This window comes from Laceyella sacchari (assembly GCF_004343255.1).
Lineage (GTDB): Bacteria > Bacillota > Bacilli > Thermoactinomycetales > Thermoactinomycetaceae > Laceyella > Laceyella sacchari.
Genome location: NZ_SMDD01000005.1, coordinates 1 through 57,671, shown reverse-complemented (window position 1 = coordinate 57,671; position 57,671 = coordinate 1). Strand labels below are relative to the sequence as shown.

The 57,671-nt window shown below is 49.5% G+C and carries 52 protein-coding genes, 1 rRNA gene and 1 pseudogene (1 of these 54 running past the window's edge); 10 read left to right on the top strand and 44 right to left on the bottom strand.

Annotated elements, in window-relative coordinates:
- The 4 genes from EDC32_RS14765 to EDC32_RS14750 all read right to left on the bottom strand — a co-directional run.
- Positions 1-377 carry the start of an ABC transporter ATP-binding protein gene (locus EDC32_RS14765; RefSeq protein ID WP_132223403.1) on the bottom strand. It extends 631 nt beyond the left edge of the window, so only the first 377 of its 1,008 coding nucleotides appear in the window; its start codon is at positions 375-377; the stop codon falls past the left edge of the window.
- 298 nt (positions 378-675) lie between these two features.
- The gene (locus EDC32_RS14760) at positions 676-1,434 is read right to left on the bottom strand and encodes a sporulation protein (RefSeq protein WP_132223400.1); all 759 of its coding nucleotides are present in this window, start codon (positions 1,432-1,434) and stop codon (positions 676-678) included.
- A 56-nt stretch (positions 1,435-1,490) separates the two neighbouring features.
- Positions 1,491-2,249, bottom strand: a complete 759-nt coding sequence (locus tag EDC32_RS14755) for a sporulation protein (RefSeq protein ID WP_132223397.1) — start codon at positions 2,247-2,249, stop codon at positions 1,491-1,493.
- A gap of 48 nt (positions 2,250-2,297) precedes the next feature.
- A complete protein-coding gene (locus tag EDC32_RS14750) occupies positions 2,298-4,160 on the bottom strand; it encodes a coiled-coil domain-containing protein (protein WP_132223394.1) in 1,863 nt (620 codons plus the stop codon).
- Between the two features lie 193 nt (positions 4,161-4,353).
- Between EDC32_RS14750 and EDC32_RS14745 the strand changes: the two genes are divergently transcribed.
- From EDC32_RS14745 to EDC32_RS14730, 4 genes are all read left to right on the top strand, one after another.
- On the top strand, positions 4,354-5,658 hold the full coding sequence (locus EDC32_RS14745; protein ID WP_211341941.1) for a glutamate-1-semialdehyde 2,1-aminomutase: 1,305 nt from the start codon (positions 4,354-4,356) through the stop codon (positions 5,656-5,658).
- 86 nt (positions 5,659-5,744) lie between these two features.
- Positions 5,745-6,131: a globin domain-containing protein gene (locus tag EDC32_RS14740; RefSeq protein WP_029071690.1), complete on the top strand. Its 387-nt coding sequence runs from the start codon at positions 5,745-5,747 to the stop codon at positions 6,129-6,131.
- A 245-nt stretch (positions 6,132-6,376) separates the two neighbouring features.
- Positions 6,377-7,426 carry an alpha/beta fold hydrolase gene (locus EDC32_RS14735; protein WP_054095618.1) on the top strand — a complete coding sequence of 350 codons (1,050 nt, stop codon included), beginning with the start codon at positions 6,377-6,379 and terminating at the stop codon, positions 7,424-7,426.
- A 479-nt stretch (positions 7,427-7,905) separates the two neighbouring features.
- Entirely contained in the window at positions 7,906-8,133 is a 228-nt protein-coding gene (locus EDC32_RS14730) for a hypothetical protein (protein ID WP_132223388.1), read from the top strand.
- A 50-nt stretch (positions 8,134-8,183) separates the two neighbouring features.
- Here the strand turns inward: EDC32_RS14730 and EDC32_RS14725 are convergent, their stop codons facing one another.
- From EDC32_RS14725 to pabB, 16 genes are all read right to left on the bottom strand, one after another.
- Positions 8,184-8,897: a hypothetical protein gene (locus EDC32_RS14725; RefSeq protein WP_132223385.1), complete on the bottom strand. Its 714-nt coding sequence runs from the start codon at positions 8,895-8,897 to the stop codon at positions 8,184-8,186.
- 348 nt (positions 8,898-9,245) lie between these two features.
- Positions 9,246-9,551, bottom strand: a complete 306-nt coding sequence (locus EDC32_RS14720; RefSeq protein WP_022735668.1) for a cytochrome C oxidase subunit IV family protein — start codon at positions 9,549-9,551, stop codon at positions 9,246-9,248.
- A gap of 3 nt (positions 9,552-9,554) precedes the next feature.
- Positions 9,555-10,178: a cytochrome (ubi)quinol oxidase subunit III gene (locus EDC32_RS14715; protein ID WP_132223382.1), complete on the bottom strand. Its 624-nt coding sequence runs from the start codon at positions 10,176-10,178 to the stop codon at positions 9,555-9,557.
- Entirely contained in the window at positions 10,178-12,097 is a 1,920-nt protein-coding gene (ctaD, locus tag EDC32_RS14710; protein ID WP_132223379.1) for a cytochrome c oxidase subunit I, read from the bottom strand. The genes EDC32_RS14715 and ctaD overlap by 1 nt, the downstream gene beginning before the upstream one ends.
- A 69-nt stretch (positions 12,098-12,166) precedes the next feature.
- Positions 12,167-13,168: a cytochrome c oxidase subunit II gene (gene coxB, locus EDC32_RS14705; protein WP_246026965.1), complete on the bottom strand. Its 1,002-nt coding sequence runs from the start codon at positions 13,166-13,168 to the stop codon at positions 12,167-12,169.
- Positions 13,169-13,278: 110 nt separating this feature from the next.
- Positions 13,279-14,238 carry a heme o synthase gene (gene cyoE, locus EDC32_RS14700; RefSeq protein ID WP_132223376.1) on the bottom strand — a complete coding sequence of 320 codons (960 nt, stop codon included), beginning with the start codon at positions 14,236-14,238 and terminating at the stop codon, positions 13,279-13,281.
- Between the two features lie 544 nt (positions 14,239-14,782).
- Positions 14,783-15,184: an ATP-binding protein gene (locus EDC32_RS14695; RefSeq protein ID WP_022735663.1), complete on the bottom strand. Its 402-nt coding sequence runs from the start codon at positions 15,182-15,184 to the stop codon at positions 14,783-14,785.
- Positions 15,177-16,985 carry an ABC transporter ATP-binding protein gene (locus EDC32_RS14690; protein WP_132223373.1) on the bottom strand — a complete coding sequence of 603 codons (1,809 nt, stop codon included), beginning with the start codon at positions 16,983-16,985 and terminating at the stop codon, positions 15,177-15,179. The genes EDC32_RS14695 and EDC32_RS14690 overlap by 8 nt, the downstream gene beginning before the upstream one ends.
- 521 nt (positions 16,986-17,506) lie before the next feature.
- Positions 17,507-18,286 carry a GTP-sensing pleiotropic transcriptional regulator CodY gene (gene codY, locus EDC32_RS14685; protein ID WP_022735660.1) on the bottom strand — a complete coding sequence of 260 codons (780 nt, stop codon included), beginning with the start codon at positions 18,284-18,286 and terminating at the stop codon, positions 17,507-17,509.
- A gap of 219 nt (positions 18,287-18,505) precedes the next feature.
- Positions 18,506-19,030, bottom strand: a complete 525-nt coding sequence (gene lepB, locus EDC32_RS14680; RefSeq protein WP_158283402.1) for a signal peptidase I — start codon at positions 19,028-19,030, stop codon at positions 18,506-18,508.
- A 64-nt stretch (positions 19,031-19,094) separates the two neighbouring features.
- Positions 19,095-19,370 carry a hypothetical protein gene (locus EDC32_RS14675; RefSeq protein ID WP_132223367.1) on the bottom strand — a complete coding sequence of 92 codons (276 nt, stop codon included), beginning with the start codon at positions 19,368-19,370 and terminating at the stop codon, positions 19,095-19,097.
- A gap of 407 nt (positions 19,371-19,777) precedes the next feature.
- Positions 19,778-20,605, bottom strand: coding sequence for a pyrroline-5-carboxylate reductase (proC, locus tag EDC32_RS14670; protein ID WP_132223364.1), 828 nt, complete (start codon positions 20,603-20,605; stop codon positions 19,778-19,780).
- 723 nt (positions 20,606-21,328) lie between these two features.
- A complete protein-coding gene (locus EDC32_RS14665) occupies positions 21,329-21,775 on the bottom strand; it encodes a GNAT family N-acetyltransferase (protein WP_132223361.1) in 447 nt (148 codons plus the stop codon).
- Between the two features lie 96 nt (positions 21,776-21,871).
- Positions 21,872-22,588, bottom strand: coding sequence for a hypothetical protein (locus EDC32_RS14660; protein WP_132223358.1), 717 nt, complete (start codon positions 22,586-22,588; stop codon positions 21,872-21,874).
- A gap of 99 nt (positions 22,589-22,687) precedes the next feature.
- Entirely contained in the window at positions 22,688-23,647 is a 960-nt protein-coding gene (gene uvsE, locus EDC32_RS14655; protein ID WP_132223355.1) for a UV DNA damage repair endonuclease UvsE, read from the bottom strand.
- 66 nt (positions 23,648-23,713) lie between these two features.
- On the bottom strand, positions 23,714-25,156 hold the full coding sequence (pabB, locus tag EDC32_RS14650) for an aminodeoxychorismate synthase component I (RefSeq protein WP_132223352.1): 1,443 nt from the start codon (positions 25,154-25,156) through the stop codon (positions 23,714-23,716).
- An 81-nt stretch (positions 25,157-25,237) separates the two neighbouring features.
- On the opposite strand from pabB, the gene EDC32_RS14645 reads away from it, so the two are divergent.
- Positions 25,238-25,444, top strand: a complete 207-nt coding sequence (locus EDC32_RS14645; protein ID WP_022735652.1) for a hypothetical protein — start codon at positions 25,238-25,240, stop codon at positions 25,442-25,444.
- A gap of 62 nt (positions 25,445-25,506) precedes the next feature.
- On the opposite strand, the gene EDC32_RS14640 is transcribed toward EDC32_RS14645, so the two are convergent.
- The 3 genes from EDC32_RS14640 to EDC32_RS14630 all read right to left on the bottom strand — a co-directional run bounded on the left by EDC32_RS14640 (position 25,507) and on the right by EDC32_RS14630 (position 29,012).
- Positions 25,507-27,219, bottom strand: coding sequence for a VanW family protein (locus tag EDC32_RS14640; protein WP_158283401.1), 1,713 nt, complete (start codon positions 27,217-27,219; stop codon positions 25,507-25,509).
- Positions 27,220-27,303: 84 nt separating this feature from the next.
- Positions 27,304-28,386, bottom strand: a complete 1,083-nt coding sequence (gene mutY / locus EDC32_RS14635; protein ID WP_132223346.1) for an A/G-specific adenine glycosylase — start codon at positions 28,384-28,386, stop codon at positions 27,304-27,306.
- Positions 28,387-28,670: 284 nt separating this feature from the next.
- Positions 28,671-29,012: a hypothetical protein gene (locus EDC32_RS14630; protein WP_211341940.1), complete on the bottom strand. Its 342-nt coding sequence runs from the start codon at positions 29,010-29,012 to the stop codon at positions 28,671-28,673.
- A gap of 359 nt (positions 29,013-29,371) precedes the next feature.
- On the opposite strand from EDC32_RS14630, the gene EDC32_RS14625 reads away from it, so the two are divergent.
- Entirely contained in the window at positions 29,372-30,355 is a 984-nt protein-coding gene (locus tag EDC32_RS14625; RefSeq protein WP_132223340.1) for a metal-dependent hydrolase, read from the top strand.
- A gap of 104 nt (positions 30,356-30,459) precedes the next feature.
- Positions 30,460-31,401, top strand: a complete 942-nt coding sequence (locus tag EDC32_RS14620) for a mechanosensitive ion channel family protein (RefSeq protein WP_132223337.1) — start codon at positions 30,460-30,462, stop codon at positions 31,399-31,401.
- An 87-nt stretch (positions 31,402-31,488) separates the two neighbouring features.
- On the opposite strand, the gene EDC32_RS16450 is transcribed toward EDC32_RS14620, so the two are convergent.
- The 4 genes from EDC32_RS16450 to EDC32_RS14605 all read right to left on the bottom strand — a co-directional run bounded on the left by EDC32_RS16450 (position 31,489) and on the right by EDC32_RS14605 (position 35,085).
- The gene (locus EDC32_RS16450; protein WP_022735646.1) at positions 31,489-31,638 is read right to left on the bottom strand and encodes a hypothetical protein; all 150 of its coding nucleotides are present in this window, start codon (positions 31,636-31,638) and stop codon (positions 31,489-31,491) included.
- Positions 31,639-31,700: 62 nt separating this feature from the next.
- Complete coding sequence (locus EDC32_RS14615; protein WP_158283400.1) at positions 31,701-32,591, bottom strand: DNA-3-methyladenine glycosylase family protein; 891 nt, start codon at positions 32,589-32,591, stop codon at positions 31,701-31,703.
- A gap of 434 nt (positions 32,592-33,025) precedes the next feature.
- Positions 33,026-33,655 (bottom strand): 3D domain-containing protein, encoded by a 630-nt coding sequence (locus EDC32_RS14610; RefSeq protein WP_132223330.1) that lies wholly within the window; start codon positions 33,653-33,655, stop codon positions 33,026-33,028.
- Between the two features lie 92 nt (positions 33,656-33,747).
- A complete protein-coding gene (locus EDC32_RS14605; protein WP_246026968.1) occupies positions 33,748-35,085 on the bottom strand; it encodes an O-antigen ligase family protein in 1,338 nt (445 codons plus the stop codon).
- A gap of 393 nt (positions 35,086-35,478) precedes the next feature.
- Here EDC32_RS14605 and EDC32_RS14600 point away from each other — a divergent pair, with 393 nt between their 5' ends.
- Positions 35,479-36,318: an ABC transporter ATP-binding protein gene (locus tag EDC32_RS14600; RefSeq protein ID WP_029071684.1), complete on the top strand. Its 840-nt coding sequence runs from the start codon at positions 35,479-35,481 to the stop codon at positions 36,316-36,318.
- A gap of 77 nt (positions 36,319-36,395) precedes the next feature.
- Here the strand turns inward: EDC32_RS14600 and EDC32_RS14595 are convergent.
- A pseudogene (locus EDC32_RS14595) lies at positions 36,396-36,536 on the bottom strand (peptidase E); the annotation flags it as partial.
- The gene (locus EDC32_RS14590) at positions 36,537-38,300 is read right to left on the bottom strand and encodes an adenine deaminase C-terminal domain-containing protein (protein ID WP_132223327.1); all 1,764 of its coding nucleotides are present in this window, start codon (positions 38,298-38,300) and stop codon (positions 36,537-36,539) included.
- 134 nt (positions 38,301-38,434) lie between these two features.
- Here EDC32_RS14590 and EDC32_RS14585 point away from each other — a divergent pair, with 134 nt between their 5' ends.
- Both EDC32_RS14585 and EDC32_RS14580 read left to right on the top strand, forming a co-directional pair.
- Complete coding sequence (locus EDC32_RS14585; RefSeq protein WP_022735639.1) at positions 38,435-38,626, top strand: YgaP family membrane protein; 192 nt, start codon at positions 38,435-38,437, stop codon at positions 38,624-38,626.
- 1,021 nt (positions 38,627-39,647) lie between these two features.
- Complete coding sequence (locus tag EDC32_RS14580) at positions 39,648-39,860, top strand: hypothetical protein (protein ID WP_132223324.1); 213 nt, start codon at positions 39,648-39,650, stop codon at positions 39,858-39,860.
- 101 nt (positions 39,861-39,961) lie between these two features.
- Here EDC32_RS14580 and purD read toward each other — a convergent pair whose 3' ends face one another.
- From purD to rrf, 15 genes are all read right to left on the bottom strand, one after another.
- Positions 39,962-41,221: a phosphoribosylamine--glycine ligase gene (gene purD / locus EDC32_RS14575; RefSeq protein WP_132223321.1), complete on the bottom strand. Its 1,260-nt coding sequence runs from the start codon at positions 41,219-41,221 to the stop codon at positions 39,962-39,964.
- A gap of 62 nt (positions 41,222-41,283) precedes the next feature.
- On the bottom strand, positions 41,284-41,562 hold the full coding sequence (locus EDC32_RS14570) for a hypothetical protein (RefSeq protein WP_132223318.1): 279 nt from the start codon (positions 41,560-41,562) through the stop codon (positions 41,284-41,286).
- 75 nt (positions 41,563-41,637) lie between these two features.
- Entirely contained in the window at positions 41,638-43,182 is a 1,545-nt protein-coding gene (purH, locus tag EDC32_RS14565) for a bifunctional phosphoribosylaminoimidazolecarboxamide formyltransferase/IMP cyclohydrolase (RefSeq protein ID WP_132223315.1), read from the bottom strand.
- A gap of 48 nt (positions 43,183-43,230) precedes the next feature.
- Positions 43,231-43,821, bottom strand: a complete 591-nt coding sequence (gene purN / locus EDC32_RS14560; protein WP_132223312.1) for a phosphoribosylglycinamide formyltransferase — start codon at positions 43,819-43,821, stop codon at positions 43,231-43,233.
- Positions 43,818-44,840, bottom strand: a complete 1,023-nt coding sequence (gene purM / locus EDC32_RS14555; protein ID WP_132223309.1) for a phosphoribosylformylglycinamidine cyclo-ligase — start codon at positions 44,838-44,840, stop codon at positions 43,818-43,820. The genes purN and purM overlap by 4 nt, the downstream gene beginning before the upstream one ends.
- Complete coding sequence (gene purF, locus EDC32_RS14550) at positions 44,837-46,258, bottom strand: amidophosphoribosyltransferase (protein WP_132223306.1); 1,422 nt, start codon at positions 46,256-46,258, stop codon at positions 44,837-44,839. Before purF ends, purM begins: the two co-directional genes overlap by 4 nt.
- A complete protein-coding gene (purL, locus tag EDC32_RS14545; protein WP_246026967.1) occupies positions 46,222-48,453 on the bottom strand; it encodes a phosphoribosylformylglycinamidine synthase subunit PurL in 2,232 nt (743 codons plus the stop codon). Before purL ends, purF begins: the two co-directional genes overlap by 37 nt.
- A 43-nt stretch (positions 48,454-48,496) precedes the next feature.
- Positions 48,497-49,180 carry a phosphoribosylformylglycinamidine synthase subunit PurQ gene (purQ, locus tag EDC32_RS14540; protein WP_132223301.1) on the bottom strand — a complete coding sequence of 228 codons (684 nt, stop codon included), beginning with the start codon at positions 49,178-49,180 and terminating at the stop codon, positions 48,497-48,499.
- Entirely contained in the window at positions 49,181-49,432 is a 252-nt protein-coding gene (gene purS / locus EDC32_RS14535; RefSeq protein ID WP_022735629.1) for a phosphoribosylformylglycinamidine synthase subunit PurS, read from the bottom strand.
- A 1-nt stretch (position 49,433) separates the two neighbouring features.
- Positions 49,434-50,144, bottom strand: coding sequence for a phosphoribosylaminoimidazolesuccinocarboxamide synthase (purC, locus tag EDC32_RS14530; RefSeq protein WP_132223297.1), 711 nt, complete (start codon positions 50,142-50,144; stop codon positions 49,434-49,436).
- A 130-nt stretch (positions 50,145-50,274) separates the two neighbouring features.
- A complete protein-coding gene (gene purB / locus EDC32_RS14525; RefSeq protein WP_132223294.1) occupies positions 50,275-51,570 on the bottom strand; it encodes an adenylosuccinate lyase in 1,296 nt (431 codons plus the stop codon).
- Positions 51,571-51,653: 83 nt separating this feature from the next.
- The gene (purK, locus tag EDC32_RS14520; RefSeq protein WP_246026964.1) at positions 51,654-52,844 is read right to left on the bottom strand and encodes a 5-(carboxyamino)imidazole ribonucleotide synthase; all 1,191 of its coding nucleotides are present in this window, start codon (positions 52,842-52,844) and stop codon (positions 51,654-51,656) included.
- Entirely contained in the window at positions 52,841-53,326 is a 486-nt protein-coding gene (gene purE, locus EDC32_RS14515) for a 5-(carboxyamino)imidazole ribonucleotide mutase (RefSeq protein ID WP_281275236.1), read from the bottom strand. The genes purK and purE overlap by 4 nt, the downstream gene beginning before the upstream one ends.
- Positions 53,327-53,779: 453 nt before the next feature.
- Positions 53,780-55,474 carry a gamma-glutamyltransferase gene (gene ggt, locus EDC32_RS14510; protein WP_132223460.1) on the bottom strand — a complete coding sequence of 565 codons (1,695 nt, stop codon included), beginning with the start codon at positions 55,472-55,474 and terminating at the stop codon, positions 53,780-53,782.
- A 2,119-nt stretch (positions 55,475-57,593) separates the two neighbouring features.
- Positions 57,594-57,671, bottom strand: a 5S ribosomal RNA gene (gene rrf, locus EDC32_RS14500); the annotation flags it as partial.

Sequence of the window (57,671 nt, the reverse complement as noted above, 5' to 3'; positions counted from 1 at the left end):
TACACTTGTTTCAACAGCCGAAAAGATTCTTGCACAGCGATGTCCCACCACAACTGGCTCCGTTGCCCGAAAACCACGCCGATCGTCTTGACAAATTTCTCCCGCTCCCGGTGCGGATCAAAACCATTCACTTTCAATTCACCGGCTGTCGGTTGCAAAATACCAGTCAACATCTTGATCGTTGTCGACTTACCGGCTCCGTTTTCACCGATGTAGGCCACCATCTCGCCTTGTTCAATCGTCAAATCAATGGCATCTACCGCGCGAATGGTGCGATATTGCCTGTTCAGCAGATCACGAAACGCCCCCTTGAGCCCCGGGCGGCTTTGATACACCTTAAATTCTTTTGTCAGGCCACGCGCCTCAATCGAACGCATTCTCCCTCTCCTTTCACAATCACTGCCATGAAACAGAAGGCTTTGGGATAACCTTCTGTTGTTTTCATAGATACTAACGAAAAAAGGCATTCCCAACATGGAATACCCCACTACTGTCTATTTCAAAAGCATTTTTCCCATTGCCTTCTATAGCATACCAAAAAAAAGGTTCTTTGCGAAGACATTATAAGCAACTTACTTTAATAAAGTTTCATTAAGCCGCTCTCTCAGCTATCGGCTATTGTACCGACTGATGTACAAAAGCCAACTTCCGGCGTGAGAAGTTGGCTTTTTTCCTTTACAGATGCTGATCAATCAGTTGTTTGATTTTCGCTTGCAATTGGGTAGTGGTATGCTCCACTTCCTTTTGCGTCACTGTGAACCGAATGATCCGCTCATCCAAATTCAACGCCTCTTCCATTGAACTCATCAGGTCGACAGCTTTGCGATCCAATGACAGAATCACGTCCACTTCACTCATATGCGGATAGAAGACAAGGATGATTTCATCCAACTCCGCTTGATAGGGCCCCAACGGCGCAAGGCGGTATTCTTGGACAAACGGGTGGCGAGAATAAAACTTATCAAAGGCGAAGGTGACACTGCTCAAACGAAAGCCCACCTCTTCTACCGCGTGCAACACGGTATCGACCAGCGGGTGGGGCAAAATCTCAATTCCGTCCGTATCACTTGGATCCACTGCCATTTTAATGTCCAAACCCGTTTTCACATAAATGGGAGAACCTCCCGTCGATACCGGTGCATCATACGGTAGCTGGAATTGAAACGGCAACACTTGCGTTTCCCGCACACCGATCTCAAAAGCATCCGTCAGACGGAATTCATCGATGACGTATTCATGCTCAGACCCTTCGTGTTGGTACTGCATGACCAAATACAGATAGATATCCTCAATCAGTTGCGGGGCTTGTCCTCCTTGCACGAATACCTCCCCGCGAATGATATCCCCCTGGCGATATGTGGCTTTTTCCAAGCGGGTATCCACTTTGGCGGAGCCTACCCCGATGCTTGCTAATGCTTTACCAAAAAACGACATATGCTCAAGCTCCCTCTCTTCTAAGTGAATTTATTTTTGCCATGCATCCTGCGCCTTTAGGCCATGGTATTGCCCGGCTTGCGGTTTAACATCTCCTGAATCTTCAACATGGGATCATCGGCAACTTGCTGACCATTGATAAACAAGGTGCCATTGGGATCATGATATTCCCACGCAAACGAACTGTTAAGTACCCGTCCTGAACGGATCATTTCGATTTCCATATGAATGCTGACTTCTGAGACAAAAAAGATAATATTCAATTCATCAACGTAGCCGTGGTAGCGACCCATCGGCTTGAATTGAAACATCTGAAAAAACGGGTGCGGTTTGACCGTCGTATCATGTTCATTGTGGATCCGGTACAAGATAAAACCTGCGTCTTCCACTTGTTTGAGCAACTTTTGCACCAGCGGAGTAGGAAACACTTCAATTTTATCTAAATCTGTTGGATCAATGGCCATTTTTATATCCAAACCGGTTTTAAAATAGACAGGATAATTGCCTGTCGACATCGGCGTGGACATCGGAAGCTTGATCTGGAACGGAATCAGCTTCCGCTCTTCCGCTTGAATGGTAAATGGTTGGGACAGTTGGTACTTTTCAATGGTCACTTGCGTCTTCTTGTCACCCTTGGAAACATCGGCAACCAAATAGAGATATATAGTGGTGATATCCTGTGGTGCCTGCCCCCCTTTGACCAACACCTCACCTTTGACGGTATCACCCGGATGAAATTGTTTTGATTCAAGGCGCGTATCGACGGTCGCTGACCCAATCCCGATACTCGCCAATGATTTGAAAATCGGCATCATGCATTGTCACTCCTTCACATGGTAAAAAAGGGAGAGACGGGGCGGTGCTTAAGACTCATCGCCCATCATCTGCTTCATATATTCTTCAAATTGCAGTGCCAACTGATCTTGCTCCTGGCTTTCCCGCTCCAACTTCTCCTGGCGCAAGCTGGCTTTCTCCTCAGTGCCTTGCTTTTCTTTTTCCTGTTTGGATTCAGCTATCGGCGGTTGCGGATCAACCGGTTTTGGTTGCTCTTCCGCCGGCGGTGTTGGCTCCGCTTCGCTCTGTGGCTTGCCCTTTAACTGATGATCCTTGGGCAATAAATCAAACAGGCTTGCGCGTGGCTTGGTGTGTTGCGGAGTGATTAAGTAACGCTTGGATGTCTGTTCAAGCTCCTCCCGCTGTTTCTCCAACCGTTCCTTGGTCTTGCTCTCCAGGAGTTCCCGTTGGGCTTTGAGCATCTCTTCTTGGCGCCGCTGGAATTCTTCTTCTTGTTTTTTCAAAAGCTTTTGCGCCAGCTCTTCAAATTCCTTTTGTAAGCGCTCCTTGAGCTCCTCCTCTTTGCGTTCCAACTCCTGCCGCTTCTTCTCCCACTCCAGCCGTTCCTGCTTCAGCTTTTCCAATTCGGCTTGCACACGGTCCTCTTGCTCTTTCTCAATCCGTTCGCGTTCACGCTGCTCCCAGGCACGGCGTTCTTCCTCCTGCCGGGCGCGCTCCGCCTCTTCACGCTTGCGCTTTTCTTCCTCCAACCGCTCTTGCTCTTTTCTCTCCTGCTCGAGGCGCTCTTGTTCGATACGCTCTTGCTCTAGTCTCTCTTGTTCTTTTTTCTCTTGTTCGAGCCGCTCTTTCTCTTCTTGCTCACGTTCCCAGCTCTCTTGTTCTTCCGGCTCAGTGATGCGCTGCTTAAACTCTTCTTTTTGCTTGGCCAAAAGCTCCCGCTCTTTTTGCTCAAACTCCTTGCGTTGCTTTTCCAACAGCTCCTGTTGTTTGCGCTCCAATTCTTCCCGCTGTTTCCGCAACAGCTCCTCTTGGCGCCGCTCAAACTCCAAGCGCAACTGCTCTAAGCGCTCTTCTTCCAGCCTGTCATAGTTCTGTTGCTGTTCTTTGTTGTCCACAGGGGCCACGGGCGTTTCGGTAACCGAGAATGGTTCCTCATCCTTCTGTTGCTTTGGCACCGGCTGTTCTTTGGCAGCTTGCTCCTCCACTTTTTTTGGCCGTGGTTTGGTTTCCTCTTTCGTCGAGCCAAACAGGAAATCGAAGAACCCCCCGCCCTGCTTCTGCTTTTTCTTGTACGCATCAATCTGGGACAGCACTGACTCAGGCGATTGTTTTTTCAAGCTACGCTGGATCAGCTTGGACATGGGCTTGGAACAAGGAAAGTCGGCTGGCATTTTCTCCAACGGCTCCTCCAAGTACTGGCCCGAAAGCAGGCTGAAAAAAAACGAGCCCCAATCCAATGTGCGTGATTGGGCCGTAATCTGTTCCAATCCGCAAAAAAGTACACGTAATTCATCCTGGTCGTTTAGCCCAATGTTGCGCGGATCCAACAACAAATACATGGGCATGGGCTTGGACTTCAACTCAATTTCCAAAGAAAGTAGCTGACGCCCCCACTCGACCACTTGATCTTCATCAACCTCCCGCGAAGAAATCACTTCACGTAGCGGGTGAATCGCCTCATAAGGTCGAATGAATACGATGGAGCGCTCTTCTGTATAAACTTCTTCATACGGAAGCACAAGCGGATGGTGCAAAGTGCGGTATTGTTGAATCGCCCGTGAAGGGGCTTGCTTCTGTAACATTGCGGATTGCAAATAATACCGTTGGTCGTCTTTGCGAGCCACCGCGAGTTCCCCATCAAAAAATTTTACGACATGTTCTACCCGATAACCATTTCGGTATATTTCACCCACTCCAAAAAACGACAACATTCTTCGCCTCCAAACATTTCTTCCCAATTCCAACAACCAAGTTATATTCTTACAATCCGTAAAAAGCGTATATATTCCCAATCTGAGAATATCACAGGTGCAAACGTTGAGACAACAACAAGTCTTGCGCCTCGAAGCCTAGGCAGTACGAGAAAACAGCGTTACAATTGACAAAGATGGAATAAAGGAGGAAGTGCTATTGAAAATCGACCGTTCTATTCAATTATATAATGAAGCGTGCGATGTGATCGTGGGCGGTGTGAACAGTCCATCACGGTCTTTTCGTGCTGTGGGCAACGGCACGCCCATTTTTATGAAAAAAGCGCAAGGACCCTACTTCTGGGATGAGGATGGAAACCGATACATCGATTATTTGGCCGCATTCGGTCCGATCATCTTGGGTCACGCTCATCCTGTCGTGACTGCCGCCATCATCGAAACGGCTTCTGCCGGCGTATTGTATGGCACACCTACAGAAAAAGAAGTGCGGTTTGCCACCATGCTCCGTGAAGCGATCCCGACCATGGAACAGATTCGTTTTGTCAACAGTGGCACTGAAGCGGTGATGACCACTATCCGCTTGGCCCGCGCCTACACCGGCCGCACCAAGATCCTGAAGTTCGCCGGTTGCTATCACGGGCACTCCGACTTGGTACTGGTTGCTGCCGGTTCGGGTCCTTCCACACTCGGTACACCCGACAGTGCAGGGGTTCCCGCCAGCATTGCGCAAGAAGTGATTACCGTCCCGTACAATCGAATCGACACCTTGCAAGAAGCGCTCGACCATTGGGGCGATGAAATCGCGGCGGTTTTGGTAGAACCTTTGGTTGGCAACTTCGGCATCGTTCCGCCTAACCCTGGCTTTTTGCAAACAGTGAACAAGCTGGCTCATGAGGCGGGCGCGCTTGTGATCTATGATGAAGTGATCACTGGCTTCCGCTTCCACTACGGCGGCGTCCAAACCATGTTCGGTGTCGAGCCCGACTTGACCGCTCTCGGCAAAATCATCGGCGGCGGCCTGCCCATCGGCGCCTATGGCGGCAAACGGCACATCATGGAAAAAGTCTCACCGATGGGACCGATGTACCAAGCAGGAACCATGGCTGGCAATCCCCTCTCCATTGCCGCCGGAATCGCCTGTGTTGAAACCCTCAGACAACCCGGGACTTACGAACGGTTGGATCAAATGGGCAAAACCTTGGCAGATGAGATTAAGCGTTTGGCCAAGAAACATGGCATCACGATCAGCCTAAACCGGGTAGGGGGCGCGTTCACCGTCTACTTCACCGAAGAGCAAGTGACGGATTATGAAGGCGCGAAGCGGGCTGATGGTGAGCTGTTCGGCCAGTTTTTCCGATTGATGCTTGAAGAAGGCGTCTATTTGGCCCCATCCAAATATGAAGCTTGGTTCCTCACTACCGCCCATAGCGAAGAAGACATCCAATTCACCGTGCGCGCTGTAGAACGGGCTTTCAAAAAGATGAAACCCTCTCAATGAGAGGAGTTGCGGTGATGCAAACACACTAGCAAATAATGCAATCTAGGTTTAGGGCCAGCTCTGGAGCGCCCTGTTAGGAGGTGTACATAATGGATCAAACGAAAACACCCTACGAAGCCATCGGCGGCGCAAAAACGGTGCGCGCGATTGTAGAGGCATTCTACCCACGAGTGCAGGCACATCCCTTGCTGAAGCCGATTTTCCCTGAGGACATCACACCCGTGATGGAAAAACAGCGATTATTTCTCACGCAGTTTTTAGGTGGCCCTCCCCTGTATTCGGAGAAATACGGCCATCCAATGCTTAGAGCACGGCACCTCCCCTTCCCTATCACCCCCGCCCGTGCAGAAGCTTGGTTAGCTTGCATGAGCGAAGCATTGGACGAAGCTGGAGTTCAGGGAGCTGTCCGCGAGTCACTATGGGCACGGCTGGTTATGGCAGCGCATCATATGGTCAACACAGAAGATCAATAACCCTTGGGGACACGCACGCAGCCATCCGCGGCGTGTTCCCTTTTTATTTTCCCGCTGTTCGGCGTACGCACACCACCATGCGACGTTTTTTCTCCTATTATCCTCCCTCTGCGCTATTGCTTTTCGCACATTTCTCGGCAAGCAGGCAAAATTTATCCAGTTCTTGAAGGAAATAAGTAGAAAACAGAGAATATCTTATCCCCAAACCAAACTTCTGCAAAATCGCTCAAAAAGGTGGGAAATTCATGTTTAAAAGTAGAACCCCCCAATTTTTCGACTTGAAGAAAAGAAAAATTGAGGGCAGTGTTGCTACAATTGAAAAAATCATACTGGGTGGGCAGGAGCAAACCATCATGGTTCGCGGACGGGATCAAAGCCATCCGTTGCTGTTGTTTCTGCACGGGGGTCCCGGGTTTGCCCAGATTGGTTTTGCCCGCCATTATCAACAAGAGCTGGAAAAACATTTTTTGGTTGTGAACTGGGACATGCGCGGCACGGGAAAATCATTCTCCCCACGGCTGTTAAAAGCGGACATGACCATTCAGCAACATATTGACGATATATATGAATTGATTCAATACTTGCTGACTCGCTTCAACCAGAAACGCGTCTTTTTGGCTGGCCATTCTTGGGGTAGCATCCTCGGGATCTTGTTTGCCCAAAAACATCCAGAGCTTCTTCACGCCTATATCGGCATTGGCCAGTTGAGCAATGTGGAAAAAGGGGAACTCATCTCCTATCAGCATGTGCTGATCCACGCGCGGCAATTGGAAAAACGGCGGGCCATATCCGCATTGCAACGGCTGGGGTACCCCCCTTACAAGCGCACACGCGACCTGTATGCACACCACAAATGGGTCTCCCGCTTCGGAGGAGATGTGAGAAAAGGGAGCATTTTCCGTTTCTTGTTACGCGGCTTCTTTTCCACGGAGTACACACTTCTCGATTGGTGGCGCTATTATAAAGGGATGCGCCTGCACATGCGCAGTATCGGCCGAGAGATTATGCGCATCAACCTCTTTGACGACGTGCAAACGGTTGCAATCCCTGTCTATTTATGCGTGGGCAAATATGACTATCTCTCTCCCCATGAATTACAACAGCGTTTTTTCGATCACCTATCCGCGCCTGCCAAGGACTTAATTTGGTTTGAAAACTCAGCACACTGCCCCCATCTGGAGGAACCATCGTCATTTTTGATCACGATGTTGCGGATCAAGGAAGAATTGCTTATCCATAAGCAAAAGGATCTGTTGCGGCTGAAGAGCCCCCTTGGCATTGCCCAGTCAGGATAACTCTGGTTTCAACACTCGCTCGCTGCAATAGAGGAAATATTCAAATCATTGCGGCGAGCCGGGTGAAACGGCTCGAGCACCACATCCTGAGAGTTCCATCATCACCACAATGTTCCCGTCAGGCTCTCTCCATGTACCGCTTCCACCCCGTTTTCATCACTTCCAGACATCTTCCCCGTCTGCTTCTATTTTTATGACTAAAAACCATCTTTCATCATCCTAATTGATCTCAAAAAGGTACTCGTGATGGTTCTAGGAATTCATCCAAAAGGACAAATATGGAAAAATCAGCGTAAACCCCTGCCATTTCAACCTCTATACAACCATTTTTTAAAAGCGAAGCATAATTAGATGGAAATAGACTTTAGAAATGCAAGATTTTATGAGAAAATAGTTAGTAGAAACATGAACATATTCACGTTTCTCCTCTTTTGCAGATTATGGATGACTGCACACCATACTGGAAAGGAGAGAATGATTTGAAACCGATCAAATCTTTGCAAACAGAAGACTTGCTCGTCCCTGCAGTCGAGACCGCTCCTTGTTCCATCTGTGGCACTGAAGCGCGATATGTGGAGATCAGCTTTGAATCGCCGATCTGTTCAACCGACTGCGCCAAACGGATGTGGAAGCAATATGTTGACACCCAAGTGTCTCGCAAATATCGAACCATCGAAAGCTTGGGTTTTTTCTCTGAAACCAAATAAAACAGCGGACAGCCGATTTTGCGCAAATCCAGGCTGTGCGCTGTATTTTTTCATTGCTCGAGCGCCAATGGACCGATTCTCTTCTTTTGCAACTGCATGGCCGCTTGTAGCTCCGTCTTGTGATCGACAAAAAGATACTCTGGCTTGACGGTGCGTTTTTTGAGATCAACTGGCATCAACACCAGCGACTCTTTATACACATCCACCACCGCGTAGGTGGCGTTTCCTTTGCGCACAACCAAATATTCCACTTGGTTGGAAGCTACCAAATATCCGCTGGCGCTGGAGACGGTCATCATGATTACAATGAATAAAGCCCCTGCCGAAACCCACTGTTTGTACACTGCCAAGATAAACAACGCCGCCATAAAAAGAATGAACAAGAGCAGATAAAAAACGATCAGCAACAAAGATTGTTCCACTCGGAAATCTAGTTTTAATCCCAACATGAGCCCGACGGAAAGCGGTAGCAATACCGGCAACAAATACTGGCCGGTTCGTCGCAAGTGATCATGTTGTGTGAACACCCAAAACAACAAACCCACCACCACAATGCAAGACATCGCTAAAACAATAGCATTCAAGCTGATGTCGGCATAAAGCGAAGGTAACCCGAAATAAGCTTTGTAGGCACTTTCCGACAAATAAGCCGCAAAGTATCCCAATCCGGTTACCGCACCCAGCCCCAGACCTTCAGACAATTCAAACTTCCTAACCAAAGAAACGTCATTTCGCTCTCTCTTACCAAACCAGGTTGACAACATGGTGTACATCCCTCAATTGTTGGATCAAAGTGATAAGATTCACCATTTATGATAACGGGTAAATCATACAAAATAAACGAGATTACAAAACAGATTGCAATTATTTTTAGATATAAGTATTCCTATGCATCTACTCAAAGACGTAGGTTGGTTGATTACTAGGCTAACGCACAACCGCATATCAAGAATGCGTAACACAAGGGGCTGTTTTGACAAGTAAAGCAGCAGATACTAAAGCGTCCCTCCATCCCGTCACGCAAGATAAACGAAGTGACACGAAAAACACCGACTGCCACAATCAAAACAAAAAGCCCTTCTCGTCCGCTTTGGACGGAAGGGCCTTGATCGCTACATCAAGATGATTCCCACAGCAGAAACCACCGCAATCAAAATGCCTGTAACCATAAAGATCGTGTAAAACGCGGTTCCTTTTTGATTCAAGTGCATAAAGGTGAAAAGTTGCAAGAACACTTGAATCGTAGCCAAGACAAGGATCAGCGGCAGAATCATGTTCGTTGGAACAATATCATACATCACAAGAGCAAACGCTACTACCGTCAGGGCAATCATCAGCAAAAACGACAAGACGTGTTTTGTCGCGCTCTCAGAACTACCCGATGCAGCATGGTTGGATGTGTTAGGTTGCTGTGCCACCGCTTAACCCACCTTTCCGAGCAAGTATACCAAACTGAAAATGAAAACCCAGACTACGTCAATAAAGTGCCAATACAGGCTGGAGACAAACAGCTTGGGAGCCGTCTCCTTAGTGATGCCCCGTTTGGCCGCTTGAATCATCAGCGTGGAGATCCAAACGATCCCGAAGGTAACGTGCGCACCGTGCGTGCCGACCAGCGCATAGAACGAAGAACCGAACGCGCTGCTCATAAACGTGTGCCCTTCATGGACATAGTGAATAAACTCGTAAATCTCCAGACCCAAGAACGAAGCACCGAGCAACACGGTGATGCCCAACCACAATTGCATCGCTTTGTAATTCAGCTGGTTCATCTTCATCATGGCCAACACGCTGGTCAAGCTACTGGTCAACAGAATGGCCGTTGCTGCGGCGACCAATTTCAAGTCAAACAACTCTTGTCCGTCCGGTCCGCCCAGCGTTTGATTGCGCAGAGCGAGATACGTCCCGAACAAGCAGGCGAACAACACGGTCTCTGCTCCCAAGAAGAGCCAGAAACCAAGTACTTTATTCTTGCCGTCCAAGGTTGCCGTTTCCAGATGGTTAGGCATATTGGGGTTTGCCTTCACTTCGGTTTGTGCTGCCATTATGCCTTAACCCCCTTATTCGCTTCTTCGATTTCATGCGGTTCGATATGATAGCCGTGATCTTGATCAAACGAGCGCATAAACATAGCGATGAACACAATGATCAAGCCCAGAATCCCCATCGAATAGTCGCCGCGGGCCACGAAACCAAACCCAGCCACAAAGAATCCGATCGACATCAATAGCGGAATGAAAGATGGAGATGGCATATGAATCGAACCGAGTGGTTCAGCCGCCGGCATTTCTTTATTGCCCGCTTGCTTCTCCATAAACCATGCGTCATAACCACGAACCAATGGCAATTGTGCGAAGTTGTACTCTGGAGCTGGTGAAGAGATCGACCATTCCAACGTACGTCCGTCCCATGGATCGGCCGGAGCTTTCGCACCTTTCTTGAAGGTGATCACAATGTTGAAAACGAACGCCAACGTACCAATTACCATACCGATCGTCCCGATGGTGCTAAGCAGGTTCAACTGTTCCAGACCTACATTTGGTTGGTAAGTGAACACCCGACGCGGCATCCCGAACAATCCCAAGAAGTGTTGCGGGAAGAAGGTGAGATGGAAGCCGATCAGGAACGTCCAGAAATGGATTTTACCCAACGTTTCATTCAACATCTTACCGAACATTTTCGGCCACCAGTAGTAGGCACCTGCGAAGATACCCATGACCGTACCACCTACGAGCACGTAGTGGAAGTGCGCAACAACGAAGTAACTGTCTTGATACTGGAAGTCAGCAGGTGGCAACGCCAGCATGACCCCTGTCATCCCACCCATCACGAAGGTGGGGATAAACCCTACGGCAAACAGCATAGCTGTCTTAAACCGGATTTGACCGCCCCACATGGTAAACAGCCAGTTGAACACCTTGATCCCGGTTGGCACGGCGATGGTCATCGTCGCTACCGCGAACACCGAGTTGGACCATGGACCCAAGCCCACAGTGAACATATGGTGTACCCAAACCATGAAGCCCAAGAAGCCGATTACCACGGTCGCGAAAACCATGGAGGTGTAACCGAACAAACGCTTTTTGGAGAACGTGCTGATGACTTCCGACATGATACCGAAAGCCGGCAAAATCACGATATATACTTCCGGGTGACCGAAGATCCAGAACAAGTGCTCCCAGATCACGGAGCTACCGCCCATGGCGTGGTCAAAGAAGTTGGCTCCGAACAGCCGGTCGAACATCAACAGCAACAGACCCACCGTCAGCGCCGGGAAGGCGAACAGGATCAGTGCTGAAGCAATAAACGAAGTCCATGTAAACATCGGCATTCTCAAGAAAGTCATACCCGGTGCACGCATGTTGATGACGGTGACAATGAAGTTCAAACCACCGATCAACGTACCGATACCGGAAATCTGCAAGCCCAACACATAATAGTCTATCCCAGGTCCTGGGCTATAATCATTCAATGCGAGCGTGGTATAAGACGTCCACCCGGCATCAGGCGCTCCGCCAAAGATCCAGCTCAGGTTGAGAAGAAGTCCCCCTGCTGTAAACAGCCAGAAACCAAGCGCGTTCAAAAACGGAAACGCAACGTCGCGCGCCCCGATTTGCAACGGAATCACGGCGTTCATCAGACCGAAAAGCAACGGCATCGCTGCCAAGAAGATCATTGTCGTGCCGTGCATGGTCAACAGCTGGTTAAAGGTATCCCCCACAAACAGGTCGTTATGCGGAACAATCAACTGCATCCGCATGAAGATTGCTTCGATACCACCGATGAGGAAGAAGAAGAAACCCGAGATGAAATACATTATCCCAATCTTTTTATGGTCCACCGTGGTGAGCCAATCCCATGCTTTGCTCTTCTTGAATTTTTCGATGGCCTCCTTGTTATAGCCACCCGTTAAAATCGCCGTGATGAACAAAGCAAAGACGATTAGCACGATAAGCGTCCCCATGGTGTTCCCTCCTTCTTAAACGAGATGTTCAAAATAATTTGTTGTCAGTCAGGGCCGTAAGGAAAAAAATTACTTACGGTTCATCAGGTAATCAACCAACGCGTCCATTTCTTTCGGCTCCAAGTAGTCAATTTTCGGCATGAGTGTGCCAGGTTTGACACTTGTTGGATCTTTGAGCCATTTTTTCAAGTTCTGCTCATCATGCGGCAAAATACCAGCAATGGTCGTGCGTGTACCAAACTTGTTCAAGTCCGGGCCGATGATGCGTGGGTTCGTGCCAGCGTGGCAACCCAAACAGTTTTGCATGAAGATTTTTTCGCCTTCTTTTTGGGATGTCGTTTGCGCTACGGCAGGCTTTTGCATTTGCGCTACCCATTTGTCGAAGTCAGCCTGATCTTGGGCGATGACTTTAAAATCCATCAGAGCATGTCCTGCACCACACAACTCCGCACATTTCCCTTGGTATACTCCCGGTTTTTTCGCGTCCAGCCACATCGTGTTAACACGACCGGGAATTACGTCCATTTTACCGCCAAGTGCAGGCACCCAGAAAGAGTGCAATACATCTTTACCGTGAATTTCCAAATGAACTTTTTTGCCCACAGGAATATGTAATTCCTGAGCGGTTTTGATGTTCATTCCTTCATATTGGAACTCCCACCAATATTGATAGCCAGTCACTTTTACCTTGATGGAATCATCTTCGCGAGGCATATCCGCCAAATCAAAGGTGTATGTCACCGTTGGTACCGCCAACACCGCCAACAAGATGATCGGTATGACAGTCCAAATGATCTCAAGGGTGTTGCTACCATGAGTCTGTTCCGGCATCACATCTATGCCTTTGCGTTTTCTGAAGCGGATAAGAACATAAATAAAGATCGTAATTACCACTGCAAAAACCCCACACATGAGGAAGAAACTCCACTTGATGAGGTCAAGTTGCTTTTGTCCCGCAGAACCGGATGGGTCCAAAACGTTTAAACTGTCATGGCCTTGGCATCCAGAGAGGACCAAAGTCGCGAGCAACAGCACTGTCAATACTCGCCACATTCCTTGTCGACTCACCACGATCAAACCTCACTTTCTGTTAACTTGACCCGCCCCAATGTAACCAGCGGGACGGATCACTGAATTCACAGTGCAAAAGATCTATATCAAGCTATTTATAAGCACTGTTTCTATTTTGTCAGCATTGCGATGCCTTCTGTAATGACCACATCCAACATCATGACCAACAGAATCGTTGTTAAATAAATCAAGGAGTAGAAAAACATCTGCTTTGACCATTTTACTTGATCATCTGTATAAAACCCCTTGACAGCCAAAGCGACATACACACCACCCAGCACCAGGGAACAGATCAGATAGAACCAACTGCCGGCACCGGTCACAAAGAGCAATACGGATGATGGGATCAATAATAGCGTAAAGATCAGCGTCTGTTTCTTGGTCTCCTTCAACCCTTTAACAACAGGAAGCATCGGAATGCCCGCTCGGCGATAGTCATCTTCTTTTAGTATCGCCAGCGCATAAAAGTGCGGAGGCTGCCACATAAACAGAATCAAAAAGAGCGCCCAGGCATTCAAATCAAGCGAATTGGTCACTGCGACCCAACCTAGCATCGGAGGGACGGAGCCGCACACACCACCAATGACTGTATTCCATGTGCTTGTGCGCTTCAACCACATGGTGTAGATGAATACATAAACCCCAAACCCGACCAATGCCAAGGCAGCGCTTAAGAGATTCACTCCAAAGGCGAGCGCGAGCGTCCCTAACACAGTTAATAGGGTTCCATACCACAGGACCGTCTTCGGTTTTAGCCTTCCATCCGGTACGGGCCTAGACTTGGTACGCTCCATTAATGGGTCGATGTCACGGTCGTAATAGTTATTGATCGCGCATCCGCCCGCTATGACCAATGCCGTGCCCAAGAGAGTGAACACCAGCGTGCTCCAGTCGAACAATGCAAACCTCGCCGCTAGCAAATAACCGGCAAAAGTAGCAAACAAATTGCTTTTATTGATGCCCGGTTTGGTCACTTCCACAAAGTCGCGCCAAGTTGCCCTTGAAGCCGCTTCGATCGATTCGAGGATCGGTTCAGCAGCTGATTGCTGAGGCACAGATCGTTCCACCATACAGACCTCCTTTCCCACCAAGAAACCTCGAAGCCAAGTTAAACGTTTTCACACGGACAAAAATGGTTTAAGCGCACCACTCCATGTTGTTCGTGCAGAATATAATTGGCTTTAACACACAAAAAAATGTAACCCCATAGGCTTATCGACCCTATGATATTACATTCCATTTCTCAATTATTGGGTTTGAGAAATGTCAATAGCCATGCTTAATACCATCATCATTTTAGTTGATCGCAAAGTGGGATGCAAGCGTGGGTAACAACGCGTTGAAGGCAACAAATCAATATTTACCAGTATTATTGCCTTCTTCTTGCGATTCTCTTCACAAACTTCCTTATTCAATAGTCTAATCGAAGCTCCCGGTAGAAAGTTGACATATATGTGAACAATTTTTGAGAAGCCGTCAAACGGGAGAGAAACCCGCCCTTCACTGCCGATTTCGACCCATTTTTTTCATATCCATCCAAGTTAAGCCAGTCCATTTGGTGAAAAAAGCTGCTCTCCATCAAAGAAAGCAGCCTGGATACATCTATTTTTCATTTTAATGCTTACATGTATTCAGCCATTTGATCACTTCCACACAAGTGCCTGAATCTACGGGAATCTGCTTCATTTCATCCATCAGCATGCCCACATGTTGCAACCCCGATGTCTCACCGAAGGTTTGCTTCTTCCCTTTGGTGATTTCATCGAAGTTGGCGATGCCGGGCCCCGCGTCCTGCACCTGCACCTTGATTCCCCGTCGCTCTTCCTCTTCTACAGCCTCAACCCAAATATTACCATGGTCGGCATATTGAATCACATTGCGCGCCAGCTCCGAAACCGATTGGACGATGCGCGCTTGATCCAATTCATCAAAACCCATTTCACGTGCCATTTCTCGTACTTCGCTACGAATGTGCACAATATCCCACTCATAATTGATCTGGAATGTTTTACGCATGTTTTCCCTCCATCAAACCGCTTACGTCCTGTTCTGCATTGCCATTCTCCTCCGGTTTGTTTCCCAAATGCTGTACATTGAACAGCTGGGCATAGAGGCCGTTTTCTCTCAGTAGTTCTTCATGCGTCCCTCGTTCAACCACACGCCCTTGATCGACAACCAGAATTTGGTCGGCGTGGGTAATGGTTGAGAGGCGATGAGCCACAATGATGGTTGTTCGGTCTTTCACCAGTCGATCGAGCGACTCCTGCACAAGGTGTTCAGATTGTAAATCAAGAGCCGATGTCGCTTCGTCTAGAATCAGTATGGCAGGATTTTTTAAAAAGACCCTTGCCAAGGCGATCCGCTGTTTTTGCCCCCCAGACAACTTCACACCTCGTTCGCCAATCTCTGTCTGGTACCCTTCCGGCAACCCTTCTATAAATTCATGGGCATTGGCGGCGCGGGCGGCGGCCCGAATTTCCTCCTCCGTGGCGTTGATGTTGCCCATGCGGATGTTTTCAGCGACGGAACCACTAAACAATATGTTCTCCTGCAACACCAACCCTATTTGCCCCCGCAAACTTTTTAAAGTGACATCGCGAATATTGTGGCCGTCAATTAGAATCTCGCCCTCAGCGGTATCATAAAACCGAGGAATGAGCGAGATGAGGGAGGATTTTCCACCCCCACTTGGCCCGACAAGCGCCACTGTCTGTCCTGGTTCGATCGTCAAATCGATCCCATCCAAGATCCAATCCTGCTCTTTGTGATATCGAAACCGCACCCCGCGAAACTCAATTCTCCCCTTCACCCTGGAGATCGGTTTTGCTCCCGGTTGATCCGTGATTTCATATGGTTCATCCATGAATTCAAATACACGGTCCATCGAGGCGAAAGCTTGTGTCAATGTGGTTGATGAATTGACTAGGCGCCGAATCGGATTATAAATCAGCCCCATATATCCATAAAAAGCGGTCATTTCACCAATCGTCATCGTTCCTTGAACCACAAAATAAGCGGACAGCGCGATCACGACAATCGGTGCCAAATCCGTCAAGGTGTTGATGGAAGCAAACGTTTTGGCCACCCATTTCGTATGCGTCATCGCCTTGTCGAGAAAATGCCTGTTCCTTTTTTCAAACTGCCCCTGTTCGTATTCTTCCAAATGAAAAGCTCGAATCACAGAAACGCCTTGGAGCCGCTCATGCAAATGGCCTTGCAAGTCCGCCAGCGCTTGGGAACGCTCTTTTGTAAACCGGCGCAAATTCTGGAAAAAATACTTTACGGCTACCCCATAAAACGGAAAAATGACGAGGGAGATCAGTGTCATCAAGGGATCCATGTACAGCATCATCCCGATCGCGATCAAAAGGGTCGCCGAATCGAGCCAGATATTCATCATTCCCGTGATCACAAACTCTTTGGTCTGCTCCACATCATTGATCACGCGTGATATAATTTGGCCCACTTTTTGGTTTTGGTAATACCGCAATGAAAGTTTTTGAATATGGTCAAACAGTTGATTGCGGATGTCGTACAACACCCTGCTCGCCGTCCACTGGGCAAAATATTGCCGATAATATTCCACCGGCACACGCACAACGGTAAACAAAAAGAAGGCCCCGGCGATGACCCAGGCGAGTTTTTCCAACTTGTCTTGATCGGACAAATGAGAAAGCAGCAGATCATCCACCACATATTTCAAAAGCAACGGCATCAACAACGGGATGCCGAACTTGATCATCCCGATCACCATGGTAAGCGCAATCTCTTTCCAGTATGGCTTGACAAACCGGAGATAGCGCCGCATACTCTCCATCTGATTCAACTCCCGCACAATGAACATGGACACGGTACTCATTATAACAAAGGAATGGTCGTGCATGTGAACAATGGCGGGAATGCCTACTCCTCTGCATGAACTTGTCCGTGTCGCGCAAGGTCATTGACCATTTTGTGACAAATCGACAAACAATGCCTTCGCTTCTTTTTAGTGTAAAAAGACGTATGAATATCTTCCGCCGCATGAAATGTGCTTGTCCATCCATCTTCGTAAGCGATGCAAAAAACATCACCAATAATGACTTTTGTGACCGGCTGGACCGCCAATGCTTTTACATGCGAGCACAACGGACAGCGCGATCCACAACATCGCGATCCCCATCCGCCCTATCTCTTTTGGTTCATTCCGTCGCTTGATTCCCCCTCGTCTTCAGACCATATAAACGGCCTGAAGACGCTTTCCCTTTCCCTGCAATTACTCACATTATACCGCAACATTCCTGAATTTTCATTCAAAAAAGAAGGCCCAAAGCTCTATATTGAGCTCGGGCCTTTCTTTTAGTGACGGGCTTTTTCCAGCGCCGGGAGCAATTTGGGGTTAAGAATTTTGATATAGGTACCTTTCATCCCCAAAGAGCGGGATTCCACGACACCAGCCGATTCCAATTTACGCAGAGCGTTTACGATCACCGAACGGGTAATACCCACGCGATCGGCGATTTTGCTCGCAACCAGAAGCCCTTCCAGACCATCCAATTCATTGAAGATGTGCTCAGCTGCTTCCAACTCACTGAAGGAAAGGGAGTTGATAGCCAATTGCACCACCGCACGGCTGCGTGCTTCCTCTTCCACTTTCCCGGCACGTTCGCGCAGGATTTCCATCCCGACGACCGTCGCGCCGTATTCACCCAGAATGAGATCATCTTCGCCAAACTCCGTGTTCAGGCGGGACAGCACCAATGTGCCCAAGTGATCCCCGCCACCGATAATGGGTACCAAAGTGGTGTACCCTTGGCGGAAAAAGTCGCTCATTTCCGTTGGGTAAGCGGTGTAAGGGCTATCGACACCCACGTTCGGCATCGTTTTGTCTACTTCCATCAGCAGTCTAGCATAATCGGTTGGGAATTCGCGGGTTTTGATGTATTGCGTAATCCGTTCGCTTTCTACCTCATGGTTGATGGCCAAACCCAGCATTTTCCCTTCCGGGCTGACGATGAAGGTGTTTGCGCCGATGATGTCACACAAGGCTTGAGCGACTTCATCAAAATCTACCAAGTGATGCCCTACGTTTCTTTGAAGAATTTTCGAGATGCGGCGTGTTTTCGTTAACAGATCCATTGCTAAATGCCTCCTAGAAATTTTGATACACTTTGTATGTTTATTGAGCCGTCCACATTAACGTCCGATTGGGCTCCAGGACGATCTTGTTAGGGATTCGTTAGGAAAAGCATAACAACACTTACCTATTATGCGTCATTTCATTTGGAACGCAATTTGATTTTTGTGAACAATTTTTGACTTTTATACCTATTTTAAATTATTCCCTTCAGCTTGGGATTACAGCGATACAGCCAATGAAGGGCGCCACAAAATCAATTCCACTTTTCCATCAATCAAGGCATAGGGAACCATCCCCACGCCGCTGTACCGGCTGTCTCTAGACGCATAGCGGTGACGGTTGTCCCCCATGACAAATACGGTTTCTTGCTTTACCTTGACCGGGCCAAAATCCCCATCTTCGATCATGCTATCGATATACGGTTCTTGCACCCGTTTCCCGTTGCGGTACAAAAGGCCGTCGCGTATCTCAATGATGTCTCCCGGCTCCCCAATCACTCGTTTCACCAGATACCGATCTGGGTCGGACGGATCACGGAAGGTGATGACGTCACCAACCGTCGGCTTTTCCAATAAAAATTGGAATTTGTTGATCAACAAATGATCCCCATCGTGCAAAGTCGGCTGCATGGACGTTCCGCTCACCACGGAGAGCGCAATTCCGTAGTGATTGACGGTCCAAGCAAATAGGCAGGCATATATTAACACCATCGCCCAACTGTATAGCCGTCTCACTTGCAACATTTCATTCACTCCATCAACCATCATCTGAAGAGTCAGGTAGTGGTGACACCATATGGAGCGAATGCTAGAGTAAATGGTTCCGCACGGCGATGAACTGCATTTTTCGAATGTTCCTTCGCTCTGGCCACCTGTTCCACACTTGTTGCAGGATCATGATGCGTGGGCCGTTGAGAAAGCTGCCCTTCACCAGCCCGCGGAAGCGACCCTTTCGGTTCCAATCGCGATTATGCATCGCACGCAGCGTGTCAGGGACAGTGACGCTCCCGCCCAACCGCATGGAACCAATCAAGTTTGGAAAAGTGACAAACTGCTGATCCAGACGTCTTCCACACATCCCCATTTTTTTCTACCACTTCTGTATGATAGTTGGCAAGTATGCGTGGGACAACTTTCGGCAAAATGACGGATTTTTACCTAACTTTTCCATCGGACTCCCGCGCCATCACGCTTCACACAATGGCATCACCAACATGCGTGTGGTTTGACCCACAGTTTTGCACTCCTATTTTCCTTTATTTCCAAAAAAAGAAAAAGATAAAACACCCAAAACTCAGAATTTATCATAGAGGGCTAACATCGTTTTTCTAAAGGTATCACAATCCGCACCGAAAAGAAAAAGAAAACCGGGATCATTGCCCGGTTTTTTGTGACAATTATGTGCAGGATAGAATTGGGTCCTATTCACTTCACGCGTGACAGGCGTTCCTCATTCGCATAATTTACCATACATATCCTCGTCGCACACGGTCAACATCCGCCACGCTTCCCCATTTCTCCGGCGCGCTCTTTCGCCCGCAATACCGCCATCTTCATCGCTTCAGCCACATCAAATCGGCGCAACACTTCTAACCCCGCCATCGTCGTTCCACCCGGTGAAGTGACTTCACGGCGCAACTGCTCGGCTTCTTTGCCGCTTTCCATCAACATGTGGGCTGCCCCCAATAAGGTTTGCACCGTCAGTTGACGGGCTGTTTCAGCCGGCAAGCCAGCATGCATCCCCGCCGTTTGGAGAGCTTCGGCCATGTAGTAAATATAAGCCGGTCCGCTCCCGGATAAGCCGGTGACAGCATCCATGGCGCTTTCATCCACCCGCACCACGGAACCGACACTCATAAATATGCGCTCAGCCATGGCGAATTGCTGTTCAGTCACCGCTCGCCCCCCACAAAGGGCAGTGGCGGACAGGCCCACCGCACAGGAAGTGTTCGGCATGGCTCTGACGACAGCCACTCCGTTTTGAACAAATTCCTCAATGGTTTGTGTCGTGATTCCGGCAACAACCGAGATCACCAACTGCCCCGGGCGAAGGCGATTCTGCCAAAAGGTGAGCGCCTCCTCCGCATCTTTTGGCTTCACCGCCAAGATCACAACGTCCGCAAGTGCCACATGATCTATGGTTTGCTTCGCCACCTCCAATCCGTATCGCTTCACCAACGTTGTCATACGATCACGGTCACCGCGATTAACCATGGAAACTTGGTTGCTGGTAATTTCACGTCGTTTAAGCAGTCCCTCCAAAATCGCCTCTGCCATCGCTCCCGCTCCAATAAACCCGATTGCACATTTTTTTAACATCTCAACCCCTCCTTAAAAAAAATAAACAACCCTCTTATGTCCCCAAAGGACGAAAGAGGGTTGTTCTTCCGCGGTACCACCTTTGTTGGCGCACGGCTTCCATGAATGCGCCCAACTCCTGCGATTCACATCGCATCCTGATAACGGGATGGCTCCCGATCCGGCTCTTCACCGGCAGCATCGGAGGATGGGTTCGAACAACCGGACTGGCAAGGCCTTTCAACCGGTGGGCCTCGCTCTCTGTGCAGCCGGATCTGCTCTACTGGTCCTCGTCATCGCGTTTAACCGAAGTAATTTTTTAATATTATGCGAAATGAACCGCTGAAAGTCAAGCAAAAACTCGGCCTATCTGCTCTCGAATAATCATGCAATCCTGCGGATAATCCATGCAAAATCGATTCTTCGTTTGTCTTCTCTTTGCACACATGACCTCTTCATTTTTATCGATGAATCCATTCAGCCCTGCAGTAAAATTTTATATCCTCTTTAATCCATCAAAGGCGAAAATGGGCTAATTTACAATACAGATACGGTTTCATATAAAATAAAAAATCGGATGTTTAATGAATTTTAAATTGAAAGCGCATTCAAAGTGTAGTATTCTTAATCCTATATAGGTATCATTAAAATGTGAAAGGGTTTGGATCCAAAAAAAATCTGCCTATGCTTGTAGGCAGACAACACATGTATTTCATTCCCTTACTACAATAAAAAAAGAAAAGCTTAACCCGTTTGTCCATGTGAACAGGATGAAAAAGCGTAAAGTTCCTTTTCCAAACGTGTAGAACAGCCATTGGTGTAACCAAGGTGCTGGTAAAATGGAAATAACTTTTCCGTTCCTTCATCCACCGTGATCCAAATCCTTTTAACACCTTTTTGCAGAAAGCGTTGCTCCAATTCGCGCACCAACATGGTACCGACTTTGCGCTTTTGGTAATCGGGATGAACCGCCAAGCAATAAAAGAATCCCGTATGACCATCGATGGTGCCCACTATGGCCCCTACTACTCTTCCATTCGGCGCTTCCGCTACGATGACCAAATCTCGGTCATAACCCAATTGCTCAGTCAACACTTGCAACGTGTCTTTTTCTTGTTCATGAGATGCGGTCATTTGCCAGATTTGAGAGACGTCATGGGCATCGGCAAGTTGAAAAGACCGTAGGCGCATAAAGTTTCTCCTCCAATGGGGAATTATACATCTTTTTGGCTTTTCTATTGTAACTCAAGATTGATTTCCTTTTCAATCCGAGCCATGATGGAAGGATTATCTAGAGCAAGACAGCATCAGCTCTTTGGCCGCCTTCCACAGCCAGGGAACATAACAAACCAAAGTCAAACCCAATAAGACTGAAAATGTCGACAATGACCAGTGAACGACAACCGAGCCAGCTAAAAGCAGACTCCATACCAACAGAAACCACCAACTCAACCAACGGGAAAAGCCTGGGGTGTAAAACATGGCAGCGGTATAGATCAACCCGCCAATCGCCAAACATGATGGGGCAAACACGGTGGCAAGGTGCAAGAGCAAGTCGTCCCACTTATTGATATGGCTTAACAACGCGAAGGTCGGCATGTGAACAAAATACTTCATCAATGCAGGATACAACACCATCTGAATCACATAATGGAGCGCAAGTGCCGAACTGCCGATCAACTGAATCAACCAAGCCCAATGCAGAATAAAGCGAAATTGTTTGTTCAACGCGAAAGTCAAAATGCCGAAAGAGCAAACCAAACCCAAGCTGGACAACAGCATACTGGACCAAGAGACCGTCACTAGCCATTCATTTTGCACCACAAACTGGGTGCGCATGAGCCAATCGCCCCGCAGTACGTGTACCAGCACAAACAACATGAAGAACCCTGCCAGACCATGCAAGCAGGCCGAACTTCTCAACACCCAAGCAAACCACATGCACCTTGTGTTTTGGGAAGTTGCCGCCAGCACGCTATTCATCTGTGGGAGTCGCCCTGCCATGTATTCCCCCCTCCTCACCCCTACCAAGGCCCATCCTCTTTTTTATTTTAACCTACACCTACGAACGTTTAATCATTTCACCCTAAATTTTTTCATTTTTTAGATTCGTATCGTGGCTTGATTCATCACGGAAACGCCCTCTTTTTGCCTTAATTGTTCCATCAACTCAAACAGGGCTCCATCTTTCTGTTTTGCTTCGATCATGACATCCACCTGATCCGTGTAAGGTGCGATAGCCTTCAGAAAAGGATACAAATCATCTACTTCCACATAATCAGCATGTCCTCGTGCATCCGTCTCACTTTTGGGGCTGGAAATGTGGATCTTGGGAGGAAATGGCTCTTTGGCCCAAGTGGCCGCAATCCTCGGCCACAAGTCTTCTGCTTTTTCCCCATGATGGTTGAGACGGTGGTGGTGAAGGTCCAGCACCATGGGCACACCCGCTGTTTCAGCGAGTTGCAGCGTCTCTGCCGCCGTGTAAGTCGTGTCATCATTCTCCAAACAGAGGTGCGCTTGGATCCGAGCATCCAGTCGCTTAAAGTTACTGAGAAACCGCTCCATTGAATCCTCCTTGTTTCCGTACACTCCCCCCACATGGATGTTGCATTTGTGCCCGCTATGTAAACCCATTGCCGCCAGCATCTTAACATGGCGGATCAAATCCTTGTATGAAGCGGCAAACACCTCATTGTTTGGTGTGTTGAGGACGGTGTAGTGTTCAGGATGAAATCCGACCCGCATCTGATAATCCTGCACCAACTGCCCGATCTCTTTCAACTCCGGCAACAGCACCCGAACAAAATCCCGTCCTCCGACCAATGCATGTCCTGCCAGCGGAATCAAGCGGGACGAAAATCGGTAAAACTTGATGTCATGCGCCAAGGCGTGATACAAAATCCGCTTCGTGTTAGCAAGATTTTCTTTGGCGATCCGAATGATTTTCTTCATTGCCAATTGCGGCTGCCCTATCTGCTGAAATGCCTTCACCGTCATGGTTTTGGAAGGTGAAGCGTTTGGCACCTGACTACTCATGGCCACAAAGCCAAATCGCACAATCATTTGTTATCACCCATCATAGTATGTCCCTTCTGCCCTTTTGCCACGCGCCGGGACGTGAAACAGGCCTTAACCGGGATGGGTGGCAACCGTTTTTGTGGCGTTCGCCAAAGATAATGCTTTTTTCAGCGCCAACGCTTTGTCCAATGTCTCTTGGTATTCGCCATCTGGATCGGAATCGGCGACGATGCCCCCGCCCACATGAAAAAAAGCCTTCCCTTGATGACATACGATGGTTCGGATCACCATGCTCAGATCAAATGTGCCCCGCGCATCCAGATAGCCAAGCCCTCCGGAGTAAATGCCGCGTGCTCCCATTTCCAATTCAAACAAGATTTCCATGGCTCTGATTTTGGGCGCCCCCGTCATTGAACCGCCAGGAAAAGCGGCTTCAATCACATCCACGGGCGAACGTCCATCCGGCAAGATGCCCTCAACGGTAGACACCAGCTGATGCACGGTGGCATACGACTCCACTTGTAGCAACTTGGGGACGCAAACCGAACCTGTCTCACAGACGCGCCCTAAGTCATTGCGCACCAAGTCGACGATCATTACATTTTCAGCGCGGTCTTTGGGATGGGTTGCTAGATCACGAACCAACTTTCTGTCTTCTTCCATATCCTTGGCACGGGGACGGGTTCCTTTGATCGGCCTGCTTTCCACAACTCGGTGCTCATCCATTCGCAAGAAGCGCTCCGGCGATGAAGAGACTACCGCCCACTCCCCCAAACGTAAATAAGCAGAAAACGGAGCGGGATTAACCCTGCGCAAGATGGTGTAAAGGTAGTATGGATCTCCTGAAAAATCCGTTTCCCATTGATAGGTATAACAGGCTTGATATATTTCACCGCGCCCAATATACTCCTTGATCTTCCGAATCCGTTCACGATATTCCTCCGGTGTAACTGCACTGTGAAACGCTCCCATTTGCCCACCCTTGGTCATTTCGGGTACGGTTGGGGAGTGAAACGGCTCCTGCATTATTTTGCGCAATTTGGCAATCCATGCTGTCACCCTGCGCTTGGCCACAACTGGATCCCCTTCATACAGGAGACTAACCACTGCTTTTTTCTCCAGATGATCGTATATAAGCACCTGGTCGACAAACATCCAAAACATCTCAGGCGCTTGAGTGGGATCATTTCGATGAATGGGCACTCGCTCCACATAGCGATTGCACTCATAACCCACATACCCAACCCAACCACCGACAAAAGGGAAGGGGCAATCCATTTTAGGGGCGCTTTGTTGCTCCAAGACGCGCCGCAACGTGGCAAAAGGTGACTCCTCGCTAAACCGTTCTTCTCCCTCGGCATGACGCCATTCGGTTAGTCCATCCACAGTGGAAAGGATTTGGCGCGGGCGCCCCCCCATCATGGAATAACGACTCAGTCCCTCAATGAAGCGGGAACTGTCCAGCCAAAACGCATATGGCTCATCTCGATACATTTTTGTGAAGACTTGTTCCAAATCAATCGAAAAAGGAATTTCTTCCATCAGCCAGTTCATTTCATTTCACACGCCTTTCTGCACAGCCTTCTGCGTATGTTTTGCGTTTTCCCTCCCATACTAAGCGGGAGGTGATACCTTGTGTATTATGGTAGAACGTTTGACGAATTAAGCATGGTTCCGTTGTCGCAATGGACGATGGAAGAATTGACCTACCATCATTTCGTGATGTCCCAATTGTCCCCGTTGATGAACGTCCAAGGAACCAGCCTACACCATGATCTAATCAGGGAAATCGAGCAACGCGGAGGTCTGGCCGCGATTCAGCCGGAAGACCCTCTCGCTTGAACGCATGAAAAAACACCCGGATTGACCGGGTGTTTCACATTAAAGCACAGTAAAAAGGGCGATCAGTTTCCCGTTTTAGACGATGGTTCGGTCTGTTGGGTCGGGTTTACTTTCACTTGGGTAAATGTTTCCGGGGGAGCTTGCACTTTCTTCTTGGTTACCTTCGCTCCCGGTGCCGTGTAAGTGTAAACGGTCAGATAAGGGCCGGCCATTTTGATCTTGATCATCACAGGTTTGTTGAGATTGTTTCTGAATTTGAAATCAGGTCCGCCCCAAGAAACGGTCGCATCCCGGCCTTTAGGCACATAGGTGACTTCCGCACTGTGATGGTTCACTTGCAACATTTTCAAGCCCGCCTCATCCACGCTGTTGTACAAGGTGGATGACACTTGACAAATGCCGCCCCCGATCCCTTCTGTGAATTCGCCCTTTACGATGACGCCAGCGGTTTTGTAGCCGCGCGCCGTGGTGCGTTCACCGACGACTTGGTTGAAGGAGAACTTCTCACCAGGCATGAGGATAATGCCGCTGATCGCTTGGGAAGCGAGTCGCATGTTGGTCGTCCGGTTCACATTTCCGGGATCAAACTTCGTCCCATATTTGCCGATCAGTTTTTTGTCGACATTTTTAATGTCCTGTGTTGTCACCAGCGGTTTAAGGGTGACCATCGGAATAGGCTGCGGCTTGTTGATCAAAGGTTTCAGATTCTTTAACCACTCTTCCACCTTTTTCACATCAACCTTGCGCCCGTCTTGCTCTGGGGTGATCTTGCCCCCAAACCGGCTAGCTTTGGCGTTTTTCGGCTCCACATTTACTTTTTTCTGCACCGAGTCCAGCCACGTCCGCAATTGATGCTGATCGATCGTGTTTTCATTTTCGCCGTCATAGCCAATGGTGTTCAAATCAAGCTTAAACGATTGCCCATCCAAGGTTAATTCAAAGTAATTGGGCTTTTGAACCGGCTGTTCCGCTTTGGGATGATTGGTTCCTGCAGAAGTCTGCTGTTCGTAGGCAAAAGCGCTAAACCCAACTACTCCGGCAATCACCATCGAGGAAACGATACCCATTACCAACAATTTCTTGGGTCGTGGTGTGGTGCGGATTTCGCGCTTCACCGATTTGAACACGCCTGTGTCATCCGACACAGCGGCAGCTGCATCGGCTGAAGCGGGTTCAGGTTGGCGCTTATCTTCGACCTTTTGCGACTCTTCTTTCTCCAGATTGGCGATTTCCTCACTGAAGTCCACCTTCACGGACGCCAGGGTATGCGGTTCTTGCTTAGGAGCGGTTTCGACCTTGGGTGCTTCCGCTACCGGAGCGTCGTTTTCCGGCTTCCCTTCCTTTGCTGGTTGCATGGGCTCCTCCACCGTCACCGCTTGGGTCGTTTCCTCCGGTTGATCGGGCTTTATTTCTTGTGCCTCTGGTGCACTTTCCTGATTTTGCTCCAATATCGGCGTTGCCTTGTTCTCCGTGTCCCACTGGCCAAAAATCTTAAGCTCCATCGTGTCAAAGGCACGGTCGCGGTCAATCTCTTTGTCTTCTGCAGGTTTTGCCTCATCTTTGGCGGCGGGTTGGAAAGCAGTTTCGTCCCCTGTCACCTCGGGTTTTTGCTCTATCTCGGCATCCTTCGGTGTCGCTTGTTTCACTTCCGCATCACATTCGGGAGATGCGGCTTTTCGCTTGTCACTTTCTTGACCTGCCGGCGATTGCAATTCTTCTGCCGCGTCCTTCTTTCCCTCAGGCAACTGCTCTTCGATCGGTTTTTTACCTTCCACAGACACTCTCTCCCTATCTGATGTGTAAATCAATATAAGAAACATCGTTTTGAGGCGCCAAACGGTTGCCCATTCATTTGGAAATCATATGAATAATTGCAATGCTTTACGGTAAACGTTTGAAAAAGGTTTATCTTTGATTTGTTGGGCTGACATCCATGTAAGCGCTGAGGATGTGGAATCATCTGCTCGCTTCACATCTCCGCGTAACACAGTCACCTTCCAATGCTGATGGCTAAAGATGTGCTCAAACTTCCCCGCTATCGTTACATTCGTAACGTCCAGACCATTTTTGTCACAATACCGGCGGGCTTCATCTAAGGAATCCTTCGCTTCGGCTAAGTGAATGGTGGGCAAGCCCCACATGCCCGCAAGCAGTCCTTCATCCGGCCGTTTCTCAACCAAGGCTCGCTCATCCTGCGTCAACCATAACATCACCATGTCCATTCGCTTAGGCGGTTTGGTTTTCTTCTTGCGCGGCAGTTCTTCCTCAATTCCCTCTGCATATGCATTACAGACAGACTGCAGAGGGCAGAATAGACATTGTGGCGAAGACGGCGTACAAATAAGCGCTCCCAACTCCATCAAAGCTTGGTTGAAGTCGCCGGGAGCATCTTCTGGAATCAGTTGCAAAGCAATGTGCTCCATTTTTTTGCGGGTAGAAGCCAGCGCGATATCGTCAGTCAATACAAACAAGCGAGAGAAGACGCGCATGACATTGCCGTCTACCGCCGCCGCTTTTTTATTGTAAGCGATGCTCAACACGGCACCGGCAGTATAAGGGCCAATACCCTTCAGCTTGGAAATGGTCTCCAGATCATCGGGCACACGGCTTCCATAATGGGCGGATACTTCCTTCACCGCCGCATGCAAATTTTTCACGCGCGAGTAATACCCCAACCCTTCCCAGGCTTTGATCACCTGTTCTTCCGGTGCTTCAGCCAAATCGTCCAGCGTCGGGAACTGTTCAATAAAACGCTGAAAATAGGGGATAACTGTATCGACACGAGTTTGTTGGAGCATGATTTCAGAAACCCATATCTTATATGGATCCTGATCTTTCCTCCATGGCAGATCTCTCCGATTGCGGTTGTACCAATCAAGAAGCTCCCGCCCAATAATCTGAACCACTTCCCCATCTATGGTGAAAACATCTTTTTTTGCCAATACCTTTGCCTCCTTAATACTTGTTCACCGGCAAAGTCTAAGGAAGTGTAAGCGTCAATCTCTTATTTAAAAGATTGGTTATATACATCATACACTGTTATTCCAACCAAAGGATATAGACAGATTTTAAACATTGCTCATGATAATGGGCTTATCGAAAAGAAAAGGAGAAACGGGCGACAGGAGACAGGGATGAAATTGATATGAATGAGCTTCCAACAGCGAAAAGCCCCGCCTCCGTCGCATGAAGAGGCAGTCCATTTTGAAAATGCCAACCGCTGGGGTTAGATGTCTTGACGGGGAGATGCGGAAAGCGAACGATCATCAAACAGGCGGAAAATCCACGAGCGAACTTTGCCGCGTCCACCTTTAATCCAAGGGTCCATCGCATGGCCCCAGCCATGTTCCAGTGCAGTGCGCATGCGCTTGACATGATTGGCCTGTTCCCATGATGGCACTTGGATCATTTCAACAATGAGGCCCGGCTGATCACAACTTTCCCCTCCGTGGTATGACACAATTGGCATCTGGTCCTTGATCTCTTCACGCAGCATGCTCAACGCTTGAGTCACTTCATCCATGGCTTGATTATCAACGGCATATTCGACAAAAACGATATACATCATCTTCACTCCTTTTCAAGGAAGTTTTCACCCATTGATTCGTAAAATCTGTTAGACTTTTGTAGAAGTCTCTGTCAGTCATACTGACGATCCACCATGCCCAGCCATTGCGCACCAAACGGTTTTCCAGTCAACAACCCGAGGTGAAAGCTTCATTACCGGGAACAGCCTATCAAGCGGGAACCGAACCAAAGCAATTGAACCGGGCATGTCAAAAGGAATGGCATGGTACCTGGCTCCATCCGTTCCCATCGCTTCTTGATCAACCCGTCAAGGATGCAAGCCGCAACCTTTTTCAATGAGAAAGGGTTGCTGTTCCCGACGACAGCATGTCAATCCATTTTCTAAAAGGGGGATGGTGAATGGATACGGTCACGCACTTTGTCATGGGTATCGGCCTCTTTGGCTTGGCCCACCTCGATCCCGCCATCGGCGCCAATCCAGACACCTCGCAAGCGGTTCTCTTGGGGACTGTCATCGGCTCGCAAATGCCTGACTCCGACACGATCTTCCGCTTCCGAGGCAATGCCACCTACATTCGCCAGCATCGCGGCTTCAGCCACTCGCTCCCGATGCTGTCCATCTGGTCCAGCTTCATCACCGCCGGCCTGCATTTATTTTGGCCCAACGCCGATATGGTTCACCTGTGGTGGTGGACATTTCTGGCTGTCTTCATCCATATATTTATCGACCTGTTCAACTCATACGGCACACAAGCAGGGCGGCCTTTCACAAATAAGTGGATCGCTTTTCACACATTGGCTATTTTCGACCCCTTCATCTTTGCCATCCACTTGATCGGTTTTCTTCTGTGGTGGCTGTTTCCAAACCAAGTCGGTTTTCACTTTCTCACTATCTATGTAGCGATTGCGGTCTATATTGCCATCCGGATATGGATCCGCCGAAGATTGACCCTTGCTGTTCAGCGTGATCGCAACCGCAACGGGCGCTACACGTTGATTCCCACCGGTAATTGGTTTCACTGGAAAGTGATCGCTGAATTTGCAGAAGAAGTCCATCTGGGGGAAATCCGCAACCAACAATTATTATGGACCGGCAGGATCTCCACCAAAGGATTACAGCATCCGGCGACCCTCCATTCGAAAAAAGCGGAACCAATCAAAGCCTTTTTGGATTTCACTTCATATGGCTATCCCGAAGTTCGCAAACGCGCTTATGGGTATGAAGTGAGATGGCTGGATGTTCGTTACCACTCCAAAAAACATTTTCCTTTCTTGGCCGTCGCTTTGCTTGACCACGAGTATAACATTATTTACTCTTTTGTGGGATGGATCAATCAAGAGCAGTTAGACAAAAAAGTTAAACAATCCTTGCAGTCTAGTTGAGGCGTGTCCGACGGGCCGGGGCGGTTTGCCGCCCCCCTTTGCCGGAAGGAACGGTGGAAAATAAAGCGCGCCCTAAACCTTGGCATAACATCATCGGAGGTGCAATGCTTTTGATTTGGGAACAAGCAACCTCAACAGCCTTGGAGCAAAAAGTCTCAACTGTGAGCAACCTCGCCGCAGAGACGAAAACCCTGTTCACCAAAATCATTGAAGATCCTGTGCAATACATTCTGTTGCCTGTTGGGGAAATCACACTTATCATCGTACTTACGATCGTTGCTTTGCGCTTTATCGATCGACTGATCGACAAGGTGTTTGAATTAAGCCGCATTGAGAGCAAAAAAGCTGATACCTTGCGCAAACTGATCAAATCGATCGCGCGGTACGGCATCTATTTCATGTCCGCTTTGACAATTTTAATCAATCTCGGCTTTGATCCCCTGCCGGTGTTGGCGGGTGCCGGAATCCTGGGCTTGGCCATCGGGTTCGGTGCCCAAAATCTGGTGCGCGACATCATCACCGGATTTTTCCTCATTTTCGAAAGCCAATTGGAAGTCGGGGATTTCGTGGAGATCAACGGCCAGATCAGCGGCAGAGTCGAAGAAGTGGGCTTAAGGGTGACCAAAGTCCGCGAATTCAACCAACGTCTTCATTACATCGCCAATGGAAACATCACGCAGGTAACCAACTACAACCGCGATCAGATGCGGGCCATTGTGACAGTCACAGTGCCATATGAATCAGATTTGACCGTGGTTAACCAGGCCTTGGAGAAAATGTGCAGTACCATCGCCGAGCGCTACGCGTCCCATCTGATCCAACCACCCGAGATCATGGGCATCACGCGTATTGACCAGACCGGGGTGGAATTTACCGTCACTGCGCTGAGCGAACCAGAACAACACTGGTCCCTTGAGCGGGAAATGCGCAAAGAAGCGGTGATCAGCCTTCATCAGCAAGGGATTTCGATCGCCTATCCGCGTAGCGTGATCTACAACCCTGAACAGCAAATGCAGGCGCAAGTCCCCGCCAAAGTGAATAGATGACCTTCTCCCGGCTTGATCGGGACAGGCGGCAATGATTGACACGACAAAACCCCGGTCAAATAAACGACCGGGGTTTTCAAATGTGCATTAAAAGATTGTCCGCTCCATGAGCGCCAGAACCGCGACAACACCCATAGAGATAATGATCCACAAGGCCGTGGATTTGAGATCGCGCATCAGCACGCCATGCTCATCCACCGCGGCAACCCGTTTTTCTTTGACTCTCTTCTTAGCCAACCGGGAGCGCCTCCTTTTCATCTGCATTCATTCATGATGATTCTAACACATTTTGTACAACCCTATTTCACATTATCCAACGAATCCCACAAATAAAATGTCACATAACTCCGATAAGGTGCCCAGCTTTCCCCCCATTGCCGCACTTCTTCTTCCCCCGGTTGCTGATCGAGGCCGTAAACGCGTTTCAACGCATTGCGCAAACCGATATCTGCCGCCGGTAACAAATCGGGCCGCCCCAACCCGAACAACAAAACGCATTCTACCGTCCACCGCCCGACTCCCCTAATCGGCAACAAGGTGTGCAAAACCTCTTCATCACTGAGGGACCACAAAGCGTCCAACGACAATTCCCCATTTACCACTTTGCGAGAAAAATCAATGATATATTCTGCTTTGCGCCGATTAAATTGCAACGCTTGCAACTCCTCATATTCCAAGCGGGCCACTTGTTCCGGCGTCGGAAACAACACCCACTCCCGCCCCCGGAACACCGCTTTGCTGCCGGCCAGTTCCTGAAACCGCTGAATCAGCGTCGCCGCAAAAGAGACATTGAGCTGCTGGCCGATAATCGTTTTGACCACGCACTCATACAGGCTGGGCTCCAACACAAAGTGCAACCCTTCCCGTTCGGCGATAACGGGAGCCAAGGCAGGATGCTCCCTCATCTGCTCGTAAAACGGCGTCAAATCGACTTGGGTGCTGAACATCCGGGCCACCTTACGCTTTATTTCCTCCGCTTCTCCTTCAGCCAGATTCCCCTCGATTTCTACCTGTAACGCTTTTTCCCCGACAAGCGGCCCTACCGTGCACAGGAGCGGGCCGCACGAGCCGTGCATGGTGCGGGACAACTTATCCCCGTCTGCTACGAAACTAGTTTTCTCAAACGTGCGCAACCGCTTGGTGGTCAGTTCGTAAGAATAGGGATAGATCAATGGCAATTGGAATTGCATTAGGAATAACCCCTTTCCACACTGAATCGGACCCACCACAGTGCTGTAAATTCGTTTATCCGATATGCACAGCATTTGCCATCACAACTCAGCCCAACCTACATCCAGACCTTTGCATGTGCCTCATCCATTTTACCATTTTCACATGATTTCAAAATCATCGTCACTTATTGTTCAGAACACGCCCCTTTCCAACTGGGAGAAGCACGCTATAATTTTCTCATAAATAACAGCCTGGACAGCTCCAGGCTATACACCAAATCCACAGCGGACGCTGAAGTTGCTTCATCGATTGACCAGGATGTGTCTGGCAAATCAAGTTGGTAGGAAAAAACCTTTTCTCGAGGAGCGCCTAGTACCGCGTAAAGCGAATGAGAAAATGGTTTTGAAGCCGCTGGCCTATTCATCAGACACGTCTAGTCAGGCCTTCCATTTTACTCAACCAATTCGACACGGACATTCCGCTTGACGCCAAACGCTCGCGCTTCAGCCACGCTGTTCATATATAAATCAATCCGCTTGCCTTTGATCTTAGAACCGGTATCCTGCGCGATCCGGTAACCAATCCCTTCAATGTATACACGTGAGCCGATCGGGATGACTTCCGGGTCCACCGCAATTGTCACACCTTCATTGACGGGTTGGCCGCTGGAAGTAATCCCGTATCCAGGCTCGCCTACATGTTTGCCTGTTGACTCAGGTCCCGCTGTGTAAGCGGTGATCATAAATGAACCTAACCCTTGGCCCCGCTTTAACACCGGCATGTCTGGGACAGGGGCCTTATCTTCATTTTGTGGACGTTCAGACATCGTGGGAGGTGTCTCCGGAATGCGCAACACTTGGCCAATTCGAATCAAATCCGGGTTCGCCAAGCGATTGGCGCGTTGAATGGCGGCAACCTCCACCCCATGTTTTTTCGCCAATTTGGTCAGTGTGTCACCCCGTTTGACTGTGACTTCGATGAACGAATTGGCAGCTTCTACTTGTGGCCCTGCCATCCACGGCAACACGGCCATGAGCAAGCACAAGGTCAACCCGCTAGTCACTTTAAAAGACTTTTGCATACGTCACGATACCCCTCTCGCTTTCATAGATTGCTAGAGTTGGTATCCAGTGTGGACGGAACCCTTCGGTTTTATACAAAAAAAGCAGGCTGTTAAGCCCGCTTTCGATAACCCCCTGAGGCCAAATTGATCAACACCCTCAAGGGGCCGCTTTTTAACCACACCACCGCGGCGGTAATCACCTTTTTCAGCATCGCCCATTCGGACACCTGTGCTTTGCTTCCTTCATCCCAAACTGGCTTGCACAGGCAACGGCGTTCATATTGAGTATGAATCATGATTACGCTCAACATGAACATCAACCCGACTTGAGGAGCGATGATCGGATAATCATACATGCCGTGGCCCAGCAAGGCGATAACCAAAGAAAGCAACATCCCCGCCAACCGCTTTTCTTCTTTTTGATTGGCTTGTTTGCGCCAGCGGCGGGCCCGGCGAATCGTCATGAAAATAAGGATTAAAAACAGGCCCAACCCCATGATCCCATATTCGCTGGCTATCCCCAAGAAGATATTATGGGCATGCCATACGTAAAATCCAGCTATTTTTGCAAACAACTGCCCAAAATGCAGGGGCAAAACACCAAACAACCAATTTTCCTTGAAAATCTCAAGCGCGGTTGACCATACTTTTAGACGGACTTCAATCGTGGCGTAAAGAGATTCTTTTCGGGGGATAAATTGTGGACACAAATAGACAAATAACAGGATAGCCAATGTGATGGATACCGTCCGTTTGCGATGCCCCGTCATCCACAGTTGGACGATCATGCCGATCACCAAGCCCACCCATGCTCCGCGCGATCCGGTGCACCATATTGCCGCGCAATACAGGATAAACACTGCAAAAGCACCAACTTTTTGCCACGGCTTCTTTAGTACGGACATTGCATAAATGCTCATGAGGGCAAAACAAATCAACAACGCCGCAGCCAAGTTGGAATTCCCCGATGTACCTACACTCCGCACCGAATGCTCCGATTCCCACCGATGTTCACGATAAAAATCCATCAGTGGCCCCAACGAATTGTTGATCACATGCCAATCAATCTGTTGGATGATGACAATCAAGGCCACATATAGACCGGCCAACCAGAAAAACAAGTACGCCCGTTGCACCTCTGGCCAAGACCATTTCACAACATGACGAACCCACAATGATAGAGAATAATAAAGGCCAAACATGGCAATGGGAATGATGCCAATCGGAACCCAATAAAACCAAGATGGATTGTAAACCCAACTGATGCAGGAGAGAATGATAAAGCCAAGGAACGCTTTCTCTGGCCATTCATTCGCCGTCCACCTGTCCCGGTAGACGAACACCATCAATATCCCCACGACCGCCAGCATGACCGGCGGCAAGTACGTGGACAAAACAATGGATAAAAACAACCCCATCATCAATCCGTTTATTGTCGTTCTATTCATCACCTTCAAAAGTATAAACTCCCTTGTTCAGAAGTTTTCACCCCGTTGAAACCCCAACCTCACCCTATTGTTCTCCGCTCCATCCTTCTTATTCCTTGGGCGTGGGGAAAGGTAAACCTATTTTATTCAAATTCGATTCCATCCTTTTTCTTTCCCTCTTTTTTCTACAAAAAAAGGAAATGCCCATAGAAAAGGCAGGGGTACTGGGACAAAATACGAAGCCTGTATCACCCTACCATAGAGTCTAATATAACCAATGCGCCGACAGGGGTCAAATTGTGAAGATGGGAAATGCCCTTTAATTGAAAAGAAATTTCATTTTCATTGACGATTGAAAAACATTCTCATAGAATGGAAACAGAAATATCTGCACGGTTTCGGCTATTTTTTGAAATGGAGGCGATCCTCTTGTCTCAAGGATTAAAAACCCAAAATTTAACACTGTCTTACGGTTCATCCATCATCATCAACGATCTGGATCTCACCATTCCCCACGGCAAAATCACCGTGCTTGTCGGCAGCAATGGTTGCGGCAAATCCACTTTGCTCCGTTCGTTGGCACGGCTACTCAAACCACGGGCCGGACACATCCTCTTAAACGGAAAAGAGATTCACATGTTATCCACCAGAGAGGTCGCCAAACAACTGGCCATTCTGCCACAAGGCCCTGAAGCACCGGAAGGGCTAACCGTCCATCAATTGGTCAAGCAGGGACGCTACCCGTATCAATCATGGGCCCGCCAATGGTCAAAAGAAGATGAAGCCAAAGTAAACTGGGCGCTTGAGAAGACACAACTCACATCCCTCGCCCATCGTTCGGTGGATGACCTGTCTGGTGGACAACGCCAACGCGCTTGGATCGCGATGACGCTAGCGCAAGATACGGACATCATCTTGTTGGATGAACCAACCACATATCTGGATTTGACCCATCAAATTGAAATCCTCGACTTGCTGTATGAATTGAACGAAAAAGAGAATCGAACCATCGTCATGGTGTTGCACGACCTCAATCTTTCTTGCCGTTATGCACACCACATGATCGCCGTACAGAATAAACAGGTTTATGCGCAAGGGGCGCCTGAACAAATTGTAACAGAAAAATTGGTGCAAGACGTCTTCCATTTGCGGTGCAAAGTGATGACTGACCCGATCGCCGGCACCCCCCACTGTATTCCGTACGGCAAAGGCAGGGATTTGTCCGCTCCCCCCTCCTTGGCACTGACTAATTAATCCGCCTAAAACACGCTACCCACAGCTTCCCAAGCAGTTAGACTCCGTTAACTGGCGGAGTCTCCTCCATTTCCCAAAAAGAAACGTTTAAAACGATGGATATAGGGGCGGGAATCACCGCTCGCTTGCGCCAAAACATAACGGTCAAACAAAGGATTTCTCGGCTCCATGCAGAACCTGCCTCCGCCCATGGCGATAATCTGCCTTGCGCGCCGCATTTACTCCTTCCTTCCAAGCGGGGGAGTAATGATTTTATTTTTCTTCACACTCATCACGCCCGCGTTCGTTAAACGCACTTGGGGCAGATGGGTAGATGTGAGGAATTGCATAGTGTAGATGGGGTCGAGGTGGGTATAGCCGGCCTCCTGAAGCCGTTCCGCCAAGGCTTGGCAGCGTGGGATCAGCTCTTCCAAGTCGAGATCGCTCATCGTCCCCAAAATGGGCAATGGCAAATGAAACCGCTCTTCTCCCCCTTGCAGCCAATAAATGCCCCCGTTTTGCTCTAACACATTATTGGCTGCCCGCGCCATCGCTTCGGCATCCTGGCCGATCACCAGCAGGTCGTGCGTGCAGGTGTAGCTGGAAGCAAGTCCGTCAATTCCTTGCGCAAACCCGCGTAAATAGGCGCCCGTCTTCCAATTTCCATTACGATCAACCAAGAATACCGCTAACCGGTCGTCCTCTTCAGGAACCAAGCGGGAGTCGACAGGAGAAGGGGCTGCCTCCATCGTTAATTTGGTTATCACGGCATTAAGCAAGTTTATGACAGGAACCGTCCCCTCTTCTGTATGCGGAACCCGCCACTCATCCGGCGTCAACTGAAACCGTCCTCCCCATGCACGGTAACCCGCTGGAAGCACTGGTGGTTCATCTCCCAGCGGCGATGACGAATCCACCCACTTCCCTTCATTTAACACCTTGATCGGTGTCGGCGCATCCAAAGAGGAGAGCACATTGATATCCGCCAAGCGTCCCGGGGAGATACTGCCCAACCGTTCGTCCAGACGGTAATACACAGCCGGGTTGACAGTGACCATTCTGTACGCTTGCACAGGATCAACCCCTTGCTCCAAGGCCAACTTTAGCAGATAATCAGTAAACCCTTCAGCCAAATAAGGCGGGGTAGCTCCATCCGTCGTCATCATCAACCGGTGCCAAGGAACATCGCCATGCGCCAACAATCCCGCCAGCAATTCAGGCAAGTCAGGCCGAATGGAACTGTGGCGCAAAGTAACCATGTATCCTAATTCCAGCCGGCGCCAAACCTCCTCAGGGGTGATGCTTTCATGATCGCCTGTTACCCCCAACGCGGCTAAGCGGGAAAGCGTACGGAATGAAGCACCCGGAGCATGTCCTTCGATACGCTTACCCCGACCCCAAGCATCAAGCAGACATGCGTTTTTCTCTTTGTCCCCGGCCAACAGCGCCATCCAATCCGACAGCTCCCCCGCTTGTGCAACATGAGGTGAACGCAAGATCGATTGCATCCGCTCCATGGAGAACAGCTTTGCCGATTCCGCCTCACTCAGGTGGGTTTGCGAATCGAGCCGTCCCCACCACAAGAGTTTTACCGGCAAAGATTGCAATCCATCAAACAGAGTCAACAATTCAAACGCTTCTAATTGCATGAAGAAGGGAAGCGTATCACAAACCATCGTCGTCGTCCCGCGCTGAACAACATGAGATGCCAACGTCAACGGATGATAGATCTGGCATGGATGAGCGTGCGGTTCTATATACCCCGGAACCAACACGCAGCCTGACACATCATCTTCGCAACCCACTCCCTCCAATAACAGCCCGCTTCCTTCCAGTGGCCCGACATATGCAATCCAGCGTCCGGCCAAGGCGATGTCTTTCTCCTCCAGCCTTCCCGTATGCACATTGAGAATTTGACCCCCGCGAATAATACGAGAAGGGGCTTTGCGGCCCATCACCACATCCAACAGGTTTTGATGCTCAGCCATTGTTCTAGTAATCACAATGATAACCTCCTTTGATGTGCAAATCCGTACTCATCCAGTCAAAACATGGCAATCCCCAGTCGTATAGAAACATCGGCAAGGCAGCAAACTAACTCCCAAGCTACGGAAAAGCGAAAGGAGGAAGTCGGTTGATGAAGCAAAACGTGGGCACCGTTGACGCCATCATCCGCATCACCTGCGGGTTGCTCGGATTGACTTGGTGCGTGGTCAAGGGCCGGCGAAACTTCCCCTACATGATCGCGCTGATGTCGGCGCTAAAAGTGGCAGAAGGAATCACTCGCTATTGTCCGATGTTGGATATGTTAAACAAACGAACAACATAAAATCGCTCACTTGTCGAAGTTTGCGCACAGGGAGATCGACGACCATTTATTTGCAAAAAAAACGATTTCCCTGTCAAAGCGCCTTGACACAAGCATTCAATATACAAGTAGAATAAAAATATAAAAAAACAAATACAAATCCCTTGCCTATATTCAGACTTTTTTGTATAATAGTTTCCAAGAATACCAAGTGGAAAGTTGGTTCAAATCAAGATATTTTCAGATTATTGGATTACTTTCGACACCCGTCTTCTCCTCCCTCCCATATTTCGCACAAATCGCAGTGGAGGAATGGACTTGTGCTCCAAACATCATGAACCAGCACTGACAAAAGACAACACTCCCGTGCCATCCGTTGAAACCTCATGCAATGCCCACACCCGGATGGCCGTTTCATAACGTCAAATAGGTGCACAAGGCAATACACGCCGATGCGCTTAACACTGCCAAAAGGTATTACGCTGGCGGATGCCATGAAACCAATTAGTCGGAGGGGGTGCGGGATCCGGTCCCGATTCGCCGTTCGTCGTTCACGGCTAAGGCCGCACGCAAAATGAGCCAAAAGGTGACAACTTCAAGCCAATTGACCATCTGTCAACCCGCAATGTGCAGTTGGTTGTTGATTAAATTTCGTCTATGCCTTAGAATCAAACTTAGAAATTTACTTAACTGAAAGAGTTGTTCACCTTTTTCTTGCAACGATTCGTCATACCCTAGATGAAATTTTAGCCCAATTGATTGAACAAGCGCAAACTGCAACATATTAGATCAGACACCGTCTCTTCAAGTTAGCGTATTGAATCGACAAAAATCGAATATTAACAATCTTGCATACAAAATTCGTCATTTTTTATCGAAAAAAGCAGGACATCATGTAACATGGCGTCGAAAAAAGAATTACAGATTTTCCTGAAGAGAGTAGTGGCAAATGCAATGGATCATGATAAAATGATTGCAAGAGGATGCGAACATATGATCGGCACATAAGAACGACACAACACCATTAAGGAGCGTGAGTGCAATGTCTCTTAGCGAAATGGAAAAAGAAACCGTGATTCAATTTGACGAATCCACAAACCTTGCTACTGTTTACACTGCTAGCTGGACAGTTGCTCGTTCCTTGAAAAAAGCTGGGTACCAACCAACAAAGAAATCCCAAGGTGGTTGGTGGTTTAAAATCCCCGTCAATGGCATCAGCATTCAAGGTGAAAAAGAGACAACGAAAATCGGTTGACTCAAAACCGATGAAGAACAACGAGCCCAAGAGGATGACTAGGCTCGTTTTTTTATAAGCTATTTCAAAAGAAGCCGACCACATCCGTGATCGGCTTTTTATTATAACGCTTTGGCCGCAATATCAGTGCGATAATGCATATCCTTGAAAGAAATTTTGGCCAACTCCTGATAAGCTTTTTCTCGCGCTTTCCCAATATCGGCTCCTGTCGCGGTCACGCCCAGCACGCGTCCGCCAGCAGTAACGACTCCATCTTCTTGCTGTTTGGTTCCGGCGTGGAATACCATCGTGTCTTCCCCCACCTCATCCAAACCGGTAATCGGCAACCCTTTTTCATATGAACCGGGATAACCACCTGCTGCCAAAATCACACAGACGGCAGCCTGCTCACTCCATTGTAGGGATAGCTCGTCCAATGTGCCAGCAATGACCGCTTCCATCACCTCAACCAAGTCGGTCTTAAGCCGCGGCAACACAACTTGTGTTTCCGGATCACCAAATCGGGCGTTGAATTCTATGACTTTGGGCCCATCCGCGGTAATCATTAGACCGGCATACAATACCCCTTTATACTCTATCCCTTCATTACGAAAAGCTTCGTGCATCGGCCAAATAATGGTGTCGATCGCTTCTTGCACCACTTTTTCCGGGATTTGCGGAACAGGTGAATACGTCCCCATGCCTCCGGTGTTCGGCCCTTGGTCGTTATCATACACCGGCTTGTGATCTTGCGCGACCACCATCGGCTTCACTGTCTTCCCGTCTAAGAAAGCCATCAGCGAAACTTCCTGCCCGCTTAAAAACTCCTCAATGACCACTTCGTTCCCCGCTTCACCAAACACCTTCTCTTCCATCGCATCGGCAATCGCCTGTTCTGCCTCGGCTACCGTCTGCGCTACGACTACCCCTTTGCCCGCAGCCAAGCCATCGGCTTTAATCACGATGGGAGCACCTTGCTTACGCACATAAGCCTTCGCTTTCTCTGCATCAGTGAAGGAAGCAAACGCGGCTGTGGGAATGTGATATTTTCGCATCAATTCTTTCGCAAACCGTTTGCTCCCCTCGATCAACGCGGCTTGCTTGCGTGGGCCGAACACTTTGAGACCTTCCTGTTCAAACCGATCAACCACACCTAGCAACAGAGGCACTTCAGGCCCCACGACTGTCAGATCGACTCGCTTTTCCTGCGCGAAAGCGACCAAACCGTCTACATCTTCCACTGCAATCGGTACGCATGTGGCCAGTCCGGCAATGCCTCCATTGCCCGGTGCACAATAAATCTCCGTTACTTTGGGACTCTGTTTCAACTTCCATACAATGGCGTGCTCCCGTCCGCCATTGCCGATCACCAGGATTCGCATTGCTTGTCCCCTCCCATCTCTCTTTTATCACCCCGAACCCCGCATGTAAAGCCAGGAACGCATCAGGACAAGATTAAACTTAATCCGAACAATCCCACTGTCACCAACAAACAGATGAAGGACCACTCTTCCCGGTAAAAAAACCGTTTTCGACTGCGGTAGGCCGCATCAGTGGTCAACACCCCGCCAACGATCAGCGCGATCATAAAGAAAATGCCGCTGGCAGTGCGCAGATGCGCTTGCCAAATCTGTAAATTAAAATCGTATGTCAAATACGATGTGATGCCCGTCAAACATACTGCAAAAACCATCCAACCAAAGGCCCAAGCAAATATCCGCATAGGGTAACCCTCCGTCAGCGTTTTTGTCATAGTATACGCATCAGAAGGGTCCCTCGATACATGGCAAGAAGGTTCTTAGTGTTTGAAATGGCGCATGCCGGTGAAAACCATGGTGATGCCGTGTTTGTTCGCTTCATCGATCGACTCTTGATCCCGAATCGAACCACCTGGCTGGATGATCGCCGTGATTCCTGCTTTCGCGGCTTGTTCTACCGTATCTTTCATCGGGAAAAAGGCATCGGACGCCAGTACGGCACCTTTTGCTTCTGCTCCAGCTTGGTTGAGCGCGATCACTGCCGAACCAACACGATTCATCTGACCAGCGCCCACTCCCAAAGTGCGGGAATCTTTGGCGACCACAATCGCATTGGATTTCACGTGTTTCACCACTTTCCAAGCGAAGAGCAACTGTTTCCACTCTTCTTCACTCGGCGCACGCTCTGTAACTGTCTCACACTGTTCCTGCGTCACTTGCCCCAGATCAGCTTCTTGCACCAAGGCTCCCCCGCCCACCGTCTGCACTTTGAGGCCAGCCGCCGGTTCAGTCAGCGAGCTGTCACCCCATTCCAGCAACCGCAAATTCTTTTTCGTGCTTAACAGCTCTAGTGCCTCTGGTGTGAAGGAAGGAGCAAGAATGATTTCAAGGAAGATTTCTTTCATTTGTTCCGCCGTCTCTTTGTCGATGGGACGGTTTGCCGCCACAATGCCCCCGAAAATCGACACCGGATCGGCTTCATACGCTTTTTGGTAAGCGGCCGAGATGGTCTCACCGATCCCCACTCCACATGGGTTCATGTGCTTCACCGCCACGACAGCCGGTTCGCTGAATTCGCGAACCAATTCCAAAGCAGCGTTGGCATCATTGATATTGTTATAAGACAACTCTTTGCCGTGCAATTGTTTGGCGGAGGCGATGGTACCTGCTGCCGCCCGCGGTTCGCGATAAAAAGCGGCTTGCTGATGCGGATTTTCACCATACCGCAACGCCTGCTGTTTGTTGTAGGTGACAGTCAACTGCTCTGGGAAGGTGATGCCGAGCAATTCGTTGAAATAATTGGCAATCAACGCATCGTATGCCGCCGTGTGCCCAAATGCCTTAGCAGCCAACCGGCGACGTGTCTCCAAGCTCGTGCTGCCATCCTTTTGCAATTGCGCGATCACTTCTTCATAATCCGCAGGATCGACCACAACGGTGACATATTGATGGTTCTTGGCGGCGGAACGAACCATGGATGGACCGCCGATATCAATATTTTCAATGGCTTCTTCCACTGTGACGCCCGGCTTTTGAATCGTCTGCTGGAATGGATATAGATTGACCACAACGAGGTCAATTGCTTCAATCCCGTTTTCCTCCATCGCAGAGAGATGCGAAGGCAAATCGCGGATCGCCAAGAGTCCGCCATGAATTTTCGGATGCAACGTTTTAACTCGCCCATCCATGATCTCCGGAAAATGAGTCACTTCCGAAATACCCGTAACCGGAACGCCCGCCTCTTCCAGCACACGGTGCGTACCTCCGGTGGAGATGATTTCGATCCCCAGTTCAGCCAACTGTTTGGCGAATGAGACAATCCCGGTTTTATCTGAAACGCTGATCAACGCGCGACGAATACCCACCTGCAAATCCTCCCCATCCCTCATGTCAGAGGGTTTTTGAAATGACTGTTAGCCTTTCATGTCCGGCGTTTTAATGGCGCCGGTGATCCATCGATAAACCACTTCCGGATAAAGACGGTGCTCAGCCTGATGAATCTTGGTAGTAAAACTCTCCAAATCATCATCTTCTTCCAGCAAAACAGGAACCTGCGCCAGAAGCGGTCCGGTGTCCATCTCCTCATCGACCAAATGGACACTTACACCTGAGACCTTCACCCCGTAAGCAAACGCCTGCCCGATCGCATCCTTGCCTGGAAAGGCCGGCAGCAGAGATGGATGGATATTCACAATCCGCCATGGATACGCATCAAGCAAAGTGGAACCGATCAACCGCATGTAACCCGCCAGCACAATCCACTCGATACCATGCTTGTCCAGTTCAGCAAGCACAAACGTTTCATAAGCCGCTTTATCAGCAAATGTCTTGGGGCTGACACAAACAGCGGGAATACCCAGCCGCTCGGCCCGCTCCAACACCTTCGCCCCCGGCTTGTCGCATACCAACAACCGGATGGGCACCGGCCACTTTTGGTCTCGCGAGACCTCTACCAATCTCTCAAAATTGCTGCCACTACCTGAAGCAAACACAGCGATGCTCATGCCCAGACCACTTCCCGCGCTCCCTCTGCCACCCGACCGATAACAAACGCTTGCTCGCCGAGCTCCTGCGCCACACGTACCGCTTCTTCTGCTTCCTCGGCCGGCACCGCGATAACCATACCCACACCCATGTTAAAGGTGCGGAACATATCTTCTTCAGACACTTGGCCTGCTTCCTCGATCCAACGGAAAATCCCCGGCACTTCCCAAGAAGACTTGTCAAGCTGCGCCTGGCATCCTTCAGGCAACATGCGCGGCACGTTCTCTATCAACCCGCCGCCGGTGATGTGGGCACCACCCTTGACTTGGAACTGTTGCATCAGCTCAAGGAATGTTTTCACGTAGATTCTTGTCGGAGCCAACATCGCCTCGCCCAATGTTTGCTCAGTTCCCGGTACTTCCGTCGCAAACGGGTAGCGACCATCATCCAGCAACACTTTGCGCGCCAGCGAATAGCCATTGCTGTGCAAGCCATTGGATGCCAAACCGATTAACGCATCCCCAGGGCGAATGGCAGCACCCGTCAACACGCGATCGCGTTCAACGACACCGACGCAAAAGCCAGCAACATCATACTCGCCTTTGGCGTACATGCCCGGCATCTCCGCCGTCTCACCGCCGATGAGCGCGCATCCGGCTTCGACGCACCCGTCGGCAATCCCTTTGACCACCGCTTCCGCTTGTGCTGGAGCCAATTTTCCCGTTGCCAGGTAGTCGAGGAAAAAGAGCGGCTCTGCGCCTTGTACCACCAAGTCATTTACACACATGGCCACGCAATCAATCCCGATCGTATCGTGGCGATCTAGCGCAAAAGCCACTTTCAACTTGGTACCAACGCCATCGGTCGCAGCCACGAGCACTGGCTCCTTGTATGATTTGAGGGCAAACAAGCCGCCAAACCCGCCCAATCCTCCCAGTACCTCATCCCTCATGGTACGGGCGACATGCTTTTTAATGCGATCCACGGTTTCATTGCCGGCATCGATATCGACACCAGCCGCTTTATACGCCTCACTCATCGTTTCCCCTCCAATACCAACTCATCTTCAAGCACAGTGGGGTATTCCCCGGTGAAGCAAGCGATGCAGTGGCCACGGTTTCGCTCACTCGCCGGACGGCCGATCGCACGCAACATGCCTTCCACACTGATAAAAGTGAGGGAGTCGGCCCCAATCTCCTGCCGAATCTCTTCCACTGTTTTTTGGGCGGCGATCAGTTGCTCCCGATCTGGTGTGTCGATGCCATAGAAACACGGATTTTTGACCGGGGGTGAGCTGATGCGCACATGCACTTCCGTCGCGCCAGCTTCGCGCAACATGTTGACAATGCGGCGGCTGGTCGTTCCGCGTACGATGGAATCATCCACCATCACTACGCGTTTGCCGGCCACAACCCCGCGCACGGCGCTTAACTTCATCTTAACCCCTTGCTCGCGCAATTCTTGGCTCGGCTGAATAAACGTCCGGCCCACATAACGGTTCTTGATCAACCCTAACTCATACGGGATACCGGTTGCTTCAGCAAAACCGATTGCCGCTGAAGTGCTGGAATCGGGCACACCCGTAACCACATCTGCTTCAACCGGTGCTTCCTCAGCCAAGATTCGGCCCATTCGTTTACGAGCCGCATGAACATTGACACCGCCGACATTGCTGTCCGGGCGAGCGAAATAAACGTGCTCAAACGAGCAAATAGCCCGCTCCGCTTTGGGTGCGAAGGTCGTCGTCCGCATCCCCTCCGCGTCAAAAACCAGCATTTCACCCGGCTCGATGTCGCGTACAAACTCCGCCCCGATCACGTCAAACGCGCAAGTCTCCGAAGAGAAAACGGTCGCCTCCCCCATCTTGGCCATTGACAAGGGGCGCAAACCATGAGGATCTTCCGCCACAATCAAAGTATCATTGGTCATGATCATCAGCGCATATGCTCCCACCAACTGATTCAACGCCTCTTTAGCCGCCTCCACGATGTTGGGGGCCGAAGATCGGGCGATCAGGTGCGCGATCACTTCCGTGTCAGTCGTCGTTTGAAAAATGGAACCCGACTCTTCCAATTCACGACGCAACTTTTTGGCGTTAACCAAATTCCCGTTGGTCGCAATCGCCAATTCCCCTTTGGCGTATTTAAACACCAAGGGTTGTGCGTTGGCAAGGCCGGTGCCGCCCGTGGTCGAATAACGCACGTGACCAATTCCGGTGGACCCAAGCAGTTGCTTGATATTGTTGTTATTAAACACTTCCGTCACCAAGCCGGTGCCCCTTTGCACCGAAAACTTATGGCCGTCAGTCGTCACAATGCCTGCGCTCTCTTGGCCGCGATGTTGCAAAGCGTGCAAACCGTAATATGTGAGTTGAGCGGCGTCAGCATGGCCGATAATTCCAAAGACGCCGCACTCTTCATTCAGTTCGTCGAGGTCGAAGATGCTTTCATCGCGCATGGAATAGCTTCCTCCCACTGTTTGCTTAAATATGCAACATCCTGCTGAATCACCCGCTCACCATTGATGTGGATGATGAGCTCTTCTTTTTCCGTCACGGTGCCCATCTGCTGGCAAGCTACACCTTTGGCTTCAGCCAGCTTCATCACATCTGCCACAGCGTCCGCCTTTACGCTCAAGATGACGCGGGATTGGCTTTCGCTGAAGAGATGGACAACCGGAGCCAAATCCGTTTCCAGGCTGACCGCCGCTCCTCGGTTGCCGCTGATGCAGCTTTCTGCCAGAGCCACAGCGATACCGCCTTCGCTAACATCGTGCGCCGATTTTACCCAACCGCTGCGAATCGCTGCCAAGACCGTCTGTTGCACAGCCAATTCCTTTTGCAAATCGCAGACAGGCGGGCGGCCGCTAATTTGTCCAGTCACTACATGTTGCAATTCACTTCCGCCCAATTCGGCATAGGTGTCACCCAACAGCAGAATGACATCCCCATCTTCTTTGAATGCTTGCGTGGTGATGTGTTCACGCTTTTGTACCAAACCGACCATACCCACAACCGGGGTGGGGTATATCGGATTGCCTTTCGTTTCGTTATACAAGCTGACGTTTCCGCCAACGACAGGCGTTTCCAATACCCGGCACGCTTCCGCCATGCCATCGATCGCCTTGGAAAGTTGCCAATAAACTTCTGGCTTCTCGGGGCTACCAAAATTGAGACAGTCCGTGATACCAAGCGGCTCCGCTCCGGAACACACGACGTTGCGGGCAGATTCCGCCACGGCGATGCGTCCCCCTTGCACCGGATCAAGATAAACATAACGGCCGTTTCCGTCCGTGGACATCGCCAACCCCTTCTCTGTACCACGAATCACCACTACCGCCGCATCCGAACCGGGACGAACCGCGGTGCTGGTGCGAACCATATGGTCATACTGCTCATACACCCAGCGTTTGGAACCGATGTTGACCGAAGACATCACTTTCGTCAACGCAGCTTGCGGATCAACATCTGCCAGCTCCTCCTCAGGGCGTCGTTTTGCGTTTTCCTCATAATATTGAGGGACGCGTTCTTCACGCACATAAACTGGCGCATCATCCACCAGCGTATTAACCGGGATGTCTGCCACCAATTTGCCTTGATGGAACAAGCGATACCGGTTGCCTTCGGTTACGCGGCCTACTACAGCCGATTGCAAGCCCCATTTGTCGCAAATGGTTTTGATTTCATCCTCCCGGCCAGCTTCTACCACCAAGAGCATGCGTTCTTGCGACTCGGACAGCATGATCTCGTAAGGGGTCATGCCCTCTTCGCGCTGCGGAACCAAATCGAGGTTCATCTCAAGACCGTGCTCACCTTTTTGCGCCATCTCCGCGCTGGAACAGGTAAGCCCTGCCGCACCCATGTCCTGAATCCCGATCAAAATGCCTTTTTGCACCATTTCCAAACAAGCTTCCAGCAAGAGCTTCTCCATGAAGGGATCGCCCACTTGCACAGCCGGACGCTTCTCTTCGGATGACTCATTAAGTTCTTCTGATGCAAACGTGGCTCCGTGAATCCCATCCCGACCGGTGCTTGCGCCTACATAAATCACAGGGTTTCCTACGCCGATCGCAACGCCTTTTTGCAATTCATCATGGTTGAGTATACCCACACACATCGCATTCACCAACGGATTGCCCTCATAGCTGTCTCCATCGAAAACCACTTCACCGCCAACCGTGGGAATCCCGATGCAATTGCCGTAATGAGCAATTCCAGCCACGACTTGTTCAAACAGGTAACGCACCCGCGGATTGCGCAAATCGCCAAAACGCAAGGAATTCAACAAAGCTACCGGGCGCGCACCCATGGAAAACACGTCACGAATAATCCCGCCAACGCCTGTGGCTGCTCCTTGGAAAGGCTCGATCGCTGAAGGATGGTTGTGACTCTCGATCTTGAAGACCACCGCTTGCCCGTCACCGATATCAATGACGCCGGCTCCTTCGCCCGGACCTTGCAACACCCGCGGCCCTTCCGTCGGAAACTTCTTCAACAGCGGTTTGGAATTCTTATAACTACAGTGCTCCGACCACATTACGCTGTAGATGCCCACTTCCGTCCAGTTCGGCAGACGGTTCAAATGACCGCATACCTGGTCGTATTCTGCATCAGTCAAGCCCATTTCTCGATATAACTTTTGCTCGCGAATCATCTCCGGTGTAGGCTCCAAGCCCACACGCTCGACTACTGTTTGTTCAGACCGCACGGCTATTCTCCTTCCAGTATTGAAGCATGGATTTGAAGAGATACTTTCCATCGTCAGAGCCCATCCAGTCAAAAATGGCCCGTTCCGGATGCGGCATCATGCCCAACACATTGCCAGCTTTGTTGCAAATTCCGGCAATGTCGTCCACAGACCCATTGGGATTTTCCCCCGCATAGCGGAATACGATTTGGTTGTTCGCTTTCAGTTCAGCCAATGTCGCTTCATCACAGTAGTAGTTGCCTTCGCCATGGGCGATCGGAATGCGGATCACCTGACCGTCTTCATAAGCGCACGTAAACGGCGTTTGGTTGTTCTCAATCCGAATCGGTTGGATGTCGCAACGGAATTTCAGGTGGTTGTTGCGCATAAGCGCGCCTGGCAGAAGCCCTGATTCACATAACACTTGAAACCCGTTGCAAATCCCGATGACCAGCTTACCCGCCGCAGCCGCATCCTTCACCGCCGCCATCACGGGAGAAAAACGGGCGATCGCCCCGCAACGCAGATAATCACCATAGGAGAACCCTCCCGGCAGGATGACTGCGTCAAAGGAGGACAGATCCGTGTCATGGTGCCAAACCGGGGCTACCGGTTCGCCCAAAATGTCTTCAACGGCGTGGATGCAATCATAATCACAGTTGGAACCCGGAAAAATAGGAACGGCAAACCGCACTTACGCCACCTCTTCCAATTCAAATGTGAAATTCTCGATCACTGGATTGGACAGCACTTTTTCGCTCAGCTCTTTGATTTGTTTCTCCGCCTCTGCGCGGCTTTCGCATTCCAAGAGCACTTCCACCCGCTTGCCGATCCGCACATCACGCACGCCTTCAAATCCCAGTGTGTGTAATGAACCTTTGACCGCAACCCCTTGTGGGTCCAATACGCTATCCTTCAAGGTGACATAAATCGTCGCTTTAAACATATTATTTTCCTCCCAAACGATTCCAGATTTCGTGATAAGCTTCCACAACTTGTCCCATGTCGCGGCGGAAACGGTCTTTATCCAACCGTTCGCCGGTTTCCTTGTCCCAAAAACGGCAGGTGTCTGGAGAAATTTCGTCAGCGAGCAAAACATTTCCATCCCCATCCACACCAAACTCCAGCTTGAAATCGACGAGGATGATATTTAGTTCCAACAGAAACGCGGACAGCACTTCATTCACTCGGAGCGCCTGTTCACGAAGTTGGGCCACTTGCTCTGGCGTCGCCAACTCCAGAACGGAGATATGCTCTTCCGTAATCAACGGATCGCCCAGCGCGTCATCCTTGTAATAAAATTCGACAATCGTGTGTTTCAGTTTGGTTCCTTCAGCAATTCCCAATCGTTTCGCCATGGTTCCCGCCGCAATATTGCGAACAACCACCTCAATTGGGATAATTTCTACTTTTTTTACCAATTGCTCAAGTGGCGAAATTGCCTTGATAAAATGGTTAGCAATCCCTTTTTTATTCAGCAACTCGAAGAAAAACGTGCTGATGCGGTTGTTCATTTCTCCCTTGCCTTCCAAGGTGGCCCGTTTCTGATTGTTGAAGGCAGTGGCCGAATCTTTGTATTTCACCCGCAACACCGCACTGTCTTCCGTCAAAAACAGTTGTTTCGCCTTTCCTTCGTACAGCATATCTCCTGGTCTCACAGCTGGTCGCCCCTTTAGCAGAAAAGTGGATGCTGAGGAGAAGAGCACAGTGTGCGTCTCCCCCCCATGCACCTTGATAAGAGCTGATTGTAAATCATGCGGTTTTATGCCCGCACCATGAAACAGATGGTCACTTCAAGCCCAGACGCGCAAAAATGGTATCCACCTGCGACAAATGGTAGCTGTAATCAAAGCATTGTTCGATCTCTTCCGGAGACAACGTCTTGGAAATCAACTCATCGCTTTCAACAAGCGGTTTGAACGGTCGTTGCTCTTCCCACGCTTGCATGGCAAGGCGTTGCACACGGTCGTAAGCCTCTTCCCGTTTCAACCCTTTGTTGATCAGACTGAGAAGCACGCGTTGCGAATAAATCAACCCGAAGGTGCGCTCCATGTTCCGTTTCATATTCTCCGGGAAGACGGTGAGATCGCGCACGATGTTGGCAAACCGGTTAAGCAGGTAGTTGAGCAGAATCGTTGCGTCAGGGAGAATTACCCGTTCAACCGACGAATGCGAGATATCCCGTTCATGCCACAGCGGTACGTTTTCATAAGCAGAAACCATGTGTCCACGGATTACGCGGGCCAATCCGCTGATATTTTCGCAACCGATTGGGTTTCGCTTATGCGGCATCGCCGAAGACCCTTTTTGTCCTTTTCTGAAGGGCTCTTCCACTTCGCGGGTCTCACTCTTCTGCAGGCCCCGGATTTCCGTCGCGAACTTATCAAGCGATGTGGCGATCAGTGCCAAGGTCGCCATGTATTCGGCGTGACGGTCGCGTTGCAGGGTTTGTGTAGAAATCGGCGAAGCCTCAAGACCCAGTTTCTCGCACACATACTTTTCTACAAACGGATCAATGTTGGCATACGTACCTACCGCGCCGGAAATTTTGCCCACACGTACCGTTTCCATCGCCCGTACGAAGCGCTCCCGATTGCGCTTCATCTCCGCATACCACAGCGCCATCTTGAGCCCGAAAGTCGTCGGTTCCGCGTGTACGCCGTGCGTCCGGCCCATCATCACCGTCGTTTTGTGCTCTTCCGCTTTCGCTTTGATCACTTCGATTAAGTTATCAATATCTTTGAGCAGGATTTCGTTGGCTTGTTTGAGCAGATAAGAAAGCGCCGTGTCGACGACGTCCGTCGAAGTCAGACCGTAGTGAACCCATTTGGATTCCGGCCCAAGCGTTTCTGACACCGCACGGGTGAAGGCAACCACATCATGCCGGGTATCTTGTTCAATCTCATGCACCCGATCAATGTTCACTTTGGCGTTCTTACGGATCTGCGCCACATCTTCCTTGGGGATGACGCCGAGCTCCGCCCATGCTTCACAGGCCAGGATTTCTACTTCCAACCAAGCCTCAAATTTGTTTTGTTCTGTCCAGATCTTTGCCATCTCTGGGCGTGAATAACGTTCGATCATTTGCTTGTCCCACCTTTTTAGAAAACCTCATTGCTTACTAACAACCATTTCACCGCCGGCACATATACCGACTGCAAAAATGATTATCTATCATAAATAACCTTTTTTTCTTGTTCCGTCAAAGGTGGCCAGATTCCCGACGCGTCGATCCACGCGATTGCGCTTTCCAAATCATCCACCACCGTGACATGCCCCATCTTGCGTCCTTTTTTCGCTATCTCCTTGCCGTACCAGTGCACTTTCACCTGCCCGGGCAACGATCCGTATGCTTGATTAAATGCTTCGCCATGCTCCCCCAGAATATTCACCATCACTGCCGGGGAAGTAAGCGTAGTCGGCCCTAAAGGCAAACCGACGACAGCTCGTACAAATTGCTCAAATTGGGACGTGAGGCAAGCGTCAAACGTATAATGGCCGGAATTGTGCGGACGCGGTGCCAGCTCATTGACGAGCAATTCGCCAGACGCGAGCACAAACATTTCTACAGCCACCAATCCCACCACCCCAAGCGAGTCAGCCACCTGCTCAGCTAGGCGCACAGCCCGTTCAGCCACGCCTTCAGCCAGAGGGGCGGGAGCCACCGACATATGCAGGATATGATGACGGTGCAAATTGACAGAGGGCGGAAAAGCTCTCACTTCGCCATGAACATTTCGTGCCACCACGACCGAACATTCTTTTTGGAAAGGGATGAATTGCTCCAAAACCAAGGTTTTCCCTTGCTGAAACAGCTCAGCTGGCAATGCGGCCACGTCCTGGTCTGTTTTTAGCATCCACTGGCCTTTGCCATCATATCCGCCTGTCGCAGTTTTCAACACAGCCGGAAGCCCCAACTCAGCCAAAGCTTGCCGCAAGTCGGCTTCTGTTTCAACGGCAACATATGGTGCCACCGGAATGCCAGCCCGAGTGAGTGCTTGCTTCTCCATGAGGCGATGTCGCGTCAATTCAAGCAAGCGGCTGCCTTGCGGAACCATCGTTTGCTGTTCCAGCTTTTTAACGATCTCCGGGTCGATGTTTTCGAATTCATACACGATCAGATCAGCGGCTTCTGCCAAGCGGCGTGCTGCCTCCTGATCATCGTAAGGAGCGCTTACATGTCGGTCGGACACTTGGCCTCCGGGGCAGTCAGCCGCTGGGTCCAATGTGACGAAGCGGTATCCCAACTTTCGCCCCTCGAGAATCACCATGCGCCCCAGTTGCCCGCCTCCCAAAATGCCGATCGTCTGGCCGGGCTTGATTAAGCCCGCTTTCTTTTGCTTCATCGTCTCAATCATTTCAATTCACTTTCCTTTAGCACACGACTACGGATTTGTTCACGCCGTTTGGCTAAACGCTCGCGCAACGCTTTGTCTTGAATGCCCAACATTTCCGCCGCGAGCAATCCGGCATTGACCGCCCCGGCATCGCCGATGGCTACGGTTGCAACCGGAACACCCCCTGGCATCTGCACAATTGAAAGCAATGAATCCATCCCGTTTAGAGCGGATGTCTTGATCGGTACTCCGATCACCGGCAAAACCGTTTTTGAAGCGACCATGCCTGGCAGATGCGCCGCACCACCCGCACCAGCGACAATTACTTCAATGCCGCGCTCTTCCGCCGTTTCCGCGTATCGAAACATCTCATCCGGTGTCCGGTGAGCGGAAACAACTTTCGCCTCGTACGGAATTTGCAACTCGGCTAATACGTCGCATGCCTTTTGCATCGTCGGCCAATCTGAAGTGCTCCCCATTATGACTCCAACTTTTGGTTTCACCTTGATCCGTCTCCTTCTATCTATTCTTGATGAAGGCAAGCCTAATCAACAGCCTTTCTTAGATGCGAGTGATAGAAGTCTACTACTTAGGCTTAGCTTCATCCGACTTTCTACAGATGATGATGTGGATGCGAGATTTCCTCCTCAACCACATTTCCAGTGTAACAATGAACCCGTGAAAAAGTCAACGGTAAAAACGAACATTAACCAATCATCAACAATCAGCGTTCGTGTTTATATGTAATTTTCTGTTGTATATCGGCCATGAAAGCGTTAAGCTAAATAAATTCATGAACATTCCCTAATGAAACGGAAATGATCGATAAAGGTTTTCCTGTTACTGGATGACAATCAGATGATCCCCTCTGGTTAGCGGCCAACCACTTGTCATTTTCGGAACTCCGGGTGCAAAAAAAGCCCCCCCACAAGCGTACTTGCGGTAGGGGGGGCTTTTTACCGATTTAGTCCAATTGCTGTGCTATCGCGCGATGAATCTCCAGCTCCATAATACCGTTTTTTTCTCCAATCAATCCAAATCGCGTTTACATTGCCTATCTCCGTTGGCTCGCTTTCAAAGCGGTGGCCCATTCGCGTCATCTCTTCCCGCGCTTGATCAGGAACCCCTCTTTCCCAACGGATGGTGGGATAACGAGAGCTGTAGATGCGTGGCTCCTCAATTGCCTGCTTCAAATCCAACCCCTTGCTCAGCTTATTAAATATCACCTGATAGACAGACGCGATAATAGTCGCTCCTCCAGGTGACCCCACCGTCATCAGCGGTTTACCGTTTTGAAATATTATGGTGGGAGCCATGCTGCTCCGCGGTCGTTTATTCGGTCGCACTTCGTTGGGGCCTCCCGGATTGGCGTCGAAATCAGTCAGCTCATTGTTTAGGAAAAAGCCATATCCCGGAACCATAATGCCCGTACCGAATTCCTGTTCAATCGTGGTGGTGTAAGACACCAGATTTCCCCAACGGTCAGCCACCGTAAAATGGGTGGTCTGTCCGTTTTCGTGATCCTCCCATACGTTTGACCTCATCCCCTTTTCTTTTTCATACTTCCAAGGGTCGCCCGGTTTCACATCCTTGTTAGCTTTCTCCCTGTTGATCAGCGCAGCTCTCTCGGCGATATAACGCGAATCCAGCATCCCTTTGATGGGAACATCAACAAATTCGGGATCTCCCAGATAAGCGGCCCGATCGGCATAAGCTAGATGCATTGCTTCGGCGAACAGATGGTACTTCTCTGCAGAACGCAAATCCACATCCTTGGCATCCACTTGTTCCAACAGCTTTAAGATATGAAGAACTGCCACACCTCCTGAACTTGGCGGAGGCATGGTAGCCACTTTTACCCCATGCAACGATCCCCAGAGCGGTTTGTCCATGGTTACTTCATATCGCACCAAATCAGATAACGCCATTGCTCCGTTCCGCTTGTTCACTTCCTTAACAAGTGCTTTTCCAATCGGCCCACCATAAAACGCATCAATCCCTCGCGCTTTGATCAAGCGAAACGTGCGGGCCAAGTCGCGTTGCACCAGCCAATCCCCTTCTTGCAGGGGTTTCCCATCAGGCACAAATAAATCGCGCGCCGCGGTGCGGGAAAGCCATTCCTGATTCTCCGCGATGGATCGGGCCAGCGTTCGGTTCACCCTAACCCCTTTTTCCGCCAATCGGATCGCCGGATCGATCAACTCCTCCAGAGAACGGGTACCCCATCGCTTAAGCGCTACATCAAGCCCTTTCAATGTGCCGGGTACGCCGACGGCATACCCTTCATGCGCACGGACGGAGAAGGGGATTTCCTTTCCATTTTCGTCCAGAAACATCCGGGGGTGGGCCGACATAGGTGCCCGTTCACGGCTGTCGACAATGCTTACCTGTCTCCTATCTGCATCATAAACCATCATAAATCCGCCACCGCCGATGCCAGACATCATTGGCTCCACCACATTAAGAGCAAATTGAATGGCCACTGCCGCGTCCACAGCATTGCCCCCATTGCGCAACACATCTGCCCCCACCTTTGATGCCAAAGGATGGGCTGTCACCACCATTCCGGTTTTGCCAGTTGCTATCCCGTCTCCCCCCGTTAAGTCCTGTCCATCCCGTTTCATTGACTTGGCTGGCGATTCGACAGTCATACCCAAGACGAGAAGTAGACTTAATCCAATGGCAAAGCACACTTTCCAAAGCCGCAAATAAATCCCCTCCTCGTGTTTGGTTGATGGCTCCACCATAAAGGCGTGGATGACGAAAAAAGCGACGGCGTGCCTGCCGTTCATTCACAGCCAAGTTGGCATCCCCCCTTACAAAAAAGAACACAATAGCGTGATCACCGCATTTCTGTGCATGACAAAGTGGGGATAAGATGTGTCTGATGTATGAGCCAACTGCTCCAAGCCGGTTATCTCATCGTATTACCTGCCCATCTGCGTGTTAGATTTTTATCAGCATCCCCATCCATCAGCCTAATTTGTCAGATACACACAAGGGATAGCCAACAACGTCGCCATTTCGTTCATCCACCTTATAATCCATCTATTATAAAAATTTCATTCTAAATTTACAGACAATAATTCCTTCTTGATTTTTTAATTGTTATCTTCATCCTTATTCCTAAACAATCTTACAAATGGCCGGCATTCACGTCCATTGTTTCCTCAAACCACACCTCAATCCAATCAAAAAAGCATGGCTCCTCATTTTTAAAACATCCACAGCAACTGACTGTGCCGGCACTTATAAGGACTGGTCCCACCATCTCTCATCTCGCTAAACATCCATCCTCTTCTGCCAACTTGACTGGCTTTCCCAATCTGTTGGCTGACTAGATGACTAGCTGGGTTGCCCACAGCTCGCATCAATCATCCATGCTAGCATCAGCAATACCACCCGATCATGACCACGAACAAAGCAAACATCTTAGACTGGCTGTGTGTTATTTTGGGATGCAGAAAAGCTGCTACAACTAGATATCAATCATTCCGCTCTTACTTCCTTGTCCGACTACATATAGGTTTGGTCAGCAAGATATTTTGTATCTAGTTAACGATCTATCATCACCTAGACCCCCTGTGGGTTGAGAGATCATTCGGCGAGTGATAGGGAGCAAAGCAAAATGAAAAAGCCCTGTGAGTGAATAACCCCAGAGCGAATTCCCCATTCTTATATTTGATAATATGCAAGAAACAACATAAGAATGATCAGGCAGATACCAAGTAAAATGAAATAAATTCCCGTAAAAATAGGAGGCATCTTTACAACCAGGAAATATCCAATCATCTTGAAAAAGCTAGTTGGATCAAGGTCGAATTTCATCATTTCACTTCTTCTACCTTTTTTCGGCGCATAAATATTCCCAAACCTATTAAAATCATTCCAATGATGATAAATACCTACTCCTCTTACACCTCGAAAAGATTTATTACTTCCGTCATATGCAGATTAAACACCTTGTCACTTGCTCTCAAAATGACTCTAGCCATTGAACCATCGATTGCACTCATAATAAAACCCGTAACTAAGATAGTCGTAGCCCTTTCATAGAGAATTTCTCAATATCCGTCCAAAATCTACTTTTTATACCAGATTGTTAGTGACATTAATCTCCTTTTATTATGTTAGTAGCTAGTATGATCTTTGAACAATCTTTCGGATTTAAATGATCAAATCCACTCTATAGATAACTCCATCCAGTTTCCTAAATGAACGCCAGTGCCTATAGGGGTTTACGTCAGTACCCGATTGGTTGACTTGATTCCCGAACACGCCATTACACTACATCAGCGTTATCAGTCAGTACCACAACATCTCCATGTCTATTTCAGTGATTAAAATAGGTCGTTCCACTACAAATCATGCTTATTGTTTTTTGCACCATAGGTATGGTTCGCTAGAACGAATTTATTTTTGATCCGTTTCATAGATGAGATGTGGAAAATATGTAAATATGTGTCTTTGCATGATCTCGGCGATACGATGAGCTTCGGCACCTCAATGATTAGCTCAACGCCTAGATACGGGAAACGAAGCAACTCCAAATTTATCCACCCATGCAACGAAGTTATGTACATAAGACCGTCTCTTACTTGTCCTAAGGCTCCGAATGGTAACCAATGAGCTGGGTATTGCTGAATGAACAAGAATGACCTTGTTTCCGAACAACTCTGCCCCTTGGCACTGGCAATGCCACATGATGAAGCCATTTACCAATGCAAAACAAAGCAAAAACCCCACTTCATTCTGAAGTGGGGTTTGATGGCCTGGCAACGACCTACTCTCCCAGGGCTTAAGCCCAAGTACCATCGGCGCTGGAGGGCTTAACTTCCGTGTTCGGTA

Coding starts and splice junctions, on each gene's coding strand:
- EDC32_RS14760 (WP_132223400.1), bottom strand. CDS start 1,434: ATGTCGTTTTTTGGTAAAGCATTAGCAAGCATCGGGGTAGGCTCCGCC.
- EDC32_RS14755 (WP_132223397.1), bottom strand. CDS start 2,249: ATGATGCCGATTTTCAAATCATTGGCGAGTATCGGGATTGGGTCAGCG.
- EDC32_RS14750 (WP_132223394.1), bottom strand. CDS start 4,160: ATGTTGTCGTTTTTTGGAGTGGGTGAAATATACCGAAATGGTTATCGG.
- EDC32_RS14735 (WP_054095618.1), top strand. CDS start 6,377: ATGTTTAAAAGTAGAACCCCCCAATTTTTCGACTTGAAGAAAAGAAAA.
- EDC32_RS14725 (WP_132223385.1), bottom strand. CDS start 8,897: ATGTTGTCAACCTGGTTTGGTAAGAGAGAGCGAAATGACGTTTCTTTG.
- EDC32_RS14715 (WP_132223382.1), bottom strand. CDS start 10,178: ATGGCAGCACAAACCGAAGTGAAGGCAAACCCCAATATGCCTAACCAT.
- ctaD (WP_132223379.1), bottom strand. CDS start 12,097: ATGGGGACGCTTATCGTGCTAATCGTCTTTGCTTTGTTCATCACGGCG.
- cyoE (WP_132223376.1), bottom strand. CDS start 14,238: ATGGTGGAACGATCTGTGCCTCAGCAATCAGCTGCTGAACCGATCCTC.
- EDC32_RS14695 (WP_022735663.1), bottom strand. CDS start 15,184: ATGCGTAAAACATTCCAGATCAATTATGAGTGGGATATTGTGCACATT.
- EDC32_RS14690 (WP_132223373.1), bottom strand. CDS start 16,985: ATGGAGAGTATGCGGCGCTATCTCCGGTTTGTCAAGCCATACTGGAAA.
- codY (WP_022735660.1), bottom strand. CDS start 18,286: ATGGATCTGTTAACGAAAACACGCCGCATCTCGAAAATTCTTCAAAGA.
- lepB (WP_158283402.1), bottom strand. CDS start 19,030: ATGTTGCAAGTGAGACGGCTATACAGTTGGGCGATGGTGTTAATATAT.
- EDC32_RS14675 (WP_132223367.1), bottom strand. CDS start 19,370: ATGGGGATGTGTGGAAGACGTCTGGATCAGCAGTTTGTCACTTTTCCA.
- proC (WP_132223364.1), bottom strand. CDS start 20,605: ATGTTAAAAAAATGTGCAATCGGGTTTATTGGAGCGGGAGCGATGGCA.
- EDC32_RS14665 (WP_132223361.1), bottom strand. CDS start 21,775: ATGCGCCTACGGTCTTTTCAACTTGCCGATGCCCATGACGTCTCTCAA.
- EDC32_RS14660 (WP_132223358.1), bottom strand. CDS start 22,588: ATGGCAGGGCGACTCCCACAGATGAATAGCGTGCTGGCGGCAACTTCC.
- uvsE (WP_132223355.1), bottom strand. CDS start 23,647: ATGATTGTGCGATTTGGCTTTGTGGCCATGAGTAGTCAGGTGCCAAAC.
- pabB (WP_132223352.1), bottom strand. CDS start 25,156: ATGAACTGGCTGATGGAAGAAATTCCTTTTTCGATTGATTTGGAACAA.
- EDC32_RS14630 (WP_211341940.1), bottom strand. CDS start 29,012: ATGATGTATATCGTTTTTGTCGAATATGCCGTTGATAATCAAGCCATG.
- EDC32_RS14625 (WP_132223340.1), top strand. CDS start 29,372: ATGGATACGGTCACGCACTTTGTCATGGGTATCGGCCTCTTTGGCTTG.
- EDC32_RS14620 (WP_132223337.1), top strand. CDS start 30,460: ATGCTTTTGATTTGGGAACAAGCAACCTCAACAGCCTTGGAGCAAAAA.
- EDC32_RS14615 (WP_158283400.1), bottom strand. CDS start 32,591: ATGCAATTCCAATTGCCATTGATCTATCCCTATTCTTACGAACTGACC.
- EDC32_RS14610 (WP_132223330.1), bottom strand. CDS start 33,655: ATGCAAAAGTCTTTTAAAGTGACTAGCGGGTTGACCTTGTGCTTGCTC.
- EDC32_RS14605 (WP_246026968.1), bottom strand. CDS start 35,085: ATGAATAGAACGACAATAAACGGATTGATGATGGGGTTGTTTTTATCC.
- EDC32_RS14600 (WP_029071684.1), top strand. CDS start 35,479: ATGGAGGCGATCCTCTTGTCTCAAGGATTAAAAACCCAAAATTTAACA.
- EDC32_RS14585 (WP_022735639.1), top strand. CDS start 38,435: ATGAAGCAAAACGTGGGCACCGTTGACGCCATCATCCGCATCACCTGC.
- EDC32_RS14580 (WP_132223324.1), top strand. CDS start 39,648: ATGTCTCTTAGCGAAATGGAAAAAGAAACCGTGATTCAATTTGACGAA.
- purD (WP_132223321.1), bottom strand. CDS start 41,221: ATGCGAATCCTGGTGATCGGCAATGGCGGACGGGAGCACGCCATTGTA.
- EDC32_RS14570 (WP_132223318.1), bottom strand. CDS start 41,562: ATGCGGATATTTGCTTGGGCCTTTGGTTGGATGGTTTTTGCAGTATGT.
- purN (WP_132223312.1), bottom strand. CDS start 43,821: ATGAGCATCGCTGTGTTTGCTTCAGGTAGTGGCAGCAATTTTGAGAGA.
- purM (WP_132223309.1), bottom strand. CDS start 44,840: ATGAGTGAGGCGTATAAAGCGGCTGGTGTCGATATCGATGCCGGCAAT.
- purF (WP_132223306.1), bottom strand. CDS start 46,258: ATGCGCGATGAAAGCATCTTCGACCTCGACGAACTGAATGAAGAGTGC.
- purL (WP_246026967.1), bottom strand. CDS start 48,453: ATGATTCGCGAGCAAAAGTTATATCGAGAAATGGGCTTGACTGATGCA.
- purS (WP_022735629.1), bottom strand. CDS start 49,432: ATGTTTAAAGCGACGATTTATGTCACCTTGAAGGATAGCGTATTGGAC.
- purB (WP_132223294.1), bottom strand. CDS start 51,570: ATGATCGAACGTTATTCACGCCCAGAGATGGCAAAGATCTGGACAGAA.
- purK (WP_246026964.1), bottom strand. CDS start 52,844: ATGATTGAGACGATGAAGCAAAAGAAAGCGGGCTTAATCAAGCCCGGC.
- ggt (WP_132223460.1), bottom strand. CDS start 55,474: ATGACTGTCGAATCGCCAGCCAAGTCAATGAAACGGGATGGACAGGAC.